Source organism: Streptomyces sp. NPDC001868, from assembly GCF_040297125.1.
In the GTDB taxonomy this organism is placed as follows: domain Bacteria; phylum Actinomycetota; class Actinomycetes; order Streptomycetales; family Streptomycetaceae; genus Streptomyces.
The window spans coordinates 1-57,541 of sequence record NZ_JBEOYO010000058.1 but is presented as its reverse complement, the minus strand read 5'-3'; the positions used below and the strand labels follow the sequence as shown (position 1 = coordinate 57,541).

At 70.5% G+C, this 57,541-nt stretch carries 45 protein-coding genes and 1 tRNA gene; 26 read left to right on the top strand and 20 right to left on the bottom strand.

Annotated elements, in window-relative coordinates; genetic code table 11:
- Positions 1-138 precede the first annotated feature (138 nt).
- Positions 139-2,865, bottom strand: coding sequence for a DNA polymerase I (gene polA, locus ABT147_RS39670; protein ID WP_351415720.1), 2,727 nt, complete (start codon positions 2,863-2,865; stop codon positions 139-141).
- Between the two features lie 505 nt (positions 2,866-3,370).
- Between polA and ABT147_RS39665 the strand changes: the two genes are divergently transcribed.
- From ABT147_RS39665 to ABT147_RS39625, 9 genes are all read left to right on the top strand, one after another.
- Complete coding sequence (locus ABT147_RS39665; protein WP_351415717.1) at positions 3,371-5,650, top strand: FdhF/YdeP family oxidoreductase; 2,280 nt, start codon at positions 3,371-3,373, stop codon at positions 5,648-5,650.
- 69 nt (positions 5,651-5,719) lie between these two features.
- Positions 5,720-6,208, top strand: coding sequence for a PaaI family thioesterase (locus ABT147_RS39660; RefSeq protein WP_351415715.1), 489 nt, complete (start codon positions 5,720-5,722; stop codon positions 6,206-6,208).
- Positions 6,209-6,334: 126 nt separating this feature from the next.
- The gene (locus ABT147_RS39655) at positions 6,335-6,778 is read left to right on the top strand and encodes a hypothetical protein (RefSeq protein WP_351415712.1); all 444 of its coding nucleotides are present in this window, start codon (positions 6,335-6,337) and stop codon (positions 6,776-6,778) included.
- The gene (locus ABT147_RS39650) at positions 6,775-7,422 is read left to right on the top strand and encodes a Tat pathway signal sequence domain protein (RefSeq protein ID WP_351415710.1); all 648 of its coding nucleotides are present in this window, start codon (positions 6,775-6,777) and stop codon (positions 7,420-7,422) included. Before ABT147_RS39655 ends, ABT147_RS39650 begins: the two co-directional genes overlap by 4 nt.
- Before the next feature lie 280 nt (positions 7,423-7,702).
- The gene (locus ABT147_RS39645; RefSeq protein ID WP_351415708.1) at positions 7,703-8,932 is read left to right on the top strand and encodes a branched-chain amino acid ABC transporter substrate-binding protein; all 1,230 of its coding nucleotides are present in this window, start codon (positions 7,703-7,705) and stop codon (positions 8,930-8,932) included.
- Between the two features lie 108 nt (positions 8,933-9,040).
- Entirely contained in the window at positions 9,041-9,973 is a 933-nt protein-coding gene (locus ABT147_RS39640; protein WP_351415705.1) for a branched-chain amino acid ABC transporter permease, read from the top strand.
- A gap of 5 nt (positions 9,974-9,978) precedes the next feature.
- The gene (locus tag ABT147_RS39635; protein ID WP_351415703.1) at positions 9,979-11,805 is read left to right on the top strand and encodes a branched-chain amino acid ABC transporter permease; all 1,827 of its coding nucleotides are present in this window, start codon (positions 9,979-9,981) and stop codon (positions 11,803-11,805) included.
- 3 nt (positions 11,806-11,808) lie between these two features.
- Positions 11,809-12,717 (top strand): ABC transporter ATP-binding protein, encoded by a 909-nt coding sequence (locus ABT147_RS39630; RefSeq protein ID WP_351415701.1) that lies wholly within the window; start codon positions 11,809-11,811, stop codon positions 12,715-12,717.
- A complete protein-coding gene (locus ABT147_RS39625; RefSeq protein WP_351415699.1) occupies positions 12,714-13,430 on the top strand; it encodes an ABC transporter ATP-binding protein in 717 nt (238 codons plus the stop codon). Before ABT147_RS39630 ends, ABT147_RS39625 begins: the two co-directional genes overlap by 4 nt.
- Positions 13,431-13,528: 98 nt before the next feature.
- Here the strand turns inward: ABT147_RS39625 and ABT147_RS39620 are convergent, their stop codons facing one another.
- Positions 13,529-14,179 (bottom strand): ANTAR domain-containing response regulator, encoded by a 651-nt coding sequence (locus ABT147_RS39620; RefSeq protein ID WP_351415696.1) that lies wholly within the window; start codon positions 14,177-14,179, stop codon positions 13,529-13,531.
- 92 nt (positions 14,180-14,271) lie between these two features.
- Between ABT147_RS39620 and ABT147_RS39615 the strand changes: the two genes are divergently transcribed.
- Together ABT147_RS39615 and ABT147_RS39610 are read left to right on the top strand one after the other, a co-directional pair.
- A tRNA-Leu gene (locus tag ABT147_RS39615) sits at positions 14,272-14,354 on the top strand.
- 84 nt (positions 14,355-14,438) lie between these two features.
- Positions 14,439-15,227 carry a helix-turn-helix domain-containing protein gene (locus tag ABT147_RS39610; RefSeq protein ID WP_351415694.1) on the top strand — a complete coding sequence of 263 codons (789 nt, stop codon included), beginning with the start codon at positions 14,439-14,441 and terminating at the stop codon, positions 15,225-15,227.
- Positions 15,228-15,230: 3 nt separating this feature from the next.
- Here ABT147_RS39610 and pyk read toward each other — a convergent pair whose 3' ends face one another.
- Positions 15,231-16,667, bottom strand: a complete 1,437-nt coding sequence (gene pyk, locus ABT147_RS39605; protein ID WP_351415691.1) for a pyruvate kinase — start codon at positions 16,665-16,667, stop codon at positions 15,231-15,233.
- 149 nt (positions 16,668-16,816) lie between these two features.
- On the bottom strand, positions 16,817-17,530 hold the full coding sequence (locus tag ABT147_RS39600) for an SIMPL domain-containing protein (RefSeq protein ID WP_351415689.1): 714 nt from the start codon (positions 17,528-17,530) through the stop codon (positions 16,817-16,819).
- 193 nt (positions 17,531-17,723) lie between these two features.
- Between ABT147_RS39600 and ABT147_RS39595 the strand changes: the two genes are divergently transcribed.
- Entirely contained in the window at positions 17,724-19,538 is a 1,815-nt protein-coding gene (locus tag ABT147_RS39595; protein ID WP_351415687.1) for a bifunctional metallophosphatase/5'-nucleotidase, read from the top strand.
- On the opposite strand, the gene ABT147_RS39590 is transcribed toward ABT147_RS39595, so the two are convergent.
- From ABT147_RS39590 to ABT147_RS39565, 6 genes are all read right to left on the bottom strand, one after another.
- Entirely contained in the window at positions 19,535-20,698 is a 1,164-nt protein-coding gene (locus ABT147_RS39590) for a GDSL-type esterase/lipase family protein (protein WP_351415684.1), read from the bottom strand. The two genes, ABT147_RS39595 and ABT147_RS39590, sit on opposite strands and share 4 nt — an antisense overlap.
- Before the next feature lie 64 nt (positions 20,699-20,762).
- Complete coding sequence (locus ABT147_RS39585; protein WP_351415682.1) at positions 20,763-22,199, bottom strand: lysine N(6)-hydroxylase/L-ornithine N(5)-oxygenase family protein; 1,437 nt, start codon at positions 22,197-22,199, stop codon at positions 20,763-20,765.
- The gene (locus tag ABT147_RS39580; RefSeq protein WP_351415680.1) at positions 22,196-23,560 is read right to left on the bottom strand and encodes a pyridoxal phosphate-dependent decarboxylase family protein; all 1,365 of its coding nucleotides are present in this window, start codon (positions 23,558-23,560) and stop codon (positions 22,196-22,198) included. Before ABT147_RS39580 ends, ABT147_RS39585 begins: the two co-directional genes overlap by 4 nt.
- A 186-nt stretch (positions 23,561-23,746) precedes the next feature.
- Positions 23,747-26,251 carry an aminopeptidase N gene (pepN, locus tag ABT147_RS39575; protein ID WP_351415678.1) on the bottom strand — a complete coding sequence of 835 codons (2,505 nt, stop codon included), beginning with the start codon at positions 26,249-26,251 and terminating at the stop codon, positions 23,747-23,749.
- Positions 26,252-26,341: 90 nt separating this feature from the next.
- Positions 26,342-26,866, bottom strand: coding sequence for a response regulator (locus ABT147_RS39570; protein WP_351415676.1), 525 nt, complete (start codon positions 26,864-26,866; stop codon positions 26,342-26,344).
- A 71-nt stretch (positions 26,867-26,937) separates the two neighbouring features.
- Positions 26,938-27,327, bottom strand: coding sequence for a chorismate mutase (locus ABT147_RS39565; protein WP_351415673.1), 390 nt, complete (start codon positions 27,325-27,327; stop codon positions 26,938-26,940).
- An 82-nt stretch (positions 27,328-27,409) separates the two neighbouring features.
- Here ABT147_RS39565 and ABT147_RS39560 point away from each other — a divergent pair, with 82 nt between their 5' ends.
- Positions 27,410-28,312 (top strand): hypothetical protein, encoded by a 903-nt coding sequence (locus ABT147_RS39560; protein WP_351415671.1) that lies wholly within the window; start codon positions 27,410-27,412, stop codon positions 28,310-28,312.
- Positions 28,313-28,567: 255 nt separating this feature from the next.
- Here the strand turns inward: ABT147_RS39560 and ABT147_RS39555 are convergent, their stop codons facing one another.
- Positions 28,568-29,506 (bottom strand): SDR family oxidoreductase, encoded by a 939-nt coding sequence (locus ABT147_RS39555; RefSeq protein WP_351415669.1) that lies wholly within the window; start codon positions 29,504-29,506, stop codon positions 28,568-28,570.
- Positions 29,503-30,255 (bottom strand): SDR family oxidoreductase, encoded by a 753-nt coding sequence (locus tag ABT147_RS39550; protein ID WP_351415666.1) that lies wholly within the window; start codon positions 30,253-30,255, stop codon positions 29,503-29,505. The genes ABT147_RS39555 and ABT147_RS39550 overlap by 4 nt, the downstream gene beginning before the upstream one ends.
- 67 nt (positions 30,256-30,322) lie before the next feature.
- Here ABT147_RS39550 and ABT147_RS39545 point away from each other — a divergent pair, with 67 nt between their 5' ends.
- The 4 genes from ABT147_RS39545 (at position 30,323) to ABT147_RS39530 (ending at position 33,935) form a co-directional block, all read left to right on the top strand.
- Positions 30,323-31,183, top strand: a complete 861-nt coding sequence (locus ABT147_RS39545) for an enoyl-CoA hydratase family protein (protein ID WP_351415664.1) — start codon at positions 30,323-30,325, stop codon at positions 31,181-31,183.
- Positions 31,176-32,024 (top strand): CoA transferase subunit A, encoded by an 849-nt coding sequence (locus ABT147_RS39540; protein WP_351415661.1) that lies wholly within the window; start codon positions 31,176-31,178, stop codon positions 32,022-32,024. Before ABT147_RS39545 ends, ABT147_RS39540 begins: the two co-directional genes overlap by 8 nt.
- 37 nt (positions 32,025-32,061) lie before the next feature.
- Entirely contained in the window at positions 32,062-32,796 is a 735-nt protein-coding gene (locus ABT147_RS39535) for a CoA-transferase subunit beta (protein ID WP_351415659.1), read from the top strand.
- Between the two features lie 89 nt (positions 32,797-32,885).
- A complete protein-coding gene (locus ABT147_RS39530; RefSeq protein WP_351415724.1) occupies positions 32,886-33,935 on the top strand; it encodes an NAD(P)H-dependent flavin oxidoreductase in 1,050 nt (349 codons plus the stop codon).
- Between the two features lie 60 nt (positions 33,936-33,995).
- Here the strand turns inward: ABT147_RS39530 and ABT147_RS39525 are convergent, their stop codons facing one another.
- The 3 genes from ABT147_RS39525 to ABT147_RS39515 are packed head-to-tail and all read right to left on the bottom strand — an operon-like array spanning position 33,996 to position 36,653.
- Complete coding sequence (locus ABT147_RS39525) at positions 33,996-35,153, bottom strand: acetyl-CoA C-acetyltransferase (RefSeq protein ID WP_351415656.1); 1,158 nt, start codon at positions 35,151-35,153, stop codon at positions 33,996-33,998.
- A gap of 55 nt (positions 35,154-35,208) precedes the next feature.
- Entirely contained in the window at positions 35,209-35,847 is a 639-nt protein-coding gene (locus ABT147_RS39520; RefSeq protein WP_351415654.1) for a TetR/AcrR family transcriptional regulator, read from the bottom strand.
- A 14-nt stretch (positions 35,848-35,861) separates the two neighbouring features.
- Positions 35,862-36,653 (bottom strand): SDR family oxidoreductase, encoded by a 792-nt coding sequence (locus tag ABT147_RS39515; RefSeq protein WP_351415652.1) that lies wholly within the window; start codon positions 36,651-36,653, stop codon positions 35,862-35,864.
- 47 nt (positions 36,654-36,700) lie between these two features.
- Here ABT147_RS39515 and ABT147_RS39510 point away from each other — a divergent pair, with 47 nt between their 5' ends.
- Complete coding sequence (locus ABT147_RS39510) at positions 36,701-37,840, top strand: acyl-CoA dehydrogenase family protein (protein ID WP_351415650.1); 1,140 nt, start codon at positions 36,701-36,703, stop codon at positions 37,838-37,840.
- Between the two features lie 31 nt (positions 37,841-37,871).
- The gene (locus tag ABT147_RS39505; protein WP_351415648.1) at positions 37,872-38,852 is read left to right on the top strand and encodes an acyl-CoA dehydrogenase family protein; all 981 of its coding nucleotides are present in this window, start codon (positions 37,872-37,874) and stop codon (positions 38,850-38,852) included.
- Here the strand turns inward: ABT147_RS39505 and qcrB are convergent.
- Positions 38,827-40,515, bottom strand: coding sequence for a cytochrome bc1 complex cytochrome b subunit (gene qcrB / locus ABT147_RS39500; protein WP_351415645.1), 1,689 nt, complete (start codon positions 40,513-40,515; stop codon positions 38,827-38,829). The genes ABT147_RS39505 and qcrB overlap by 26 nt on opposite strands.
- A gap of 84 nt (positions 40,516-40,599) precedes the next feature.
- Positions 40,600-41,319: a vWA domain-containing protein gene (locus ABT147_RS39495; RefSeq protein WP_351415643.1), complete on the bottom strand. Its 720-nt coding sequence runs from the start codon at positions 41,317-41,319 to the stop codon at positions 40,600-40,602.
- Positions 41,320-41,461: 142 nt separating this feature from the next.
- On the opposite strand from ABT147_RS39495, the gene ABT147_RS39490 reads away from it, so the two are divergent.
- Positions 41,462-42,391, top strand: coding sequence for a rhomboid family intramembrane serine protease (locus ABT147_RS39490; protein ID WP_351415640.1), 930 nt, complete (start codon positions 41,462-41,464; stop codon positions 42,389-42,391).
- 119 nt (positions 42,392-42,510) lie between these two features.
- On the opposite strand, the gene ABT147_RS39485 is transcribed toward ABT147_RS39490, so the two are convergent.
- The 3 genes from ABT147_RS39485 to ABT147_RS39475 form a co-directional block, all read right to left on the bottom strand.
- A complete protein-coding gene (locus ABT147_RS39485) occupies positions 42,511-43,971 on the bottom strand; it encodes a glutamate synthase subunit beta (RefSeq protein WP_351415637.1) in 1,461 nt (486 codons plus the stop codon).
- Positions 43,964-48,571, bottom strand: a complete 4,608-nt coding sequence (gene gltB / locus ABT147_RS39480; RefSeq protein ID WP_351415722.1) for a glutamate synthase large subunit — start codon at positions 48,569-48,571, stop codon at positions 43,964-43,966. Before gltB ends, ABT147_RS39485 begins: the two co-directional genes overlap by 8 nt.
- Positions 48,572-48,941: 370 nt before the next feature.
- The gene (locus ABT147_RS39475; protein WP_351415636.1) at positions 48,942-49,670 is read right to left on the bottom strand and encodes a VIT1/CCC1 transporter family protein; all 729 of its coding nucleotides are present in this window, start codon (positions 49,668-49,670) and stop codon (positions 48,942-48,944) included.
- 281 nt (positions 49,671-49,951) lie between these two features.
- On the opposite strand from ABT147_RS39475, the gene ABT147_RS39470 reads away from it, so the two are divergent.
- Genes ABT147_RS39470 through ABT147_RS39445 form a run of 6 tightly spaced genes read left to right on the top strand, consistent with a single transcriptional unit; the run spans position 49,952 to position 57,382 of the window.
- Positions 49,952-51,019, top strand: coding sequence for an ADP-ribosylglycohydrolase family protein (locus ABT147_RS39470; RefSeq protein WP_351415633.1), 1,068 nt, complete (start codon positions 49,952-49,954; stop codon positions 51,017-51,019).
- Positions 51,016-52,581, top strand: a complete 1,566-nt coding sequence (locus ABT147_RS39465) for an ADP-ribosylglycohydrolase family protein (protein ID WP_351415631.1) — start codon at positions 51,016-51,018, stop codon at positions 52,579-52,581. Before ABT147_RS39470 ends, ABT147_RS39465 begins: the two co-directional genes overlap by 4 nt.
- Positions 52,582-52,588: 7 nt before the next feature.
- Entirely contained in the window at positions 52,589-53,818 is a 1,230-nt protein-coding gene (locus ABT147_RS39460; protein WP_351415628.1) for an ADP-ribosylglycohydrolase family protein, read from the top strand.
- Positions 53,815-55,320, top strand: coding sequence for an ADP-ribosylglycohydrolase family protein (locus tag ABT147_RS39455; protein WP_351415626.1), 1,506 nt, complete (start codon positions 53,815-53,817; stop codon positions 55,318-55,320). Before ABT147_RS39460 ends, ABT147_RS39455 begins: the two co-directional genes overlap by 4 nt.
- Entirely contained in the window at positions 55,317-56,534 is a 1,218-nt protein-coding gene (locus tag ABT147_RS39450) for a CaiB/BaiF CoA transferase family protein (protein ID WP_351415624.1), read from the top strand. The genes ABT147_RS39455 and ABT147_RS39450 overlap by 4 nt, the downstream gene beginning before the upstream one ends.
- Positions 56,531-57,382, top strand: coding sequence for an HpcH/HpaI aldolase/citrate lyase family protein (locus tag ABT147_RS39445; protein WP_351415621.1), 852 nt, complete (start codon positions 56,531-56,533; stop codon positions 57,380-57,382). Before ABT147_RS39450 ends, ABT147_RS39445 begins: the two co-directional genes overlap by 4 nt.
- Positions 57,383-57,541 lie beyond the last annotated feature (159 nt).

Genomic DNA, 57,541 nt, shown 5'->3' with positions numbered 1-57,541 from the left:
CCACGCCCCTGAAAAAGCAGGGGCTGCGCCCCGTGCTTTTTCAACGGCCCGCAGGGGCCGTTGCTTCTAGGGGCGCGGGGAACTGCGCGAGAAGCCCCACCGGGCCCGCACCCGGCGACGAAGCCCGCACCGGGGTCGCTAGTGGGCCGCCGACTCCCAGTCCGGGCCGTAGCCCACCGAGACGTCGAGCGGGGCCCTCAGCTGGACGGCGTTGGCCATCTCGTGGCGGAGGATCTGTTCGGTGCGGTCGCGTTCCCCGGGGGCGATCTCCAGGACGATTTCGTCGTGGACCTGGAGGAGCATGCGGGAGGCGAGACCGGCCTCGTCCATGGCGCGGCCGACGTTCAGCATGGCGATCTTGACGATGTCGGCGGCCGTGCCCTGGATGGGCGCGTTGAGAGCCATCCGCTCGGCGGCCTCGCGACGCTGGCGGTTGTCGCTGTTGAGGTCGGGGAGATAGCGGCGGCGCCCGAAGATCGTCGCCGTGTACCCCGTCGCCCGCGCCTCGTCCACGGCCCGGCGCAGATAGTCCCGTACGCCGCCGAACCGCTCGAAGTACGCGTCCATCAGGGCCCGCGCCTCGCCCGCGTCGATGTTCAGCTGCTGGGAGAGGCCGAACGCGGACAGACCGTAGGCCAGGCCGTACGACATCGCCTTGATCTTGCGGCGCATCTCGGCGTCCACGGCGGACTGCTCGACCCCGAACACCTGGGCCGCGGCCGTGGTGTGCAGGTCCTCGCCGGAGGTGAACGCCTCGATCAGGCCCGCGTCCTCGGAGAGGTGGGCCATCACGCGCAGTTCGATCTGGCTGTAGTCCGCCGTCATCAGCGACTCGAAGCCCTCGCCGACGACGAAGCCGCGACGGATGCCACGGCCCTCGTCGGTGCGGACCGGGATGTTCTGGAGGTTCGGGTCCACCGACGACAGACGGCCCGTGGCGGCGACCGTCTGGTTGAACGTGGTGTGGATACGGCCGTCCGCGGCGATCGTCTTGATCAGGCCCTCGACGGTGACGCGGAGCTTCGCCTGCTCACGGTGGCGGAGCATGATCACCGGCAGTTCGTTGTCCGTCTGGCCGGCGAGCCAGGCGAGGGCGTCCGCGTCCGTGGTGTAGCCCGTCTTCGTGCGCTTGGTCTTGGGCAGGCCCAGCTCGCCGAAGAGAACTTCCTGGAGCTGCTTGGGCGAGCCCAGGTTGAACTCGTGCCCCGCCGCCGCGTGCGCCTCCTTCACCGCCTGCTGCACGGCTCCCGCGAACATCTGCTCCATGGCCTCCAGATGGGGCCGGTCCGCCGCGATGCCGTGGCGCTCCATCCGGGCCAACAGCGCGGAGGTGGGCAGCTCCACATCGCGGAGGAGATCGGCCGCGCCGACCTCGGCCAGGCGCTCGCCGAAGGCCTCGCCCAGGTCGAGGATCGCGCGCGCCTGCACCATCAGCGCGTCGGCCTCGGCGCCCTCGTCCGCGCCGAAGGCCAGCTGGCCGTCGGCCGTGGCGGCGGGGGCCAGCTCGCGGCCCAGGTACTCCAGGGACAGCGCGTCCAGGTCGAAGGAGCGGCGGCCCGGCTTGACCAGGTACGCGGCGAGCGCGGTGTCCATACCGACGCCCTCGACGGTCCAGCCGTGCTCGGCGAAGACCCGCATCGCGGCCTTGGCGTTGTGGAACACCTTCGGCCTGGCGGCGTCGGCGAGCCAGGCCGCCCAAGCGGTCTCGTCCGTCTCGTCCAGCTGGGTCGGGTCGAACCAGCCGGCCGCTCCCCCGGCGGCGGCGAGCGCGATCTCGGCGACCGAGCCCGTGCCGAGCGCCCAGGTGTCGACCGTGGCGACACCGAGGACCTCCGTGCCGTGCTCGGTGAGCCAGGGGGCCAGCTCGCCCGAGCCGAGCACCGTGCCGTCCACCTCGACGCCCGGGGCGGGCGGCTGACCGGCGTCGGCCTCCTCGGCGCCCGGGTCGACGGCCAGCAGGCGCTCGCGCAGCGACGGGTTGCGGATCTCCAGGGTGTCCAGGACCATCGCGACGGCCGTGCGGTCGTACGCGGCGCGCTCCAGGTCGGGGACGGTCTTGGGCAGGTCGACCGTGCGCACCATCTCGGTGAGGCGGCGGTTGAGCTTGACGGCCTCCAGGTGGTCGCGGAGGTTCTGCCCGGCCTTGCCCTTGACCTCCTCGACGCGCTCGACGAGATCCGCGAACGAACCGAACTGGTTGATCCACTTCGCGGCGGTCTTCTCGCCGACGCCGGGGATGCCGGGGAGGTTGTCGGACGGGTCGCCGCGCAGGGCCGCGAAGTCCGGGTACTGGGCCGGGGTGAGGCCGTACTTCTCGAACACCTTCTCCGGGGTGAACCGGGTCAGCTCCGAGACGCCCTTCGTCGGGTAGAGCACGGTGGTGTGCTCGCTGACGAGCTGGAAGGAGTCGCGGTCGCCGGTGACGATGAGGACCTCGAAGCCCTCCGCCTCGGCCTGGGTGGCGAGGGTGGCGATGATGTCGTCGGCCTCGAAGCCGTCGACCGCGAAGCGGACGGCGTGCATCGCGTCGAGCAGCTCGCCGATCAGCTCGACCTGGCCCTTGAACTCGTCCGGGGTCTTCGAGCGGTTCGCCTTGTACTCGGTGAACTCCTCCGAACGCCAGGTCTTGCGGGAGACGTCGAACGCGACCGCGAAGTGGGTGGGGGCCTCGTCGCGCAGCGTGTTCGCCAGCATCGACGCGAAGCCGTAGATCGCGTTGGTCGGCTGGCCCGTCGCCGTCGTGAAGTTCTCCGCGGGCAGCGCGAAGAACGCGCGATAGGCCAGCGAATGCCCGTCCATGAGCATGAGCCTGGGACGGCTGCCGCCGGGGGTGCTGTCGGTCTTCTTCGATCCTGTCTCTGCCACGCACCCGATCCTGCCACGTACCACTGACACCCGGACCCCAGGTACGAGTCGAGGGCCGCCCGGGCGCCGGGGCCGATGGCCGATTCCACACCACCGGGCCCCGCCCTGAACGCCGCCGGGACGCCGCCGGGGCAGCGGTCCGGTCCGGGACGGGGTTTGTTCTGTGACGCTGGCCGTGTGCGCGGAGTTCGCGCTGCCCACGGCCAGCGTGCTGGGCCGGTCGGCCCGGCTGCGGCCGACGGCAGTCTCCGTCTCTCGCCGAGCCGAGTTCTCCGCCGCTTCCCCAGCTCGGGGCGACGGTGGTGCTCGGCGGTGCCCCTCCCACCCCCACCTCCCGACAATCCCGCCCCCGACACCCCGCCGCTCGCCCCTCCGCCCCCGGACCAGCCCTGGACCAACCCCGGCCCGGCCACGGCGGCCCTCGATCGTCGTCGGTGACACGTGCGAGGATCGGAGGCGTAGCCTCGCGCTCGGATCAGTGGACGTATGCGAATGGGGAGCAGCCATGGCCGGCAAGGCGCCGAAGAGTGATCCGGTTCAGGACGCGCCGCAGGTCGCGGAGCCGAAGCATGCCGCGGCGGGGCTCCCCGCCATCGGGCACACCCTGCGGATCGCCCAGCAGCAGATGGGCGTCAAGCGGACCGCGCTGACCCTGCTGCGGGTCAATCAGAAGGACGGCTTCGACTGCCCGGGCTGCGCCTGGCCGGAGCCGGAGCACCGGCACGCGGCGGAGTTCTGTGAGAACGGCGCGAAGGCGGTCGCCGAGGAGGCCACGCTGAGGCGTGTCACCCCGGAGTTCTTCGCCGCCCACAGCGTGGCCGATCTCGCCACGCGCAGTGGCTACTGGCTGGGACAGCAGGGGCGGCTCACCCACCCCATGTACCTCCCCGAGGGCGGCGACCGGTACGAGCCGGTGTCCTGGGAGCGTGCCTTCGACATCGTCGCCGAGGAGCTGAAGGCCCTCGCCTCCCCCGACGAGGCCCTCTTCTACACCTCCGGCCGGACCAGCAACGAGGCCGCGTTCCTGTACCAGCTCTTCGCCCGCGAGTTCGGCACGAACAACCTGCCGGACTGCTCCAACATGTGCCACGAGTCGTCGGGCTCCGCGCTCAACGAGACGATCGGCATCGGCAAGGGCAGCGTCCTGCTGGAGGACCTCTACAAGGCCGATCTGATCGTCGTCGCCGGGCAGAACCCGGGGACGAACCACCCCCGGATGCTCTCCGCCCTTGAGAAGGCCAAGGCGAACGGCGCGAAGATCATCACCGTGAACCCGCTGCCCGAGGCCGGCCTGGAGCGGTTCAAGAACCCGCAGACCCCGCAGGGCATGCTCAAGGGCGCCGCCCTCACCGATCTGTTCCTGCAGATCCGCATCGGCGGCGACCAGGCCCTGTTCCGCCTCCTCAACAAGCTGATCCTGGACACGGAGGGGGCGGTCGACGAGGAGTTCGTCCGCGAACACACCCACGGGTACGAGGAGTTCGCCGCCGCCGCCCGCGCCGCCGACTGGGACGAGACGCTCACCGCGACCGGTCTCACGCGCGAGAAGATCGACGAGGCGCTGCGCATGGTCCTCGCCTCGAAGCGGACCATCGTCTGCTGGGCCATGGGCCTCACCCAGCACAAGCACTCGGTGCCGACCATCCGCGAGGTGGTCAACTTCCTTCTGCTGCGCGGCAACATCGGCCGCCCCGGCGCCGGCGTCTGCCCGGTGCGCGGCCACTCGAACGTGCAGGGCGACCGCACGATGGGCATCTTCGAACGGCCCGCCCCGGCCTTCCTGGACGCCCTGGAGAAGGAGTTCGGCTTCGCCCCGCCCAGGGAGCACGGCTACGACGTCGTGCGCGCCATCAAGGCCATGCGCGACGACAGGGCCAAGGTGTTCTTCGCGATGGGCGGCAACTTCGTGTCGGCGTCCCCCGACACGGAGGTCACCGAGGCGGCGATGCGCCGCGCCCGGCTCACCGTGCACGTGTCGACGAAGCTGAACCGCTCGCACGCCGTCACGGGCGCGCGGGCGCTGATCCTGCCGACCCTGGGCCGCACGGAGCGCGATCTCCAGGGCGGCGGCGAGCAGTTCGTGACCGTCGAGGACTCGATGGGCATGGTGCACGCCTCACGCGGCCGCCTGGAGCCCGCGAGCGGGCAGCTGCTGTCCGAGCCCGCCATCGTGTGCCGGCTCGCCCGCCGGGTCCTCGGCGAGGACAGCCGCACCCCGTGGGAGGAGTTCGAGAAGGACTACGCGACGATCCGCGACCGCATCGCGCGCGTGGTCCCCGGTTTCCAGGACTTCAACGCGCGCGTGGCCGACCCGAACGGCTTCGCCCTCCCGCACGCCCCGCGCGACGAGCGCCGCTTCCCCACGGCCACCGGCAAGGCCAACTTCACGGCCGCGCCCGTCGAGTACCCCGAACTGCCCGAGGGCCGCCTGCTGCTGCAGACGCTGCGCTCGCACGACCAGTACAACACCACGATCTACGGCCTCGACGACCGCTACCGGGGCATCAGGAACGGCCGCCGGGTCGTCCTGGTCAACCCCGAGGACGCGCGGGCGCTGAAGCTCGCCGACGGGTCGTACGTGGATCTCGTGGGCGAGTGGAAGGACGGTGTGGAGCGCCGGGCCGACGGCTTCCGGGTCGTGCACTATCCGACGGCCCGCGGCTGCGCGGCGGCCTACTACCCGGAGACCAACGTCCTGGTCCCGCTGGACGCCACCGCCGACACCAGCAACACCCCGGCCAGCAAGTCCGTCGTCGTCCGTCTGGAACAATCGTCGACCGACTGAGCGTTTGCTCAGGAGGGGCCGGCGCCCGATTCGCCGGCGGAGCAGGCGATCGACGACGAACGGAGCCCCATGGGCGAGCAGCACCACGCGAAGTTCCCGCAAGAGGTCATCGACGAGTACGCGACCCTCGGCATCGACCTCGTCGCGATGTTCTCCGCCGGGCACCTGGGCACCCGTATGGGCGTACGGATCGTGGAGGCGTCCGCGGACCGGGTCGTCGGGACGATGCCGGTGGAGGGCAACACCCAGCCGTACGGACTGCTGCACGGCGGCGCGTCCGCCGTGCTGGCGGAGACGCTGGGGTCGGTCGGCTCCATGCTGCACGCCGGCAGCTCCAAGATCGCCGTGGGTGTGGACCTGAACTGCACACACCACCGGGGCGTACGGTCCGGGCTGGTCACCGGTGTCGCCACACCGCTGCACCGGGGGCGCTCGACGGCCACGTACGAGATCGTCGTCAGCGACGAGGCCGGCAAGCGGGTGTGCACGGCCCGGCTGACCTGTCTGCTGCGGGACGCCCCGACGGCCGACGGCCGGCCCGAGCGGACGTCGGATTGATCGGTCCGATTGATTTGCCCGGTTTGATCGGTTTGATCAGGTTGCCCCTTGCGGACGCGGGGCGGGCGAGGGTGAAGGTCGCTCCGCCCCTGGTCCCCCGGGGCGGACAGGCTCTAGCGTCGAGGCATGGGAACGGGAGGCGCCCCCTGGCCGGGGGCCGCGCTGGGGCTCGGCCTGGCGCTGCTGACCGGCGTCCTGGTCACCGGGTGCACGGGATCGGGAGCGACCGGCGGCTCAACCGGCGCGACTTCCGCCGCGACGAGCGGCTCGACGGCCGCGCGGGGCGGCGGCTCGCCGTCACCCTCGGCCACCCCGCCCGAGGAACTGTGCGCCAAGCTCGTCGCGCACTGGTCGCGGGAGACGCTGGACGGCGACACCTACGGGGACTATCAGTCCATGGGGCTGTCGAACGGGCAGTACGACATCCTGCGGGAGGTCGTGGACGCGGCACGGGCCGAGAAGAAGCGCGCGGGTTCGGCCGCGGCGGAGCGGCTGATCGACCGGCGGGCCCGCACGGGCTGCCGGGACTGGTACCGCTCGGGCGGCCCCGGCGGGAGACCCTGGCGGTGAGCGGAGTCGGCCCGGTGGAGCCGGGCGAGGGCACGCGCGCGTGGGACGCTCCGGAACCGGACACCCCACCCCGACCCGAGCCCGCGCACGGGCTGTTCGCACGGGCGTACGCCCGGCATCGCCGCGCCGTGCTCGCGGGAGCCGCGGCCGTCGTCGTCCTCGGGGGCGGCGGCTATCTGTACGCCACCCGCCCGGAGCCGGCCGCGCCACCGGAGCCGACACCGCGGGAGACGCCCTACCCCTCCCAGGCCATCGGCGTGAGCTACCTGGGCCCGGCACCCCGCTCCGCCGGGACACCGCGCGAACGCTTCGGTTTCGAACTGGAGCTGAGCGTGCTGTACGGCCCCCCGATCACGGTCGAAGGGATGACCCAGCCCTACGCGGGGCTCTCCCTACGCACGGACCCGCGCACTCCGTTCCGGATCGGGACGAAAGAACCCCGGAAGATCGCCGTCACCATGCGCGTCACGGAATGCGGGAAAGTGCCGAAGAACGCCGGACTTCCTTTCCTGGACGTAACTCTACGTAATACGCGCGCAATAGAAGCGCACAGCTTCATCTTGGGTGAGCGCTACGCACAGGACCTTTCCGACGCCCTTCAAGTCGCCTGTAGCAACGAATCCACGTCATCACCAAACGCCTGAACACTCCTGAACCTACCCGCGTCGACCCTGCACGTTCTCACCATGTGGACAGGGCGAATCGGCCTGAATTCCACACAACCACCCACTGAGTACCGCTCTGCATTACCTCGTGTCATAACAAGAGCGTCACAGCCTTGGTCAGACCCTCCTCCACGTTCCCCACACACGCTTAGAGTCACGCCCAGTCACCGCGCCAACGGAATCGAAGTCACGTCTTCGGCCCAGCGCTCGACTCGGCCGCTTCCAAACAGGAAGGGCCGCGCCAGGGAAAGGACTGACCGTGCGTCAACGTTCGCTCATCGCCATCACCGCTGCTCTGGCGGCGGGAGCACTCACACTCACCGCCTGCGGATCGCGCGACGAGGGCAACGGCGGCTCGGACACCAGCGATGGCATCAAGGTCGTCATCGGCGTCGACGCCCCGCTGACCGGTGACCTCTCCGCCATGGGCCTCGGCATCAAGAACTCCGCCGACCTCGCGGTCAAGACCGCCAACAAGCAGAAGTACGTCGAAGGCATAACCTTCGAGATCGACGCCCTCGACGACCAGGCACAGCCCTCCTCGGGCCAGCAGAACGCCGCCACCTTCGTCGCCAACAAGGACGTCCTCGGCGTCGTCGGCCCCCTGAACTCCTCGGTCGCCGAGTCCATGCAGAAGGTCTTCGAGGACGCCAAGCTCGTCGAGGTCTCCCCCGCCAACACCGGCCCCACCCTCACCCAGGGCGCCGACTGGAAGACCAAGAAGGTCCGCCCGTACAAGTCGTACTTCCGCACCGCGACCACGGACGCCATCCAGGGCCCGTTCGCCGCGCAGTACCTGTACAACAAGGCCAAGAAGACCAAGGTCTTCGTCATCGACGACAAGAAGACCTACGGCGCCGGCCTCGCCGCCACCTTCACCGACGAGTTCAAGAAGCTCGGCGGCAAGGTCGTCGGCACCGAGCACATCGACCCCGAGACCAAGGACTTCTCCGCGGTCGCCACCAAGGTCAAGTCCTCCGGCGCCGACGTCGTCTACTACGGCGGCGAATACCCGCAGGCCGGCCCGCTGACCAAGCAGATCAAGGCAGCCGGCGCCAACATCCCCGTCGCCGGCGGCGACGGCATCAACAACCCCGCCTACATGGACCTCGGCGGCGACGCCGCCACCGGCGACTTCTCCACCTCCGTCGGCGCCCCGGTCGAGGAACTCCCCTCCGCCAAGGACTTCGTCGCCAACTACAAGACCGAGGGCTACAAGGAGCCCTACGCGGCCTACGGCGGCTACTCCTACGACAGCGCCTGGGCGATCATCGAAGCCGTGAAGAAGGTCGTCGAGGACAACGACGGCAAGCTCCCCGACGACGCCCGCGCCAAGATCACCGAGGCCATGCAGAACGTCTCCTTCGACGGCGTCACCGGCAAGGTCTCCTTCGACGAATACGGCGACACGACCAACAAGCAGCTCACCGTCTACAAGGTCGAAGGCGGGGAGTGGAAGGCGGTCGAGTCCGGAACGTACACCGGCTGACCCCACCCGCACACTCATGAGCCGCGCGGGGCGCTGCACCACAGCGCCCCGCGCGGACTCGCATCCGGTCACATTCGTCGAACATCCGAAAGTCTCGGAGGACATGCGGTGAACGAACTGCCGCAGCAGCTGGTCAACGGCCTGCTACTAGGATCCATGTACGGGCTGGTCGCCATCGGCTACACGATGGTCTATGGCATCGTCCAGCTCATCAACTTCGCCCACGGTGAGATCTTCATGCTGGGCGGCTTCGGTGCCATCACGGTCTACCTGTACGTGCTGCCCGACGGCACCACCCTGTGGGTCGCGCTGCCCCTCATGCTCATCGGCGGCATCATCGTCGCCGTCCTCGCCGCAGTCGGAGCGGAACGCCTCGCCTACCGCCCCCTGCGCACCGCCCCACGCCTGGCACCCCTCATCACCGCCATCGGCCTCTCCCTCGCCCTCCAGCAAGCCGTATGGGCCTGGTACCCGGACGCCAAGGAATCCGTCAACTTCCCCCAGATCAAGGGCGGCCCCTTCGAGATCGGCAACGTCACCATCCAGACCGGTGACATCTTCCTCCTCGTCGCCGCCCCGATCAGCATGGCGGTCCTCGCCTACTTCGTCATGAAGACCCGCACCGGCCGCGGCATGCAGGCCACCGCACAGGACCCCGACACCGCCAAGCTCATGGGCATCAACACCGACCGCATCATCGTGGTCGCCTTCGCCCTCGGCGCCGCGTTCGCCGCCGTCGGAGCCGTGGCCTACGGCCTCAAGTACGGCCAGGTCCAGTTCCGCATGGGCTTCATCCTCGGCCTCAAGGCCTTCACCGCCGCCGTCCTCGGCGGCATCGGCAACATCTACGGCGCCATGCTCGGCGGCGTCGTCCTCGGCCTCGCCGAAGCCCTCTCCACCGCATACATCGCCGAAATCCCCGGCATGGAGCAGTTCGGCAGCCAGTCCTGGGCCAACGTCTGGGCGTTCGTACTCCTCATCCTCGTGCTCCTGTTCAGGCCACAGGGCCTGCTCGGCGAGCGCGTGGCGGACAGGGCGTGACACCGATGACCACAAACACCACCGCGGCCTCCGCGCCCACCGCCAAGCACGACACCACCCCCCGGGGCCTCGTCGGCATCCCCGAGAACATCGGCCGCGCCCTCGCCACCGGCGGCGGCGTCCTCGCCGTGATCTCCGCCTTCCTCTCCTGGACCTGGACCTCCGCCTTCCCCGGCAACCTCACGGTCTACGGATACCCCGGCGGCCTCCAGGTCCTCGTCCTCATCGGCGGCGCCCTCACCGCCCTGCTCGGCCTCGCCTCCTACGGCATCAAGGGCCTGCGCTGGCTCACCCCCGCCGGCGCCGACAGCGCCCTCAAAATGGCCGCACTCGGCACCTTCACCACCGCCTGGTACACCGTCCTCGCCATCAGCGTCCAGCTCGGCGGCGTCGTCAACCTGGAGCCCGGCGGCTACGTCGTCGCCGTCGCCACCCTCGCCGCCCTCCTCGGCGCACTCGCCCTGCCCTTCACACGGCCGCAGCCCGAGATCGCCGACCCCGAGGACACCGCCTGGGAACAATTCCAACTCGGCATCCGCAACAACTGGTCCGTCGTCAAGGCCTGCTTCGCCGGCGGCACCGCCACCCCGGCCCGCCAGCTCCCCGCCTACGCCGAGATCCTCGTCATCGTCGCGGCACTCAGCCTCGGTCTGATCGTCTTCACCTACGGCATCGGCACCGAATACGACGAACTCTTCGTCGGCTTCCTCATCACCGCCGGCTTCGGCTTCGCCGCCCTCTCCAAGGCCGGCCTCGCCGCACGAGTCTCCGCACTCACGGCCAAGCACCGCACCGTCACCATGATCGGCGCATTCGTCGCGGCCGCCGCGTTCCCCTTCACCCAGTCCGACGACCGCTACGCGACCATCGGCGTCTACATCCTGATCTTCGCCACCGTCGCCCTCGGCCTCAACATCGTCGTCGGCCTCGCCGGCCTCCTCGACCTCGGATACGTCGCCTTCCTCGGCGTCGGCGCCTACACCGCGGCCATGGTCTCCGGCTCCCCCTCCTCACCCTTCGACATCCACCTGCCGTTCTGGGCCAGCGCCATCCTCGGCGCCGTCGTCGCCATGATCTTCGGCGTCATCATCGGCGCCCCCACCCTCCGACTGCGCGGCGACTACCTCGCCATCGTCACCCTCGGCTTCGGTGAGATCTTCCGCCTCGCCGTCCTCAACATGGACGGCACCTCCGGACCCGACATCACCAACGGCTCCAACGGCATCTCCTCGATCCCGAACCTCAACATCCTCGGGTTCGACTTCGGCCAGGAACACACCATCGCCGGATTCACCATCGCCCGGTTCGCCAACTACTTCTTCCTGATGCTCCTCATCACGTTCGTGGTCGTGGTGGTCTTCCGACGCAGCAGCGACTCCCGCATCGGCCGCGCCTGGATCGCCATCCGCGAGGACGAGACAGCCGCACTGGCGATGGGCATCAACGGCTTCCGCGTCAAGCTGATCGCCTTCGCGCTCGGCGCCGCACTCGCGGGCCTCGCCGGCACCGTCCAGGCGCACGTCACCTACACCGTGACACCCGAGCAGTACCAGTTCGCCCACGTCGTCCCGCCGAACTCCGCGTTCCTCCTGGCGGCCGTCGTCCTCGGCGGCATGGGCACCATCAGCGGCCCCCTCGTCGGCGCCGCACTGCTCTACCTCATCCCCGCCAAGCTCCAGTTCCTCGGCGACCTCCAGCTCTTCGCCTTCGGACTCGCGCTCGTGCTGCTCATGCGCTTCCGCCCGGAAGGCCTCATCCCCAACCGGCGCCGCCAGCTCGAATTCCACGAAGAGGCCGAAGCACCCACAGTCCTCAGCAAGGCAGGGGCCTGACCCATGACCACCGACACCACCACCAAGGACACCACCCCCGGCGCAACCCCCGCCGAGACCGTCCTCGACGCCCGCGGCGTCACCATGCGCTTCGGCGGCCTCACCGCCGTACGCAACGTCAACCTCACCGTCAACAGCGGCGAGATCGTCGGCCTCATCGGCCCCAACGGCGCCGGCAAGACCACCTTCTTCAACTGCCTCACCGGCCTCTACATCCCCACCGAGGGCGAAGTCCGCTACAAGGGCCAAGTCCTCCCGCCCAAATCCTTCAAGGTCACCGCGGCAGGCATCGCCCGCACCTTCCAGAACATCCGTCTCTTCGCCAACATGACGGTCCTGGAAAACGTCCTCGTCGGACGCCACACCCGCACCAAGGAAGGCCTCTGGTCCGCCCTCCTGCGCGGCCCCGGCTTCCACAAGGCCGAAAAGGCCTCCCGCGAACGCGCCATGGAACTCCTCGAGTTCGTCGGCCTCGACGCCAAAGCCGAACACCTCGCCCGCAACCTCCCCTACGGCGAACAGCGCAAGCTGGAAATCGCCCGAGCACTCGCGAGCGAGCCCGGCCTGCTCCTCCTCGACGAGCCCACCGCCGGCATGAACCCCCAGGAGACGCGAACGACCGAAGAACTGGTCTTCGCCATCCGCGACAAGGGCATCGCCGTCCTCGTCATCGAGCACGACATGCGGTTCATCTTCAACCTCTGCGACCGCGTCGCCGTCCTCGTCCAAGGCGAAAAACTCGTCGAGGGCGACAGCGCCACCGTGCAGGGCGACGAACGCGTCGTCGCCGCCTACCTCGGCGAACCCTTCGAAGACGCACCCGGCCAGGACGAGGTCGCCGAAGTCGAAGCCGCCGAAGCGAACGCCGAGCCCACAAAGGACACCGCGCCCGGCAAGGAGAACGACCGATGACCGCACTCCTCGAAGTCGACGACCTCCGAGTCGCCTACGGCAAGATCGAAGCCGTCAAGGGCATCTCCTTCAAGGTCGACGCCGGCGAAGTCGTCACCCTCATCGGCACCAACGGCGCCGGCAAGACCACCACCCTGCGCACCCTGTCAGGACTGCTCAAGCCGGCCGGCGGCCAGATCAAGTTCAACGGCAAGTCACTGAAGAAAGTCCCCGCACACGACATCGTCTCGCTCGGACTCGCCCACTCCCCCGAGGGGCGGCACATCTTCCCGCGCATGACCATCGAGGACAACCTCCGCCTCGGCGCCTTCCTGCGCAACGACAAGCCCGGCATCGAAAAAGACATCCAACGCGCCTACGACCTCTTCCCCATCCTCGGAGAACGCCGTAAGCAAGCCGCGGGCACCCTGTCCGGCGGCGAGCAGCAGATGCTCGCCATGGGCCGCGCCCTGATGTCCCAACCGAAACTGCTCATGCTCGACGAGCCCTCCATGGGCCTCTCCCCGATCATGATGCAGAAGATCATGGCCACCATCGCCGAACTCAAATCCCAAGGCACCACGATCCTGCTCGTCGAACAGAACGCCCAAGCCGCGCTCTCCCTCGCCGACCAGGGTCACGTCATGGAGATCGGCAAGATCGTCCTCTCCGGGACGGGCTCCGACCTGCTCCACGACGAGTCCGTCCGCAAGGCCTACCTCGGCGAGGACTAGCCTCCGACCCACCCACAACGAGGCCCGCACCCCCTTTCAGGTAGGGAGTGCGGGCCTCGTCGTATACGCGAACGTACGAACGTGCTACATGGCGGGGATCAGCCCTTCGCGGCCTTCTTCTCGTCGGCATCCAGAATGACCGCCTCGGCCACCTGCTGCATCGACATCCGACGATCCATCGACGTCTTCTGGATCCACCGGAACGCCGCCGGCTCCGTCAACCCGTACTCCGTCTGCAGAATCGACTTCGCACGGTCCACCAGCTTGCGAGTCTCCAGCCGGAGCGTGAGGTCGGCGACCTCCTTCTCCAACTCCTTCAACTCCGTGAACCGCGACACGGCCATCTCGATCGCCGGCACGACATCACTCTTACTGAACGGCTTCACCAGATACGCCATCGCACCGGCATCCCGGGCACGCTCGACAAGGTCACGCTGCGAGAAAGCGGTCAGCATCAGCACGGGCGCGATGCGCTCCTCGGCGATCTTCTCCGCCGCCGAGATGCCATCCATCTTCGGCATCTTCACATCGAGAATCACGAGGTCCGGCCGGTGCTCCCGGGCCAGCTCGATGGCCTGCTCCCCATCACCGGCCTCACCCACGACGGAGTAGCCCTCCTCTTCGAGCATCTCCTTCAGATCAAGGCGGATCAGCGCCTCGTCCTCGGCGATGACGACACGGGTCGTCAGCGGAGGCACGTGCGACTTGTCGTCGTCGGCGACGGGCTGGGGCGACTCGGGGGCGGTCACGGGGGCTCCTCGTTCAGGGCAGGGGTACTGCTGGTAGCAGGGTACCTAGCTGCGGCGCAGCACGGTGAACCGGTACACTCTCCGAAGCACCAGCCGGGTTGGTGGAACGGTATACACGGAGGTCTCAAACACCTCTGCCCGTGAGGGCTTGCGGGTTCGAGTCCCGCACCCGGTACCTGTCGAAAAGCGGATGTCCACGTTCTCGTGAACATCCGCTTTTTGCTGCACGCGGTCGCGATCAGTGACACAGAGTGGTCGCATGAACTTCCATGGCACTGAAGTGCGACAGAAAGCCCTCACGTTGCTGCGCGGCGGCGCGAGGAACGCAGAGGTTGCCCGCAAGCTCAACGTTCCGCTCGGGACCGTCGGCTATTGGAAGCACCGCGATCTAGCGCAGCGCGGCGAATGCCCCGGCCGCCACAGTCCACCCTGCCCTCGGTGCGACGGACGAGAGCTCGACGAACCGGCGTACAGCTATCTACTCGGGCTTTACCTCGGCGACGGGCATATCAGCCACTACTCCCAGCATCGCGTGCCCAACCTCATGGTCACGTGCGCCGACTCGTGGCCCGGCCTCATCGACGACTGTGAGCAGGCCATGCGCGCTGTGTTTCCCGGAAACGCCGTCTGTCGCGTCCGTAAGATCGGCTGCCATAACGTGAAGGTCTACTCGAAACACCTGCACTGTCTGTTCCCCCAGCACGGCCCGGGCAGGAAGCACGAGCGCCGCATCGCCCTCGAACCCTGGCAGCAGGAGATCGTCGACGCCCGCCCTTGGAAGTTCCTCCGCGGCCTCATTCACTCCGACGGCTGCCGCATCACCAACTGGACGACTCGCCTCGTCGGCGGTGAACGCAAGCGCTACGAGTACCCGCGCTACTTCTTCACCAACAAGTCCGACGACATCCGGCAGCTCTACACCGACACCCTCGACAAACTCGGCATCGACTGGACGCACTGCACTCGCGCCGGCAACCCGTACAACATCTCCGTCGCCAAGAAGGCCTCCGTCGCCCTCCTCGACACCCACGTAGGCCCGAAGTACTAACCCCTACTTCGGACTGTCGTCCTCCCCAATGTGATGCACGCGCACCATGTTCGTGAAGCCCGCCACCCCCGGAGGTGAGCCGGCCGTGATCACGACCACGTCGCCCTTCTTGCAACGGCCGTACTTGAGCAGTAGCTCATCCACCTGGTCGACCATCGCGTCCGTGGAGTCGACGCTCGGGCCGAGGAAGGTCTCCACGCCCCACGTCAGGCTCAGCTGCGAGCGGGTCGCCGGGTCCGGGGTGAAGGCCAGGAGTGGGATGGGCGAGCGGTAGCGGGAGAGGCGGCGGGCCGTGTCGCCGGATTGGCTGAAGGCGACCAGGAACTTGGCGTCGAGGAAGTCGCCGATCTCGGCTGCGGCGCGGGCCATGGCGCCGCCCTGGGTGCGGGGTTTGTTGTGCTCGGTGAGGGGCGGGAGGCCTTTCGCCAGCATCTCCGATTCCGACGCCGCCACGATGCGGCTCATCGTGCGGACCGTCTCCACCGCGTATTTGCCGACGCTGGTCTCGCCGGACAGCATCACCGCGTCCGTGCCGTCGAGGACCGCGTTGGCGACGTCGCTGACCTCGGCGCGGGTGGGCCGGGAGTTATTGATCATCGAGTCGAGCATCTGGGTGGCGACGATGACCGGTTTGGCGTTGCGCTTGGCGAGCTTGACCGTGCGTTTCTGAACGAGGGGGACCTGTTCGAGGGGCATCTCGACGCCGAGGTCGCCGCGGGCGACCATGATGCCGTCGAAGGCGGCGACGATCTCGTCGATGGTGTCGACGGCCTGTGGTTTCTCGATCTTGGCGATGACGGGGAGCCGCCGGCCCTCCTCGTCCATGATGCGGTGGACGTCCTCGATGTCGCGGCCGGAGCGGACGAAGGACAGGGCGATGATGTCGAAGCCGGTGCGGAGTGCCCAGCGGAGGTCTTCCTTGTCTTTCTCCGACAGTGCGGGGACCGAGACGGCGACTCCGGGCAGGTTCAGTCCCTTGTGGTCGGAGACCACGCCCCCTTCGATGACCTTCGTACGGACGTGGGGGCCGTCCACCGCCATGACTTCGAGGGTGACCTTGCCGTCGTCGACGAGGATGTGGTCGCCGGGGCTGACGTCGGCGGCCAGGCCGTCGTATGTCGTGCCGCAGATCTCGCTGTCGCCTTCGACGCCTTCCTCCACGCTGATGGTGAAGGTGTCGTCGCGTTCAAGGAGTACGGGGCCTTCGGTGAAGCGGCCGAGGCGGATCTTCGGGCCTTGAAGGTCGGCGAGGGTGCCGACGCTGCGGCCGGTCTCGTCGGCGGCCTTGCGGACGTGCTGGTAGCGCTCGTCGTGTTCGGCGTGGCCGCCGTGGCTGAGGTTGAAGCGGGCGATGTCCATGCCGGCCTCGACCAGGGCCTTGATCTGGTCGTACGAGTCGGTGGCGGGCCCGAGGGTGCAGACGATCTTTGCTCGGCGCATGTTTTCGAGCCTATGGCTTACCCGCCGGTAGTGATTTGGCGGGGCGTGACTACTCAACGGCCGTCATGTGAAGGGTAATTGACAAGTAATCACCAAGAGCTGAAGGAGCGCCCGGGTCGGTCGTCGGCCGGGCGCGCCCCGGTGTCGGGTCACAGTCGGGGTGGCCGCATGGTGAAGCGGGCGTTGACCTGTGCGTAGACGCTCTGGCGTTGGGGTTCGAGGTCGAGGGGGGCGGCGGTGTCCTCGACTGCGGCGGCCATGGAGCGCATACGGCTGCCGGCGGCCGCGTGGTGGAGGGGCTGCGGGGCTTCCGCGTCGATGTCGGCGAGTTCGACGAGGGCGGCGAGGGTGGTGCCCAGGGCTTCGGCGTACTCCTTGGCGCGTTGTACGGCTTCGTGTACGGCTTGTTGGCGGGCTTGTTTGTGGGCGGGTGAGTCGGGGCGGAGGGACCACCAGGGGCCGTCGACGCGGGTGAGGTCGAGGTCGGCGAGGCGGGTGGTGAGTTCGCCGAGTGCGGTGAAGTCGGTGAGTTCGGCGGTGATGTGGACGCGGCCGTGGTAGGCGTGGATGCGTTCGCCGCGTCCCTTCTCCTTGAGTTCGGGGGTGAGGGAGAGGGCGCCGGTTTCGAGTCGTTCGACGGCTTGGCCGTAGGTTTTGATGAGGTCGAGGACGGTGGTGTTGCGGCGGGTGAGGTCGTCGAGGGCGGTGCGGCGGTCTTTACCTCGGGCGAGGACGGTGACGTCGATGCGGGCCAGGTCGGGGTCGCATTCGAGGTGGGCTTCGCCGTGGACGGCGATGCGGGGTGCGTCGGGGGTGCCGTAGGGGGCGGCGGTGGGTGGGGCTGCCTCTGGGCTGGTGGTCATACGTCCCACTCTGTCACCGGTGGCCTGGTCGTGGACCTTGCAGGTCACCAGATCGAAACCTGTGGGGTCTGTTGTGGTGGGGGCGGTTCGGGTCAGAATCTACGCGCGTTGTAGTGCGGGTCCTGTGTTGTTCGGTTCCGTTGTCTACGCGCGTCGAGTCGCGTTCGTCCGTTCCCCCGAGGAGTGCCCCGTTATGCCCTTGAACCGTCGGAAGTTCCTGAAGAAGTCGGCCGTGACAGGTGCGGGAGTGGCCGTCGCCGGTGCGGCCGTGGCTCCGAGCGCGCAGGCGGCCACGGTGTCGGGGAGCGGGAAGAAGGCCCCGGCCCCGAAGCGGTACGCGTTCACCGTGATGGGGACGACGGACCTGCATGGCAATGTCTTCAACTGGGACTACTTCACGGACAAGGAGTTCGACGACAAGGCGCACAACGACGTCGGTCTCGCCAAGGTCTCCACGCTGGTGGACCGGATCCGTAAGGAGAAGGGGCGCCGGAACACGTTGTTGATCGACGCCGGTGACACCATCCAGGGCACGCAGTTGTCGTACTACTACGCGAAGGTGGACCCGATCACCGCCAAGGGTGGTCCGGTGCATCCGATGGCGCAGGCGATGAACGCGATGGAGTATGACGCGGCGGCGCTGGGCAACCACGAGTTCAACTACGGCATTCCGGTGCTGCGGAAGTTCCAGGAGCAGTGTCGTTTCCCGCTGTTGGGCGCCAACGCGCTGGACGCCAAGACGCTTCGTCCCGCGTTTCCGCCGTACAGCATGCATCGGCTGCGTACGCCGTACGGGCGTGATGTGAAGGTGGCGGTGCTCGGGCTGACGAACCCGGGTATCGCGATCTGGGACAAGGCGAATGTGCAGGGGAAGATGACGTTCCCGGGGCTGGAGGAGCAGGCGGCGAAGTGGGTGCCGAGGCTGCGGTCGATGGGGGCGGATGTCGTCATCGTGTCGGCGCACAGCGGGTCTTCGGGGACGTCGTCGTACGGTGATCAGCTGCCGTACATCGAGAACGCGGCGGGACTTGTCGCGGAGCAGGTGCCGGGGATCGACGCGATTCTGGTGGGGCACGCGCACACGGAGATTCCGGAGTACTTCGTCACCAACAAGGAGACCGGTAAGCAGGTCGTGCTGTCGGAGCCGTTGAAGTGGGGGCAGCGGCTGACGTTGTTCGACTTCGAGCTGGTGTGGAGCAAGGGCTGCTGGAAGGTCGAGAAGGTCGCGGCGCAGGTTCTGAACTCCAACACGGTGGAGGAGGACCCGAAGATCGTGAAGATGCTGGGTGACGAGCACGAGAAGGTCGTGGCGTACGTCAACCAGGTCATCGGTACGAACGCGGCCGAGATGACGTCGGTGGAGGCGCCGTACAAGGATGTGGCGATCATCGATCTGATCAACCACATCCAGGCGGACACGGTGAGGCAGGCGCTGGCCTCGGGTGAGTACGGGTCGTTGCCGGTGCTGTCGCAGGCCGCGGCGTTCTCGCGGAGCGCGGTGATCCCGGCGGGGAACGTCACCATCCGCGATGTCGCCGGTCTGTATGTCTTCGAGAACACGCTGGAGGCGCGTCTGATGACGGGTGCGCAGATGAAGGCGTATCTGGAGTATTCGGCGAACTATTTCGTGCAGACGGCGGCGGACGCGGTGGTGGATCCGGCGAAGCTGACGAACGCGAACGGGACGCCGGACTACAACTACGACGCGGTGAGCGGTCTGTCGTACGAGATCGACATCGCGAAGCCGGCGGGGTCGCGGATCACGAACGTCCGGTTCGAGGGTGAGGTGCTCGCGGACGATCGGAAGTTCGTGTTCGCGGTGAACAACTACCGGGCCAACGGCGGTGGCAATTTCCCGCATGTGGCCGCGGCCCAGTTGTTGTGGTCGAACTCGGACGAGATCCGTAACACGATGATCGCGTGGGTGAAGGCGAAGGGGTCGATCGATCCGGCGGCGTTCGCGTCGGTGGACTGGAAGCTGACGCGGAACGGTACGCCGGTCTTCTAGAGATTGAGGAGTGAGAGGTCGACGGCGTCGGCGATGGCTTTGGCGCCGGCGTCGTTGACGTGGAGGCCGTCGCCGCTGTTGTGGTCGTCGCGGATCCTGGTGGGGTGGTCGGGGTCCGCGACGGCGGCGGCGATGTCGATGACGGCGTCGAAGGGGTGGGTGTCGCCGAGGAGCCAGGTGTTGACCTCGGCGCGTACGGCTTGGCCCTCGTCGGTGTCGTAGCCGGGGTAGACGGTGCCGGCGTAGGGGCCGAGGGTGGTGCCGATGACGGTGAGGCCGGCGGTGTGGAGGCGGTCGGCGAGGGTGGTCAGGCCGGTGATGAGGTCGGCGGCCGTGGGGAGTTTGGCGGGTTCGGGGAAGGCGATGGCGCCGGGCAGGCCGAGGTCGTTGAGGCCGGTGTGGATGATGACGTGGCTGGCGCCGGGGATGTCGAGGACGTCCCGTTCCACTCGGGAGAGCAGGTGGGCGCCGATCTCGTCGGTGAGGAGTCGGTTGCCGGAGATGCCGGTGGCGACGATCCAGCCGTTGGTGAGGCGGCGGTCGAGCTGGGCGGGGAAGCTGTGGCCGGTGCCGGGGGTGGTGGCCATGCCCTCGATCCAGGAGTCCCCGAAGGCGACGGCGATGCGGGTGTTCTCGGGGGCGAGGACGTCGATGCCGGTGATGAAGTGGCCGGTGATGAGTTCGTCGGACTCGTCGAGGGATGCGGCGGTGAGTTGGTTGCCGGGGACGGCGTGGCCGATGTCGTAGGGGATGGCGGAGTGGGTGGTGAGGCCGGTGTCGCCGGGGAGGTAGAGGCTGAGGGCGAGTTCTTCGCCCGCGGTGACGGGGCCTTCGACGGGGTCGCTGATGATGTCTTCGCCGGGTGGGACGGTGGCGGTTTCGGCGCCGGCGAAGAGGAGGGTGACGTCGGTGGTGGGGTCGATGGTGCTGCCTTCGGTGCGGCGGGCGAGGTGGGCGCCGCCGATCTCCAGTGGGGTGTGGCCGTAGCGGTTGCTGAGGTGGACGCGTAGTGCGTCGCCGCCGCCTGCGGGGCGGAGGGTCTGGCGTACGGTCTGGTCGGTGAAGGCGCGGACCTCGAAGAGTTTGAAGGCTTCGTGGGGGTCGATGACGGCGGAGCGGTGGGCGGCGATCCAGGTCGTGCCTGTGCGGGTGCTGGTCATGGCCGAAAGGTAGGCATCTTTCTTGCAGCCGTCACCACTCCTGCCCTACTTCTTTGCCTGTCGATTACCTTACGTCGGCGAGCGGGGTCAGCGGGGTGAGGGTCTTCTCCTGTCGGGCGGTCGGGATGTGCGGCCGGGGCTGGAGGCCGAAGGTGGTGAAGGCGGTGCGGCCGGGCAGGGGGTAAGGCTCCTTGCCGGTGAGGGTGTTGAGGATGGTGGCGCTGCGCCAGGCGGCGAGGCCGAGGTCGGGGGCGCCGACGCCGTGGGTGTGCAGTTCGGCGTTCTGGACGTAGACGTGGCAGCCGGCGGCGGTGACGGACGGGTCGAGGATCATCCGGAACCGGTCGTCGACGCGGGGGCGCTCGCGGTTGTCTCGTCGCATGTACGGGTCGAGGCCGGCGAGGACGCGGTCGAGGGGGCGTTCGTGGTAGCCGGTGGCGAGGACGACGGCGTCGGTGGTGAGGCGGGAGCGGGTGCCCTGTTCGAGGTGTTCGAGGTGGAGTTCGACCTTGGTGGTGGCGAGGCGGCCGGCGGTGCGGACGTGGACGCCGGGGGTGAGGACGGCGTCGGGCCAGCCGCCGTCGAGGGTGCGGCGGTACAGCTCGTCGTGGATGGCGGCGATGGTGTCGGCGCCGATGCCCTTGTGGAGCTGCCACTGGGCGGCGACGAGGCGGTCGCGGGTCGGTTCGGCGAGGGCGTGGAAGTAGCGGCTGTAGTCCGGTGTGAAGTGTTCGAGGCCGAGCTTGGAGTACTCCATGGGCGCGAACGCCTCCGTGCGTCCCAGCCAGTGCAGTTTCTCCCGGCCCGTGGGCCGGTGCCGCAGCAGATCGAGGAAGACCTCGGCTCCGGACTGTCCCGCGCCGATGACGGTGACGTGTCCGGCGGCGAGGAGACGGTCGCGTTCGGCGAGGTAGTCCGCGGCGTGGACGACGGGCACGCCGGCCGCCTCGACGAGTGGCTTGAGGGGTTCGGGTACGTACGGTTCGGTGCCGACGCCGAGGACGATGTTCCGGGCGTAGGTACGGCCGAGTGCCGCGACGTCTCCGTCGCCGTCGAGTTCGCTGAAGTCGACCTCGAACAGGTCGCGTTCGGGGTTCCAGCGCACCGAGTCGACCTGGTGGCCGAACCGTAGTCCGGGGAGGTTCTCGGCGACCCAGCGGCAGTAGGCGTCGTACTCGGCGCGCTGGATGTGGAAGCGCTCGGCGAAGTAGAACGGGTAGAGCCGGTCGCGGGTCCTGAGGTGGTTCAGGAAGGACCAGGGGCTCGTCGGGTCGGCGAGTGTCACCAGGTCGGCGAGGAAGGGGACCTGGACGGTGGCGCCCTCGATGAGCAGCCCGGGGTGCCAGTCGAAGGTGGGGCGTTGTTCGTAGAACACGGCGTCGAGTTCGGCGAGGGGGTGGGCGAGGGCGGCGAGGGAGAGGTTGGCGGGTCCGATGCCGACGCCGACGAGGTCGCGGGGGGCCTCGGGTTCGTGCTGTTCCTGGGGTGGGGGCGTGCTCATGTGGGGGTGTGTCCTTCTGCGAGTTCTACGAGCTTCAGCAGGGCGGCGAGGTCGCCGGGCCGGGTGTGGGGGTTGAGCAGGGTGGCCTTGAGCCAGAGGCGGCCGTCGAGTACGGCGCGGCCTATGACGGCCCGGCCGTCGTGGAGGAGCCGGCGGCGGACGGCGGCGACGGTGTCGTCGGATGCTCCGGCGGGCCGGAAGAGGACCGTGCTGATGGTGGGCCGGTCGTGGAGTTCGAAGCCGGGGTGTGCTTCGACGGTGGCGGCGAACTCCTGGGCGAGTGCGCAGACCTGGTCGACGAGTGCGCCGAGTCCGGTGCGGCCCAGGGTCTTGAGGGTGACGGCGATCTTGAGGATGTCGGGTCGTCGGGTGGTCCGCAGGGACCGGCCGAGGAGGTCGGGCAGTCCGGCCTCGGTGTCGTCGTCCGCGTTGAGGTAGTCCGCGCGGTGGTCGAGGACGGTGAGGTCGGGGGCGTCGCGTACGGCGAGGAGTCCGGCGGCGACGGGCTGCCAGCCGAGTTTGTGCAGGTCCAGGGTGACGGTGTGGGCGCGGGCGAGGCCGTCGAGGCGGGCCCGGTGCCGGTCGCTGAGGAGGAGGCCGCCGCCGTAGGCCGCGTCGATGTGGAGGCGGGCGCCGTGGGCCGCGCACAGGTCGGCGATCTCGGGCAGTGGGTCGATGAGTCCGGCGTCGGTGGTGCCTGCGGTGGCGGCGACGAGGAGGGGCCCTTGGAGGTGGGTGAGGGCGTCGTCCAGGGCGGCGGGGTCGAGGGTGCCGGCGGGGGTCGGGACGACGACGGGGTCGGGGAGGCCGAGGAGCCAGGCGGCGCGGGGGAGGGAGTGGTGGGCGTTGGCTCCGCAGATGAGCCGTACTCCGGGGTGTGTTTCCCTGGCCAGGAGGACGGCGAGGTGGTTGGACTCGGTGCCGCCGGTGGTGACCAGCGCGTCGGCGGCGCCGATCTCGCCTGCCAGGGCCTGGGTCACCAGGGCTTCGAGGGCGGAGGCGGCCGGGGCCTGGTCCCAGGAGTCGAGGGACGGGTTCAGTACGGAGACGGCGAGGTCGGCGGCGGCTGCCACGGCCAGGGGCGGGGTGTGGAGGTGGGCCGCGCACAGGGGGTCGGCCGGGTCGGCGGTGCCTGCCGCGAGGGCCCGGACGAGCCGCTGGAGGGCGTCCGGCTCGCCTTCGACGGGGAGCGCCTCCCCGAGTGTGTCCCGCACCATGGCCGCGACCGCTTCCGGGCCGCCGGCGGGGAGGGGGCCGCCCCGGTCCTCGGCCCCCGCGCGCAACGCGTCGAGCACGGTGTCGAGCAACGGCCGGAGCGCGCCGGGACCTTGGGGTCCCGAGGCGAGGGGTGCGGCGGTCATGGATTCCTCCGGGGCACGGGGAATCCCATCTTGTACGCCAATCGGGTGCTGAGCCCGAAAAAGCCGTTAATTACAACCAAAAGAGGGTACGGCGCTCCGCTCGGGGGCGCCGTACCTCAGCGCATGTCGTCCGGGCGCGGGCCGTCCGTGGCTTGTCGCGCAGTTCCCCGCGCCCTTTGGGGCGCGCTACACCTCTCTCACCTTCAAAGCCCGCGCGAGGTCGTCCAGCTGATCGACGAGCTTTCGCCGCAGCGCCGGAATCAGCTCGCCGTCCTGAAGGCACCGTTCCCCGAGCCCCAGCGTCTGCGGATCCACCGCGTACACCGGGAACGCCCACCGCCCCGCGGCTTCCGCGATCGCCGGTCCTCGCCGGGCGGCCAGTGCCACCGAGTCGGCCCAGTAGCGCTCGACGTACTCCTGGAGGAGTTCCGCCTGTTCGGGCTGCCAGAACCCCTGGGCGGTGGCGGTGAACAGGTAGTTGGAGAGGTCGTCGGTGGTGAACATGGCCTCCCAGGCGGCCTGCTTGGCCTCCGGTTCGGGCAGTGCGGCGCGGCAGCGGGCGGCGCCCTCCTGGCCGCTGGCGCTGGGGTCCCGTTCCAGTTCCGCGGCGATCCCGGCGGCGTCGATCGCGCCGAGGACGGCGAGGCGGCCGAGGACGCGCCAGCGCAGTTCGGGGTCGAGCTCGGGCCCGCCGGGGACCGTGCCGTCGGCGAGCCAGGCGGCGATGGCCTCGGGGTGGGCGGCGACGTCGATGAAGTGGCGTACGGCGGTGAGGCGCAGGCCGGGGTTGTCGCCGTCCTCGGTGCGGCGGATGAGGTCGCGGCACAGGGAGCCGAGGGTGGCGAGGCCGGCGGCGCGCTGTTCGGGGGCGAGGAAGCGGTCGGCGACCTGGGTGGTGGCGAAGGCGAGGACGCCTTGGACGACGGCGAGGTCGGTCTCGCGCGGGAGGTGGGTGCGGGCGGCTTCCAGGTAGGCGGTGGGCGGGAGTTCGGCGTCGCGTACGGCGTCGCGCAGGGCGTTCCAGACGACGGCGCGGGTGAGCGGGTCGGGGAGGCCCGAGAGGTGGCCGGTGACGGCGGTGAAGGATTCGGGGTCGAAGCGGACCTTGGCGTAGGTGAGGTCGCCGTCGTTGAGGAGGAGGAGTGCGGGGCGTTTGCCGATGGGCTGCTCGGCGGTCTGCGGGATGTCGAGTTCGACGCGGCCGCGGAGGGTGAGGTGGCCCTGGTCGTCGCCGGGGTCGCGGTCGTAGATGCCGACGGCGATGTGGTGGGGGCGGCTGCCGGTGTGGTCGACGGTGAGGGTGTGGGTGCCGTCGGCGGCGCGGCCGAGCTTGGGGGTGAGGGTGTCGACGCCGGTGGTGCGCAGCCAGGTGTCGGCCCAGGCGTGGACGTCGCGTTCGGTGGCGCCGGCGAGGTTGTCGATGAAGTCGGCGAGGGTGGCGTTGCCGAAGCGGTGGCGGGTGAAGTGGGCGTTGATGCCGGCGAGGAAGTCCTTCTCGCCGAGCCAGGCGACGAGTTGGCGCAGGGCGGAGGCGCCCTTGGCGTAGGAGATGCCGTCGAAGTTGAGGAGGGCGGCGGCGGTGTCGTCGACGTTCTCGGGGGCGACGGGGTGGGTGGAGGGGCGCTGGTCGGCGTCGTAGCCCCAGGCCTTGCGGGCGATGCCGAAGTCGACCCAGGTGTCGGTGAAGCGCGTCGCCTCGGTGAGGGTCTGGTAGCCCATGTACTCGGCGAACGACTCGTTCAGCCAGATGTCGTCCCACCACCTGAGGGTGACGAGGTCGCCGAACCACATGTGGGCCATCTCGTGGGCGATGACCATGGCGCGGGTCTGGCGTTCGGTGTCGGTGACGGCGGAGCGGTAGATGAACTCGTCGCGGAAGGTGACGAGGCCGGGGTTCTCCATGGCGCCGGCGTTGAACTCGGGGACGAAGGCCTGGTCGTAGGAGTCGAAGGGGTACGGCTCCTCGAACTTCTCGTGGTAGCGGTCGTAGAGGGCGCGGGTGATGTCGAGGATCTCGTCGGCGTCGGTGTCGAGGTGGGGGGCGAGCGAGCGGCGGCAGTGGATGCCGAAGGGCAGGCCGTGGTGTTCGGTGCGCACGGAGTGCCAGGGGCCGGCGGCGACGGCGACGAGGTAGGTGGAGATCAGGGGGGTGGTGGCGGCCCGCCAGGTGCCGTCGTCGTGTCGTTCGGTGACGCCGTTGGCGAGGACGGTCCAGGCTTCGGGGGCGGTGACGGTGAGGTCGAAGACGGCCTTGAGGTCGGGTTGGTCGAAGGCGGCGAAGACGCGTTGGACGTCGTCCATGAAGAGCTGGGTGTAGACGTAGGTCTCGTCGTCGGTGGGGTCGGTGAAGCGGTGCATGCCCTCGCCGGTGCGGGAGTAGCGCATGGCGGCGTCGACGCGCAGTTCGTGGGTGCCCGGGGTGAGGCCCTTGAGGGGGAGGCGGTTGCCGTCGAGGGTCTCGGGGTCGAGGGGTTCTCCGTCGAGGGTGACGGAGCGCAGTTCGGCGGGCTTGACCTCGACGAAGGTGTCCGCGGCCTTCTTCTTCCCCCGTACGGTGAAGTGGATGACGGTACGGGAGTCGAAGGTCTCGTCGCCGCGCGTGAGGTCGAGGGCGATCTCGTAGCGGTGGACGTCGAGGAGCCGAGCACGGGCATGCGCTTCGTCGCGCGTCAGTACGGACATGAGGGACATGCTGCCTGATGCCTTTGGCACAGGACAGGGGCGGGCCTGGTACGCGACCTTTGTCCGGTCGCGTGCGCCGTGTGTCCGGCCGCATGCGGCCTATGCCGGGTCTTTCGCGCGCCTGGGCTGCGCGGGGACGCGCCCTTCGTTCTCGTGGCTGCCGTCGCCGTCGGCCTTGAGTTCCTCGTGGTCCTTGAGGCGGGCGCGCAGGTCGCGGACTTCGCGTTCGAGGGCGTGGGTGCGTGCGTGGGCGTCGTAGAGGTAGCGGACCTTGGTGCGCAGGGCCCAGGGGTCGATGGGTTTCATGACGAGGTCGGCGACGCCGAGGCGGAAGGCGGCGGAGGTGAGTTCGGCGTCGGGGCCGAAGCCGGTGAGGAGGATGACGGGGATGTGCTGGGTCTGTTCGACGCCGCGCATGTAGTGGACGACGTCGAGGCCGCTGACGCCGGGCATGCGGACGTCGAGGAGGAGCAGGCCGATCTGGCCGCGGAGGACTTCCTTGAGTGCCGCGTCGCCGCTGGTGGCGCGGGTGAGGCGGTAGCCGAGCGGGGCCAGGGCGCTTTCCAGGGCGTACAGCGTGTCCTCATGGTCGTCGACGATGAGGATCTTGGCTTCCGACGGCATGGCCTCTCACCGCGTGTAGTCGTTTCCTGACGAGGAGTGCTCACGCAGGATGCCCGTTGGAGGGCGTGATGTCACTCCCCTGCGTCTGGTGCTGTGCCGGTCGTGGCGTGCAGGGCGTCCTCCGCGATGCGTTCGTGGTGCCGGATGACCTCGGCGATGATGAAGTTCAGCAGCTTCTCGGCGAACGCCGGGTCCAGCTTGGCACTTTCGGCGAGTCCACGCAGCCGGTTGATCTGTTGTGCCTCGCGGCCCAGGTCGGCGGCGGGCAGTTGGTGCGCGGCCTTGAGGTGGCCGACCCGCTGGGTGCACTTGAAGCGTTCGGCGAGCATGTGGACGACGGCGGCGTCGATGTTGTCGATGCTGTCCCGCAGCCGGGTGAGTTCGGCCCGGACGTCCGGGTCGACGGCGTCGGCCCGCTCGTTCGTGTTCGTGTTCGCCGCGTCGGTGTTGCTGGTGGTCATGGTCGTCACCCTACGACGCCCCGGTTCGCCGCCCGCACCGGCTTAGAGTGGAACGTATCGAGGCGTCTTTGGGGGTGCGGACGTGGCGAACGGCGGACCTGTCGAGCACGGCTACCCGCACCTGGACACCGTGCGGGCGTCGATCACCGCGCTGTACAAGCGGCTCTCGTACGACACGATCCAGACCTTCGCCACCAGTGTGGCCCCTGTCGACGTGGCGTTCTGCGACACCGACGATCTGCATCTCGGTGCGCAGCGGGTGGCCCGGGAGCTGTTGCGGCACTATCGGCTGCCGGATGCCCGGATGATCGTCGGGTTCCGGGAGATGACGCAGGCGGCGAACGTCGAGCTGGCGGCGGGGCCCGAGTACTTCGTCGAGCTCAACGACCGTTTCCGTACGCACCGCCGGGACATCGGGGCGGCCCTCGCGCACGAGGTCATGCATGTCTATCTGCACCGGCTCGGGCTGTCCTTCCCGGGCACGCGGGACAACGAGATCCTCACGGACACGGCGGCGACGTATCTGGGGGCGGGGTGGCTGCTGCTGGACGCGTACCGGGAGGACGCCGCGTCGTCGCAGAAGCTGGGGTATCTGACGCCGGAGGAGTTCGGGTATGTGCTGGCCAAGCGGGCGCAGCTGTTCGGGGAGGATCCGTCGGTGTGGTTCACCAGCGCTCAGGCGTACTCGGCGTACGTGGAGGGTCGGGGGCGGGCTCTGCGGGACGGGCGGCAGCCGCCGCTGACGGCGGCGGGGTGGGCGGGGCGGCGGCGGTACGCGCGGGATCGGCGCCAGGCGCGGGACCTGCGGTCGGCTTCGCCGGGGGTGGGGGTGCCGTATGTGTTCACGCCTGAGGGGCGGGGGGTCGGGCCGTTGCGGGTGTCGTTTCCCTGTCCGACGTGTCATCAGCGGATTCGGGTGCCGGTGCGGGGGCGGGTGCGGGCTCGGTGTGGGTTGTGTCGGACGGTTTTGGAGTGCGACACGTAGTTCTTTTGGGGGCGCGGGAGGGGTGGGTGGGCCGGGAGGGGGTGGGGGGCGCGGGAGGGGGTGGTTGGGTCGGTGGGTCGGCGGGTGCGGGTGCGTGGGGGCTTGTCGCGCAGTTCCCCGCGCCCCTGAAGAGTGGGGGTGGGCGTTGCGGCGACAAGTGGCCGTGGTTCCACGCGTCCCTGAAGACTCGGGGTGGGCGTTGCTGTGACGAGTGGCCGTGGTTCCACGCGCCGCTGGGGGCAGCGGCCCCGGTGGCTAGGTGCCGTACACCGGGTGTGGGCGGGCTGCCTCTGCCAGGAGTTTCCGTACGGCCTCCCCTGCCTCCGTCGGCTCCCAGCGTGCCCCTTTGTCCGTGCTGGGGCCCGGGTGCCAGCCCTCCATGACGGTGATGCGGCCGCCCTCCGTCTCGAAGACCCGGCCGGTGACGCCCTCGCTCGCGGGGGAGCCCAGCCACACCACCAGCGGGGAGACGTTCTCCGGGGCCATCGTGTCGAAGCCGGTGCCGGGGGCGGTCATGGTCTCGGCGAAGGTGTTCTCGGTCATCCTGGTGCGGGCGGCGGGGGCGATGGCGTTGACCTGGACGCCGTAGCGGGCGAGTTCGGCGGCGGCGACGAGGGTGAGGCCGACGATGCCGGCCTTGGCGGCGCTGTAGTTGCCCTGGCCGAGCGAGCCGAGCAGGCCCGCGCCGCTGCTGGTGTTGACGATGCGCGCGGCCGGGGTGCGGCCCGCCTTGGTCTCGGCGCGCCAGTGGGCGGCGGCGTGTTTCAGGGGGAGGAAGTGGCCCTTGAGGTGGACGCTCAGGACGGCGTCCCAGTCGTCCTCGTCGAGGTTGACGAGCATGCGGTCGCGGAGGAAGCCGGCGTTGTTGACGAGGGTGTCGAGTCGGCCGTAGGTGTCCAGGGCGGTGCGGACGAGGGAGGCGGCGCCGGCGCTCGTGGCGATGTCCCCGCCGTGTGCGACCGCGTCCCCGCCCCCGGCGCGGATCTCCTCGACGACCCGGGCCGCCGGGCTGTCGGGGCCCGGTGTGCCGTCGAGCCCCACGCCGAGGTCGTTGACGACCACGCGGGCGCCCTCGGCGGCGTACGCCAGCGCGTGCGCGCGCCCGAGGCCGCGGCCCGCGCCGGTCACAACGACGACGCACCCCTCGCAGAGCCGATGTGTGCCCCTTGTCGTGCCGGTCGACGTGGTGTTCATCGTGTTTCTCCTTCGTCGGTGACGGCCGTCGACGCCTCCAGGAAGGCCGGGCGTTCGCCGCCGCCGTGGAGGTGGAGGGAGGCGCCGGTGATGTAGGCGGCCGTGTCGGAGGCGAGGAAGACGGCGGCGGCGCCGATGTCGGACGGGGCGGCGAGGCGGCCCAGGGGGACGGTGCGGGCGACGGCGGCGATGCCGTGGTCGTCGCCGTAGTGGAGGTGGGAGAGCTCCGTGTGGACCATGCCGAGGACGAGGGTGTTGACCCGTATCTCCGGGGCCCACTCCACGGCCATGGAGCGCGCGAGGTGTTCGAGGCCGGCCTTGGCCGCGCCGTACGCCGCAGAGCCGGGTGAGGGGCGGCTGCCGCTCACGCTGCCGATCATGACGATCGAGCCCCGGGCGCGCCGGAGGTGTGCGTGGGCGGCGAGGGAGACGGTCAGCGGGGCGGTGAGGTTGAGTTCGATGACGCGGGCGTGGCGGCGGGCGTCGGTCCCGGTGAGCGGGCGGTAGGGCGTACCGCCGGCGTTGTTCACGAGGACGTCCACGCGGGGCAGTTCGGCGAAGAAGCGGTGCACGGCGTCGGGGTCCCGGACATCGAGGGGTATGAACTCGGCTCCTTTGAGGGGTACTTCGGGTGGGCGGCGGGCGCAGGTCACGACCTCGGCGCCGGCTTCGGCGAAGGCCCGGGCGATACCGGCGCCGACGCCGCGTGTGCCGCCGGTGACGACGGCGACCTTCCCGTTGAGCGGCATCCGCTGCTACCTTCCCCCCAAGAGACCGTACCTAACAAACGTTAGGTGGAAGGTAGCTGATGCTCCGATGGGTGTCTCCACCTCGTCCCCGGAAAAGGGGATTTCCGTCGTCACGATCGATTTCCCGCCCGTCAACGCGCTGCCGGTGCGCGGCTGGTTCGAGCTGGCCGACGCCGTGCGCGGAGCGGGCCGTGATCCCGGGGTCCGGTGTGTGGTGCTGGCGGCGGAGGGGCGCGGGTTCAACGCCGGGGTGGACATCAAGGAGATCCAGGCGGCGGGGCGGAGCGCGCTGATCGGCGCCAACCACGGCTGCGCGGAGGCCTTCGCCGCCGTGTACGAGTGCGAGGTGCCGGTGGTCGCCGCCGTACAGGGGTTCTGTCTGGGCGGCGGGATCGGGCTGGCGGGCAACGCCGACGCGATCGTGGCGAGCCAGGACGCGACCTTCGGGCTGCCGGAGCTGGACCGGGGCGCGCTGGGCGCGGCGACGCATCTGGCCCGGCTGGTGCCACAGCATCTGATGCGCGCGCTGTACTACACCTCGCGTACGGCGACCGCCGACGAGCTGCGGGCGCACGGCTCGGTGTGGCGGGTCGTACCGCGTGCCGAACTGCCCGCCGCCGCACTGGAGTTGGCGCGGGAGATCGCCGCGAAGGACGGCCGGCTGCTGCGACTGGCGAAGGCCGCCATCAACGGCATCGACCCCGTCGACGTCCGCCGCAGCTACCGCTTCGAGCAGGGCTTCACCTTCGAGGCGAACCTCAGCGGGGTGGCCGACGAGGTCCGCGACACCTTCGGGAGGGCGGGGAAGGCCGGGGCGGTCGGATCACTCGGGACGGCCGGGGCCGTCGGGGCGGCCAAGAAAGCGGGGCCCCGTGGGCGGGCCGAGGGAAGCGCCGCGGAAGAGGAAGAGAGGGCACCGGGTGAGTGACAAGACGATGACCGCCGACGAGGCCGTCTCGCGGCTGGCGAGCGGGATGACCCTCGGTATCGGCGGCTGGGGCTCGCGCCGCAAGCCGATGGCCCTGGTGAGAGCACTGCTCCGGTCCGAGATCACCGATCTCACCGTCGTCTCGTACGGCGGCCCGGACGTCGGCATGCTCGCCGCCGCCGGACGCGTCCGGAAGCTGGTCGCCGCCTTCGCCACCCTCGACTCCATCCCCCTCGAACCCCACTTCCGGGCGGCGCGCGAGCGGGGCGCGTTCGAGCTGATGGAGGTCGACGAGGCGATGTTCATGTGGGGGTTGCGGGCCGCCGCGCACCGGCTGCCCTTCCTGCCGGTACGGGCGGGCATCGGCTCGGACGTGATGCGCGTCAACCCCGGGCTGCGGACGGTCACCTCGCCGTACGACGACGGGGAGACCTTCGTCGCCATGCCCGCGCTGCGCCTGGACGCCGCGTTCGTGCACGTCAACCGGGCCGACCGGCAGGGCAACGGCCAGTATCTGGGCCCCGACCCGTACTTCGACGACCTGTTCTGCGAGGCCGCCGACTCGGCGTACGTGTCGTGCGAACGACTCGTGGACACCGCCGAGTTGACGAAGGAGGGACCGCCCCAGTCGCTGCTGGTCGGACGCCATGTGGTGACGGGCGTGATCGAGGCCCCGAACGGCGCGCACTTCACCTCCTGCGCCCCCGACTACGGCCGGGACGAGGCCTTTCAGAAGGCGTACGCGGGCATGCCGTGGGAGGAGTTCGCCGACCGGTTCCTGGCGGGCGACGAGGTCGCCTACCGGGCGGCCGTGCGGGCCTGGCAGAGGGAGGACTCGTGACGACGGGGCTCGGGGAAGAGACGGGAAGGGAGGGCTCATGAGCGGCGGAGCGACCCGCGCCGAGTACTGCGTGATCGCCTGCGCCGAGGCCTGGCGCGGCGCCGGCGAGATCCTCGCCAGCCCCATGGGCCTCGTCCCCTCGCTGGGCGCGCGCCTCGCCAAGCGGACCTTCGCGCCGGACCTGCTGCTGACCGACGGCGAGGCGCTGCTCGTCGGCCTCGACGGCACCGTCGAGGGATGGCTGCCCTACCGGCGGCATCTGGCCCTGGTCACCGGCGGCCGACGGCACGTGATGATGGGCGCGAGCCAGATCGACCGGTACGGCAACCAGAACATCTCCTGCGTCGGCGACTGGGCGAAGCCGAGGCGACAACTGCTCGGGGTGCGGGGCGCCCCGGTCAACACCCTGAACAACCCGACCAGTTACTGGGTCCCCCGGCACTCCCGGCGGGTCTTCGTGGAGAAGGTCGACATGGTGTGCGGGGTCGGCTACGACCGAGTGGCCGAGCATCCGGCCGCCGCCCGCTTCCACCACCTCCCGCGGGTCGTGTCCGACCTCGGGGTGTTCGACTTCGCGACGCCCGACCATGCGATGCGGCTGGCCTCGCTGCACCCGGGCGTCACGGTCGAGCAGGTCGCCGAGGCCACCGGCTTCGCCCTCGCCGTCCCGGACGAGGTGCCGTACACCCGTGAACCGACCGACGCGGAGCTGCGGCTGATCCGCGAGGTGATCGACCCGGAGAACATACGCGCACGGGAAGTCCGAGGCTGATGGAGACCGGACCGCCGGAAACCGGACCCCCGCAGACCGAACCGCCGGAGACCGGACCGCTGGAGGCTGCACCGCTGGACACCGGACCGATGGAGACCGCTCTCACCCGGCTCGTCGGTGTCCGCCATCCGATCGTGCAGACCGGTATGGGCTGGGTGGCCGGCCCCCGGCTGGTCTCCGCCACGGCGAACGCGGGGGCGCTCGGCATCCTGGCCTCCGCGACGATGACACCCGGCCAACTCCGGGACGCCGTACGGGAGGTGAGGTCCCGTACGGACGGCGCGCCCTTCGGGGTCAATCTGCGGGCCGACGCGGGGGACGCGCGGGAGCGGGTGCGGATCATCGTCGAGGAGGGCGTCCGGGTGGCGTCGTTCGCGCTCGCGCCGTCGAGGGAGCTGATCGCCGAGCTCAAGGACGCCGGCGTGGTCGTGATCCCGTCCGTCGGTGCCCGGCGGCACGCCGAGAAGGTGGCGGCGTGGGGTGCGGACGCGGTGGTCGTCCAGGGCGGCGAGGGTGGCGGGCACACCGGCGAGGTGGCGACGACCGTGCTGCTGCCGCAGGTCGTGGACGCCGTCGACATCCCCGTCGTCGCCGCCGGCGGCTTCCACGACGGGCGCGGTCTGGTGGCCGCACTGGCGTTCGGGGCGGCCGGGGTCGCGATGGGCACCCGGTTCCTGCTCACCTCGGACTCGACGGTGCCCGACGCGGTGAAGGCCCGCTATCTGGCGGCGACGGTCAAGGACGTCACCGTCACCAGGGCCGTGGACGGGCTGCCGCACCGGATGCTCCGGACGGAGTTCGTGAGCGCGCTGGAGGCGTCCGGCCGCACGCGCGCCCTGGCGCACGCCGTACGGCACGCGGCCGGGTTCCGGCGGCTGTCCGGGCTCACCTGGCGCCGTATGGTCCGCGACGGCCTCGCGCTGCGGCACGGCAAGGACCTCACCTGGAGCCAGGTCCTGCTCGCCGCCAACACGCCCATGCTGCTCAGGTCCGCGATGGTGGACGGCCGTACGGACCTGGGGGTGATGGCGGCCGGCCAGGTCGCCGGGGTGATCGACGACCTGCCGTCGTGCGCGGAGCTGGTGGAACGGATCATGAAGGAGGCGGAGGAGGTGCGCGAGCGTCTCGGCGGCGCCTGAGGCTCAGCGCCCGGTGGCTGTTCCAGCCGTCCGGTGGCTGTCACAGCCGCCCGCCGGCCGTCACAGCCGCTCGATGATCGTCACGTTCGCCTGCCCGCCCCCCTCGCACATCGTCTGGAGCCCGAACCGGCCGCCCGTGCGCTCCAGTTCGTGCAGGAGGGTCGTCATGAGCTTGGCGCCGGTGGCGCCCAGGGGGTGGCCGAGGGCGATCGCGCCGCCGTTGACGTTGACCTTCTCCGGGTCGGCGCCCGTCTCCTTCAGCCAGGCCAGGACGACCGGTGCGAAGGCCTCGTTGATCTCGACGAGGTCGATGGCGTCGAGGGTGAGGCCGGTCTTCTTCAGGGCGTACGCGGTCGCGGGGATCGGCGCGGTGAGCATCCGGATGGGGTCCTCACCGCGTACGGAGAGGTGGTGCACGCGGGCGCGCGGGGTGAGCCCGTGCTCCCGTACCGCCCGTTCGGAGGCGAGGAGGAGCGCGGCGGCGCCGTCGGAGACCTGGGAGGAGCAGGCGGCGGTGACGGTGCCGCCGTCGATGACCGGCTTCAGGGCGGCCATCTTCTCCAGGGAGGTGTCCCGGCGCGGCCCCTCGTCGACGGTCACGTCCCCGTACGGCACGGTCTCGCGCGCGAAGCGGCCCTCGTCCACGGCCCGTACCGCCCGCTGGTGGGAGCGCAGGGCGTACTCCTCCTGGTCGCGGCGGCCGATGCCCCACTTGGCGGCGATCATCTCGGCGCCGGCGAACTGGTTCACCGGCCGGTCCCCGTACCGTGCCCGCCACCCCTCGCTGCCCGCGAAGGGCCCCTCCGTGAGCCCGAGGGGTACGGCGGCCTGGCGGGAGGCGAAGGCTATGGGGATCATCGTCATGTTCTGGACGCCGCCCGCGACCACCAGGTCCTGGGTGCCGGAGAGCACGGCCTGGGCGGCGAAGTGCACGGCCTGCTGCGAGGAGCCGCACTGCCGGTCGACGGTCGTGCCCGGTACCTCCTCGGGCAGGCCGGCGGCCAGCCAGCTGGTCCGCGCGATGTCACCGGCCTGCGGTCCGACGGTGTCCAGACAGCCGAAGACGACGTCCTCCACGGCCGCCGGGTCCACGCCCGCGCGTGCGACGAGCGCTGTGAGGGCGTGCGCGCCGAGGTCGGCCGGATGGACCCGGCCGAGCCCTCCCCCGCGCCGCCCGACGGGCGTACGGACCGCTTCGACGATGTAGGCCTCGGCCATGGCAACTCCCCTGACGTCGACGACTGTTCACGTACGGCGCTTCACGTGCGGCACTTCATCTGTGGCTCTTCACCTGCGGCTCTTCGCGTACGGCGATCCCGTCCAGGACCATCGACAGGTACTGCCGGGCGATCTCCTCCGGGCCGAGCTGTCCGCCGGGCCGGTACCAGGACGCGGCGACCCACACGGTGTCGCGCACGAACCGGTAGGTGAGCCTGGTGTCCAGGTCGGCCCGGAACTCCTCGGCGGCGACCCCGCGCTCCAGCGTGGACAGCCACGCCTTCTCGAACTTGCGCTGCGACCCGTCGAGGAACGCGAACCGGTCCTGGAGGATCAGCTGTTTCGCCTCGCCCTGGTAGATCGCGACGGCGGCGCGGTGCCGGTCGATCGCCCGGAACGACTCGGTGACCAGGGCCTCGAAGGTTTCCCTGGGGCCCAGCTCGGCGTCCAGGACGGCGTCGTACCCGTCCCAGAGTTCGTCGAGGAAGGTCCGCAGGATCTCCTCCAGCATCGCGTCCTTGGACTCGAAGTAGTAGTAGAGGCTGCCCGCCAGCATGCCCACGTCGTCCGCGATCCGGCGCACGGTGGTGGCGTTGTAGCCCAGCTCGGCGAAGACGTCGGCGGCCTTGTCGAGGAGTTCACGACGACGGGCGGGCGCGGCGGCGGTCGCCTGGGGCTTCTTCTTGGTCGGCACGCTGTTCATTGTCCTCACGGGTGCTGGTTGCTGACGGACACGACCTCGCCCGTCATGTACGAGGAGTAGCCGGACGCCAGGAACACGATCACGTTGGCCACCTCCCACGGCTCGGCGTACCGCCCGAAGGCCTCGCGCGCGGTGAGTTCCTCCAGCAGTTCGGGCGTCGTGACCTTGGCGAGGTGGGGATGCATGGCGAGGCTCGGCGACACGGCGTTGATCCGCACCCCGTACTCGGCCGCCTCGATCGCCGCGCACCTGGTCAGGGCCATCACGCCGGCCTTCGCCGCGGCGTAGTGCGCCTGCCCGGGCTGGGCGCGCCAGCCGACGACGGAGGCGTTGTTGACGATCACGCCGCCGTCGCCGCTGTCCCGCATCAGCCGCAGAGCCTCCCGGGTGCAGCGGAACGTGCCGTTCAGTGTCACGTCCAGCACCTTCGACCACTGTGCGTCGGTCATGTCGACGAGGTTCGCCGTGCCGCCGAGGCCCGCGTTGTTGACGACGATGTCGAGCCGGCCGTGCAGCCGGACGGCCGCCTCGAAGAGCGCCCGCACCTGGTCCTCGTCGGTCACGTCGCACGGCACCGCCCGGACGGCCTCCGCCCCGAACTCGCCGGCCAGCTCGGTCCTGCACTCCTTGAGTCTGCGCGTGTGGGCGTCGCTGATGAGCACGCGCGCGCCCTCCTCCAGGAAGCGTCGCGCGGTGGCTCCGCCGATGCCCGCGCCGGCCGCCGCGGTGATCACGGCGGTGCGGCCGCCGAGCAGCGCGTGCCCGGGGACATAGGCCGGACCCTCGACGTTCTTCATACCGGCAAGCTAACCTACCAAACACTTGTTAGGGAAGGAGTGCGCCCGTGGACCTCACCCACTCCCCCGCCGACGAGGCCTTCCGCGCCGAGGCCCGCGCCTGGCTGCGCGCCCATGTCCCGCCCGAGCCTCTTCCCTCCCTGGAGACGGAGGAGGGCTTCGCCGCCCACCGCGTCTGGGAGGCCGAACTGTCCGCCGACCGCTGGTCGGTGGTGGACTGGCCGGCCGCGTACGGCGGCCGCGACGCGGGCCTGCTGCGCCGGCTGGTCTTCGAGGAGGAGTACTACGCGGCGGGCGCCCCGGGGCGCGTCGGCCAGAACGGCATCAGCCTCCTCGCCCCCACCCTCTTCGACCACGGCACGCCCGAGCAGCGCGCCCGCGTAATGCCCCCGATGGCCTCCGGTGAGGTGGTCTGGGCCCAGGCCTGGTCGGAGCCCGAGGCCGGGTCCGACCTCGCCTCGCTGACCTCCAGAGCCGTGCGCACGGACGGGGGCTGGCTGCTGACCGGCCAGAAGACCTGGTCGTCGCGTGCCGCGTTCGCGGACCGGGCGTTCGGCCTGTTCCGCAGCGAGCCGGGCACCCCGAAGCCCCACCAGGGCCTGACGTATCTGATGTTCGACCTGCGCGCACCGGGTGTGACGGTCCGCCCGATCGGCCGCCTCGACGGCAGGCCCGCCTTCGCCGAACTCTTCCTCGACGACGTGTTCGTCCCGGACGAGGACGTCATCGGCGAGCCCGGCCAGGGCTGGCGTATCGCCATGTCCACCGCCGGCAACGAACGCGGTCTGACGCTCCGCCCCCCTGGCCGTTTCCTGGCCTCCGCGCACCGGCTGTTCGACCTCTGGCACGCCGAGGGAAGCCCGGCGTCCGCGCACGACCGCGTGGCCGACGCGCTGATCGGCGCCCGCGCCTACCAGCTCTTCACCTACGCGGCCGCCTCCCGCTTCCTGGACGGCGCGCCGGTCGGCCCCGAATCCAGTCTGAACAAGGTGTTCTGGTCCGAGTACGACATCGCCCTGCACGAAACGGCCCTCGAACTGCTCGGCGACGAAGGCGAGTTGGCGGACACCGACTGGTCCGAGGGCTATGTCTTCTCCCTCGCCGGCCCGGTCTACGCAGGCACCAACGAGATCCAGCGCGACATCATCGCCGAGCGCCTCCTCGGCCTGCCGAAGGGCCGCCGCTGATGCGTGACCTCATCCTGAAGGGCCGCCGCTGATGCGCTTCCTGCTGGACACCGAGCAGCGGGCGTTCGCCGAGTCGCTGGACGCCCTGCTGACGGCCGCCGACACACCGTCCGTCGTACGGGCCTGGGGGCGCGGGGAGCACGAGGCGGGGCGTGCGCTGTGGTCCCGTATCGCGGAGGCCGGCGTCTTCGCGCTGGCGGCGCCGGAGGCGTACGAGGGTCTCGGCCCCCTTCCCGTCGAACTGGCCGTCGCCTTCGTGGAGTTGGGGCGCCACGCGGTGCCAGGCCCCCTGGTGGAGACGGCCACGGCGGCGGTCCTCCTGGCCGGCCTGGAGGACCCGGGCCCGGCCAAGCGCCTGCTCCCGGCCCTGGTGTCCGGGGAGGCGCTGGCCACGGTGGCACCGTCACCGGGGGCGTACGCGCTGGACGGCGACGCGGCCACGACCCGCCTGTCCCTCGACCTGGACGCGGGCGAGCTCCGTCTCTCCCCTGGTCACGGCCCCGTCCGCTCCTCCCTGGACCCGGCCCGCCGCCTGACCCCGCTCTCCCCCGGCGGCGAGCTCCTCGCCACGCACCCGCCCTCCCTCGCCCAGGCCCTCGTCTGGGCCCGTCTCGCGGTAGCCGCCCAGGCCCTCGGCGTCGGGCTGGCCCTCCTGGACAGGACGGTGGCGTATGTCGGGCAGCGCACCCAGTTCGGGGTGCCCGTCGGCTCGTTCCAGGCGGTGAAGCACCGGCTGGCGGACGCGAAGGTGGCCCTGGAGTTCGCGCGCCCGCTGGTCTTCGGGGCGGCGCTCACCCTGGACCCGGCGGATGTGGCGGCGGCCAAGGTGACGGCGTGCGAGGCGGCGTACGCGACCGCGCGCACGGCGCTCCAGCTGCACGGCGCGATCGGGTACACGGCGGAGTACGACCTGTCGCTCTGGCTGACCAAGGCCCGTGCGCTGCTGACCGCGTGGGGCGACCCGGCCGCCTGCCGGAGCACGGTACTCAGTGGTGGTGCCCGCCGCCGCTGACCTCCCGATGCTCCCGATGTTCCCGATGGTCCTGGTACTCCTCGTACTCCTCGACCGTCGGTTTCGGGATCCGCGTCCCGGGCCCGAACATGGCGCGGGCGAGCCGTGCCCGCAGCCGGTCCCCGAGCCCGACCCGGCGCCGTACCCCGCCCGCGTCGACGACCGGCCCGACCTCGTACGGAGGGTCCTGCTCATGCTGCGTGAGCGAGAACAACCGCCCCTGGGAGAGCGGCTCGTGGACCTCGACGTACTCGCCGTGCGGGAGCCGCTTGATGATGCCGGTCTCACGGCCGTGCAGCACCGTGTCGCGGTCCCGGCGCTGCAACCCCAGACAGATCCGTTTCGTCACGACGAAGGCGACGACGGGCACCACGAAGAAGCCGATGCGGACGAACCAGGTGATGGCGTTGATGGAGAGGTGGAGACGGGTGGCGACGATGTCGTTGCCGCCGCCGATCAGCAGGACCCCGTAGAGACTCAGCCAGGCCACGCCGAGGCCGGTGCGGACGGGTGCGTTGCGGGGCCGGTCGAGGAGATGGTGCTCGCGTTTGTCGCCGGTGATCCAGGCCTCGACGAACGGATAGACACCGATGGCCAGCATGATCAGCGGGAAGAGCGAGAAGGGGATGAGGACGCCGAGGGCGAGGGTGTGCCCGAAGGCGTTGATCTCCCATCCCGGCATCACCCGGATCAGGCCTTCGGAGAAGCCGAGGTACCAGTCGGGCTGGGCGCCCGTGGTGACGAGATCGGGGCGGTAGGGCCCGAAGGCCCACACGGGGTTGATCGTCGCGATCGCGCCCATGAAGGTCAGCACACCGAAGACCAGGAAGAAGAAGCCGCCGGCCTTGGCCATGTAGACCGGCATGAACGGCATGCCGACCACCGACTTCTGGTCCCGTCCGGGCCCGGGGTACTGGGTGTGCTTGTGGTGGAAGACCAGGATCAGATGGGCGACGATCAGCGCCAGCATGATCCCGGGCAGCAGCAGCACATGGATCGGGAAGAGCCGCGAGATGATCTCGTGCCCCGGGAACTCCCCGCCGAACAGGAAGAACGACAGATACGTCCCGACGATCGGCACGGACAGGATGGCGCCCTGCGCGAAGCGGAGGCCGGTGCCGGAGAGCAGGTCGTCCGGGAGCGAGTAGCCGGTGAGTCCGGTGATGATGCCGAGGAACAGCAGGGTCCAGCCGAACGCCCAGTTCACCTCGCGCGGCTTGCGGAACGCGCCGGTGAAGAACACCCGCATCATGTGGACGAGCATCCCGGCGACGAAGACGAGCGCCGCCCAGTGGTGGATCTGCCGGATCAGCAGACCGCCGCGTACGTCGAAACTGATCTCCAGCGTGGATTCGTACGCCCTGGTCATCAGGACGCCGTTGAGCTGCTCGTACGTGCCGTTGTACTCGACCTGGGCGCCGCTCGGCTCGAAGAACAGGGTCAGCCAGACGCCGGTGAGGATCAGGACGAGGAAGCTGTAGAGGCAGATCTCGCCCAGCATGAAGGACCAGTGGTCCGGGAACACCTTGCGCAGATTGGCCTTGGCGATCCCATAGATCCCGAGCCGCCCGTCGGCCCAGTCGGCGACCCTCTCCCCCTTACCTGGCGCGGCACCTCTCCGGCCCCCGCCGACACCCTCCCCGACCGCCCGCACCCCGCCCATGCGTAGCCCTCCCCTCGGCTTTCCTCAGGGTGGCACGCACGTCCGACGATGTAAATGGGGCCCACTCCCCACTTCAGGCGCCGCTCACCGCACGATCCCCTGGGCCCGCGCCGCCACCAGCCACTTCGGGAACTCCCCCACCAGCCGGTCGTACAACTCCGCGTCCGACACGGCCCTCGGATCCGAACCGGCGTGGAAGAACCCGGCGTTGTCGACGACCCGCTTGCCCGGCACGGCCAACTCGTCGAGCCTGCGCAGGAAGTCGAACTGTTTGCTGTCGGGGTCGCCGAAGCCGATGAACTGCCAGAAGAGGGGGAGCTTGGCGGCCTTGCACACATACCGCTCCGCCGCGAGCTTGTTGACGGGCCCGCCGTCGGTCTGGAAGACGACGAGCGCCGGGGCCGTGGAGCCGCTGTCCACGTAGTGGTCGATGACGGCGTCCATGGCCAGGTGATAGCTGGTCTTCCCCATGTGCCCAAGCCCTGCCACGATCCGCTCGATCCTTCCCCGGTGGTCGGCGAGGGCGATGTCGCTCACGGCGTCGATGTCCGTCGAGAAGAAGACGACGGGCACCCGGCCGTCGTCGTCGAGATGGGCCGACAGCCCGAGCACCCGATCCGCGAGGGCCTGCACGCTGCCGTCCTTGTAGTAGGGCTTCATGGAGCCGCTGTGGTCGACGACCAGATAGACGGCGGCCCGGAGTTCGCCGACCCCGTGCTTGTCGAGAGAGACCCCGGCGGCCTTGTACAGGTCCACCAGCGCGGGGGCGGTCTCCCGCACCTTGCTGAGGCTGATCGCGGACATGGGGTCCTCCTGGCACTGAAGCGCGACGGAGATCCCGAGGCTAGGGCACTCCCCCTCACCGCACCCTCGCCGCCGTTCGCTATTTTGTTCGCCGCCGTCCTCACCGGCTCGTCATCAGCCCCGCACCCCCAAGGAGCCGGCCGTGGAACCCGAGTCCCCGTCGTCGTCCGAGCCCGCCGTCACCACCTGCTACCGCCACCCGAAAGTGGAGTCGTACGTCCGCTGCACCCGCTGCGAGCGGTTCATCTGCCCCGACTGCATGCGCGACGCGGCCGTGGGCCACCAGTGCCCGGAGTGCGTGAAGGAGGGCGCGAGAACGGTCCGCCAGGCCCGCACGGCGTTCGGCGGCCGTATCTCCACCGTCCCGCTGGTGACGTACGTCCTGATCGGCCTGAACGTCGTCGCCTACGTCGCCGAACTGCTCCGCCCCGCCGTCGTGGACGACTTCGCGATGCTGGGCCGGGGCCTGCTCGGCTCCGACGGCCTCCACTACGTCTGGCAGAGCGCCTACCCGGACGACTTCCACCTCGAAGGCGTGATCGACGGCGAGTGGTACCGCCTCCTCACCGGCGCCTTCCTCCATCTCCCGCCCACCGAGGGCACGTTCGGCATCCTCCACATCGTGATGAACATGGTCACGCTGTGGAATGTGGGCCGCGTAGTGGAGGCCCAACTCGGCCGCAGCCGCTATCTCGCCCTCTACCTCCTCTCCGCCCTCGGCGGCTCCGTCCTCGTGCTCCTCCTCGACCCCGACGCGACCACGGTCGGCGCCTCCGGCGCGATCTTCGGCGTCTGCACGGCGTACTACGTCCTGGCCCGCCGCCTGGGCGCCGACCCGGCAGGCATCAACCGCTTCATGGCGGGCCTGCTGGTGTGGCTGATCATCTCGGCGGTGGTGACGTCCTGGCAGGGCCACCTCGGCGGCCTGCTGACCGGCGGCCTGATCGCCCTCGCGTACGCGTACGCACCCCGGGACCGGCGGAGGGTGCTGGTGCAGGCGGGGGCGTGCGTCGCCGTGCTGGCGCTGTTGGTGGTGCTGGCGCTCGTGAAGGTCTCGGCGATGACGAGCTGACATGCGACGGCGCCTGCCCAGTCGTCCGGTCGGGGACTGGCGGGCAGGCGCCGTCTGTGTTCCGTACGCCGTTGTACGGGACGTATCAGGGGTCCGGGGTGATATCAGACCATCGGTGATCAGACCATCAGCGAGCGGTCCGTCGGCCGGATCGGCGCCGGCAGTTCGCTCGCGCCCGTGAGGAAGCGGTCGCAGCCCTGGGCCGCCGAGCGGCCCTCGGCGATCGCCCACACGATGAGCGACTGGCCTCGGCCCGCGTCACCGGCGACGAAGACGCCCGGCACGTTGGTCTGGAAGTCGGCGTCGCGGGCGATGTTGCCGCGCTCGTCGAGGTCCAGGCCGAACTGGTCCACGAGGCCGTTCTCGCGGTCCGTGCCGGTGAAGCCCATCGCCAGCGTGACCAGCTGGGCGGGGATCTTGCGCTCCGTACCCGGCTTCGGGGTCAGCCTGCCGTCGATGAACTCGACCTCGGTGAGGTGCAGGAACTGGACGTTGCCGTCCTCGTCGCCCTCGAAGTGGGTGGTGGAGACGGAGTAGACCCGCTCACCGCCCTCCTCGTGCGCGGAGGTGACCTTGTAGAGCATGGGGAAGGTCGGCCACGGCTGGTTCGCGGCACGGTCGTCGCCCGGGCGGGGCATGATCTCCAGCTGCGTCACGGAGGCCGCGCCCTGGCGGTGGGCGGTGCCCACACAGTCCGCGCCCGTGTCGCCGCCGCCGATGACCACGACGTGCTTGCCCTCGGCCGTGATGGGGGGCGCCACGAAGTCGCCCTCCTGCACCTTGTTGGCCAGCGGCAGGTACTCCATGGCCTGGTGGATGCCGTTCAGCTCGCGGCCGGGGACCGGGAGGTCACGGGCGGTGGTGGCGCCCGCGGCGATGACGACGGCGTCGTACCGCTTCTTCAGGTCCGTGGCCTTGAGGTCGCGGCCGATCTCGATGCCCGTACGGAAGCGGGTGCCCTCCGCGCGCATCTGCTCGATACGGCGGTTGATGTGCCGCTTCTCCATCTTGAACTCGGGGATGCCGTAGCGGAGCAGACCGCCGATGCGGTCCGCGCGCTCGTACACGGCGACCGTGTGGCCGGCCCGCGTCAGCTGCTGGGCGGCGGCGAGACCCGCCGGGCCCGAGCCGATGACCGCGACCGTCTTGCCGGACAGGCGCTCCGGGGCCTGGGGCGCGACATCGCCGCTGTCCCACGCCTTGTCGATGATCGAGACCTCGACGTTCTTGATGGTGACGGCCGGCTGGTTGATGCCGAGCACACACGCCGACTCGCAGGGAGCGGGGCACAGACGGCCCGTGAACTCCGGGAAGTTGTTCGTGGCGTGCAGCCGCTCGCTCGCCGCCGCCCAGTCCTCGCGGTAGGCGTAGTCGTTCCACTCGGGGATGAGGTTCCCGAGGGGACAGCCGTTGTGGCAGAACGGGATACCGCAGTCCATGCAGCGCGACGCCTGCTTGCTGATGATCGGCAGCAGGGAGCCGGGGACGTAGACCTCGTTCCAGTCCTTCAGCCGTACGTCGACGGGGCGGGACTTGGCGACCTCGCGCCCGTGGTTCAGAAAGCCCTTCGGGTCAGCCATTGATCGCCGCCTCCATCATCTTCTCGGTGATCTCGGTCTCGGAGAGACCTGCCTGCTCGGCGGCGGCCTTGGCGGCGAGCACAGCCTTGTACGTGCTGGGGATGATCTTGCTGAAGCGGGACACCGCCTCGGACCAGTCGGCGAGCAGCTTCTCGGCGACCGTCGAGCCGGTCTCCTCGGCGTGGCGGCGCACCACGTCGTGCAGCCACTGCTTGTCGGTGTCGTCGAGGGCCTCGATCGCGCCCACGTTGCCGACGTTGACGTTGTCGCGGTCCAGGTCGATGACGTACGCGATGCCGCCGGACATACCGGCCGCGAAGTTGCGGCCCGTCTCGCCGAGGACGACCGCGTGGCCGCCGGTCATGTACTCGCAGCCGTGGTCGCCCACGCCCTCGGACACCACCAGGGCGCCGGAGTTGCGGACACAGAACCGCTCGCCCGTACGACCGCGGAGGAACAGCTCGCCGCCGGTCGCGCCGTAGGCGATGGTGTTGCCCGCGATGGTCGAGAACTCGGCGAGGTGGTCGGCGCCCCGGTCCGGGCGGACGATCACACGGCCGCCGGAGAGGCCCTTGCCGACGTAGTCGTTGGCGTCGCCTTCGAGGCGCAGGGTGACACCGCGCGGGAGGAAGGCGCCGAAGGACTGGCCCGCCGAGCCGGTGAAGGTGATGTCGATGGTGTCGTCGGGGAGCCCTGCCCCGCCGAACTTCTTCGTCACCTCGTGGCCGAGCATCGTGCCGACCGTGCGGTTGATGTTGCGGACCTTGATCTGGGCGCGGACCGGCTGGGCGTCGGTGGCGTCCGAGGCGGCCAGCGCGTCGGCGGCGAGCTTGATCAGCTCGTTGTCGAGCGCCTTCTCCAGGCCGTGGTCCTGCTCGATGATCCGGTGGCGCACCGCGCCCTCGGGCAGCTCGGGCACGTGGAACAGCGGCTCCAGGTCCAGGCCCTGTGCCTTCCAGTGGTCGACCGCGCGGGCCACGTCGAGGGTCTCGGCGTGGCCGACGGCCTCCTCGATGGAGCGGAAGCCCAGCTCGGCGAGGATCTCGCGGACCTCCTCGGCGATGAACTCGAAGAAGTTCACGACGTACTCGGCCTTGCCCGCGAACCGGTCGCGGAGCTCCGGGTTCTGCGTGGCGATGCCGACCGGGCAGGTGTCCAGGTGGCAGACGCGCATCATGACGCAGCCGGAGACGACCAGCGGCGCGGTCGCGAAGCCGAACTCCTCGGCGCCGAGCAGCGCGGCGATGACGACGTCACGGCCGGTCTTCAGCTGGCCGTCGGTCTGGACGACGATCCGGTCGCGCAGGCCGTTGAGCAGCAGGGTCTGCTGGGTCTCGGCGAGGCCCAGCTCCCAGGGACCGCCGGCGTGCTTCAGCGAGGTGAGCGGCGAGGCGCCCGTACCGCCGTCGTGGCCGGAGATGAGGACGACGTCCGCGTGCGCCTTGGAGACACCCGCGGCGACGGTGCCGACGCCGACCTCCGAGACCAGCTTCACGTGGATCCGCGCCTGCGGGTTCGCGTTCTTCAGGTCGTGGATCAGCTGGGCGAGGTCCTCGATGGAGTAGATGTCGTGGTGCGGCGGCGGGGAGATGAGGCCCACGCCCGGCGTCGAGTGACGCGTCTTGGCGACCCACGGGTACACCTTGTGGCCGGGCAGCTGACCGCCCTCACCGGGCTTGGCGCCCTGGGCCATCTTGATCTGGATGTCGTCCGCGTTGACCAGGTACTCGCTCGTCACACCGAAGCGGCCGGAGGCGACCTGCTTGATGCTGGACCGGCGCGCCGGGTCGTACAGGCGGTCCGGGTCCTCGCCGCCCTCACCGGTGTTGGACTTGCCGCCCAACTGGTTCATGGCGATGGCGAGCGTCTCGTGCGCCTCCTTGGAGATGGAGCCGTACGACATGGCGCCGGTCGAGAACCGCTTGACGATCTCCGAGGTGGGCTCGACCTCGTCGATGGAGATCGGCTGACGGTCCCCGGTCTTGAAGCCGAACAGGCCGCGCAGCGTCATCAGGCGCTCGGACTGCTCGTTCACGCGGTCCGTGTACTTCTTGAAGATGTCGTAGCGGCGCGTACGCGTCGAGTGCTGGAGGCGGAAGACCGTCTCCGGGTCGAACAGGTGCGGCTCGCCCTCGCGGCGCCACTGGTACTCGCCGCCTATCTCCAGGGCGCGGTGGGCCGGCGCGATACCGCTGGCCGGGTACGCCTTGGCGTGGCGGGCGGCGACCTCCTTGGCGATGACGTCGATGCCGACGCCGCCGATCTTGGTGGCGGTGCCGTTGAAGTACTTCTCGACGAATTCGTCCGCGAGGCCGACGGCCTCGAAGACCTGGGCACCGCGGTAGGAGGCGACCGTGGAGATGCCCATCTTGGACATGACCTTGAGGACGCCCTTGCCGAGGGCGTAGATCAGGTTGCGGATGGCCTGCTCGGCCTCGATACCGGAGAGGAACGTTCCGGCGCGGACGAGGTCCTCGACGGACTCCATCGCCAGGTACGGGTTGACTGCCGCGGCGCCGAAGCCGATGAGCAGGGCGACGTGGTGGACCTCGCGGACGTCACCGGCCTCGACCAGCAGGCCCACCTGGGTGCGCTGCTTGGTGCGGATGAGGTGGTGGTGGACGGCCGCGGTGAGCAGCAGCGACGGGATCGGCGCGTGCTCGGCGTCCGAGTGGCGGTCGGAGAGGACGATCAGCCGGGCGCCGTTGTCGATGGCGGCGTCGGCCTCGGCGCAGATCTCCTCGATGCGCGCGGCGAGGGCGTCGCCGCCGCCGGAGACCCGGTAGAGCCCGGAGAGCGTGGCGGCCTTCATGCCGGGCATGTCGCCGTCGGCGTTGATGTGGATGAGCTTGGCCAGCTCGTCGTTGTCGATCACCGGGAACGGCAGGGTGACGCTGCGGCAGGACGCGGCGGTCGGCTCAAGGAGGTTGCCCTGCGGGCCGAGCGAGGAGCGCAGCGAGGTCACCAGCTCTTCGCGGATCGCGTCCAGCGGCGGGTTGGTGACCTGCGCGAACAGCTGGGTGAAGTAGTCGAAGAGCAGACGCGGGCGCGCGGACAGCGCGGCGATCGGCGAGTCGGTGCCCATCGAACCGAGCGGCTCGCCACCGGTCTTGGCCATCGGCGCGAGGATGATGCGCAGCTCCTCCTCGGTGTAGCCGAAGGTCTGCTGGCGGCGGGTGACCGAGGCGTGGGTGTGCACGATGTGCTCGCGCTCGGGCAGGTCGGAGAGCTCGATCTCCCCGGCCTCCAGCCACTCGGCGTACGGCTGCTCGGCGGCGAGGCCGGCCTTGATCTCGTCGTCCTCGATGATGCGGTGCTCGACGGTGTCGACGAGGAACATCCGGCCGGGCTGCAGCCGGCCCTTGCGGACGACCTTGGCGGGGTCGATGTCGAGGACGCCGACCTCGGAGCCGAGGACGACGAGGCCGTCGTCGGTGACCCAGTAGCGGCCGGGGCGAAGGCCGTTGCGGTCGAGGACCGCGCCGACCTGCTTGCCGTCGGTGAAGGTGACACAGGCCGGGCCGTCCCAGGGCTCCATCATCGTGGAGTGGAACTGGTAGAAGGCGCGGCGGGCCGGGTCCATGGAGTCGTGGTTCTCCCACGCCTCCGGGATCATCATCAGCACGGAGTGCGGCAGGGTGCGGCCGCCGAGGTGGAGCAGTTCGAGGACCTCGTCGAAGGACGCCGAGTCGGAGGCGTCCGGCGTACAGATCGGGAAGATCCGGTTCAGGGTCTCCTGACCACCGAAGAGGTCGGAGGTGAGCTGGGACTCGCGGGCGACCATCCAGTTGCGGTTGCCCTTGACCGTGTTGATCTCGCCGTTGTGCGCGACGAAGCGGTACGGGTGGGCGAGCGGCCACGACGGGAAGGTGTTCGTGGAGAACCGGGAGTGCACGAGCGCGATCGCGGAGGCGAAGCGGCGGTCGGACAGGTCGGGGAAGAAGGGCTCCAGCTGGCCGGTGGTCAGCATGCCCTTGTAGACGATCGTCCGCGCGGAGAGCGAGGGGAAGTAGACGTCGACCTCGCGTTCGGCGCGCTTGCGCAGCACGAAGCTCTTGCGGTCGAGGTCGATGCCCGTGGCGGGCGTGGCGCCGCCGTCGGAGACGAAGACCTGACGGAAGGAGGGCATCGTCGAGCGGGCGGTGGCGCCGAGCAGCTCGGGGGCGACGGGCACGTCGCGCCAGCCGAGGACGGTCAGGCCCTCCTCGGCCGCGATGGCCTCGATACGGGCGACGGCGTCCTCGGTGCCCTCGTCGGGCAGGAAGGCGGTGCCGACGGCGTACGAGCCGGCCTCGGGCAGCTCGAATCCGGCCACCTCACGGAAGAACGCGTCGGGAACCTGCGAGAGAATGCCGGCGCCGTCCCCCGAGTCGGGCTCCGAGCCGGTCGCGCCGCGGTGCTCCAGGTTGCGAAGAACCGTGAGCGCCTGCTCGACCAGCGCATGGCTCGCCTCGCCGGTGAGGGTGGCCACGAAGCCGACGCCACAGGCGTCGTGCTCGTTGCGGGGGTCGTACATACCCTGCGCAGCAGGGCGAGCATCCATGAAGGACCACTTCTGGCCATTCGCGGAGTGCTGGGACGGCTGGCGCGGCGTACGCATCGGCTCTCCCGTCGTCGTCATCTGGCATATGCGATTGCCGAGGGACGACGCTGGCCCTCTGCGGAAAGTGCAAAATTTCGTGCAGGTTACATGATGGAACGATTCTCGGGAACCGGATACTTCGTCCCAACATGCGGACGCCACGCACGCGGAGGGGGTGCCGCGCACGGTGGCGAGATCAAGGGGGTCGACCGGACAGATCGATGTCGGTCGGCCAGGGGGCGCAGGAGGCGTCGTCGCCCACTACTTCAGGTGCTGTGCAGGCGTCATTGCCTGTGGCGCTTACGGCTCATGCCCAGCGGTTAAGCATTCGAAACCGCGTAGTAACGACTACTTATACGGTCCCGCGCATACGTAGCCATCCGATCCATCATACGGCCGCCCCGAACAGGCTGCCCAGGGCGTACGTCACACCCGCCGCGGCACCCCCGAGGGCGAGCTGCCGCAGTCCGCTGAACCACCAGGTTCTGGCCGTCACCCTGGCCACCACCGCACCGCACCCGAAGAGCCCCACGAGCGCCACCAGCACGGCGGGCCACAGCGCGCCCGCGCCGAGCAGATACGGCAGTACGGGCAGCAGGGCGCCCAGCGCGAAGGCGCCGAAGCTCGACACGGCGGCGACGGCGGGCGAGGGCAGGTCGCCGGGGTCGATGCCCAGCTCCTCGCGGGCGTGGATCTCCAGGGCCTGCTCGGGATCGCGCGAGAGCTGTCTCGCCACCTCCCGGGCGAGCCCGGACTCGACCCCACGACTCTCGTAGAGCGCGGCCAGCTCCTTCTCCTCGTCCTTGGGGTGTTTGCGCAACTCCCGGCGCTCGACGTCGAGTTCGGCCTCGACGAGTTCCCGCTGCGAGGCCACGGAGGTGTATTCGCCGGCGGCCATGGAGAAGGCCCCGGCGGCGAGCCCCGCGAGGCCGGCGACGACGACCGCCTCCCGGCCGGCCGATCCGCCCGCGACACCGGTCATCAGCGCCAGGTTGGACACGAGCCCGTCCATCGCCCCGAACACGGCGGGCCGCAACCAGCCGCCGTTCACGTCCCGGTGGGTGTGGTTGTCGCGGTGCGCCTCGTGCAACGCCGCCTCGGTGTCGATGATCGCCACGATCCAAGCCCCTTTCCTCACGTTTCTCGATGTCGAACGTACGCTCGGAAAATCGCTTCTGCCAGCAAGGAAGGCCGTACTTACCCGGGTTGGCGGTTGTTCGAGAAACCCTCGCCGCTCATTCGTACATGGCTCTGCACAGATGTCGACCGGGTGATACGTGAGCGTTCCCGCGCCGGTGAGGCACCCGATGTGGGAGAGATCTTCACAGAGAAATCTTCAGAGCGGATCAACTGCCCACAGGGCCAGAGAGCTGCCCACCGGGCCAGAGAGGCGACCGTATGCCTTCCATCGCCTGCATTCCCTCGGTCCCGGCGCCCGGGGACGCCGCCGTCCTGCGCGAGCGGGCGCGGGGGGCCATGCTGGGGCTCGCCGTCGGGGACGCGCTGGGGGCGCCCGCCGAGAACATGAAACCCTCCGAGATCCGCGCACGCTGGGGGCGCATCACGGGGTACGTGGCCGAGAACCCGTCGGGCACGGACGACACCGAGTACGCCATCTTCTCCGGGCTGCTGCTGGCCCGGCACGGTTCGGCACTCACCGTCACACATGTGGAGACGGCCTGGCACCAGTGGATCGCGGACCGGGACGAGGGCCCGTTCCGGGGCGCCGGCTTCAGCGAACGCGGCACCCTGGAGAACCTCCGCCGGGGCCTCGCCGCGCCGATCTCCGCCCAGCACCGGCACGCCTGGAGCGACGGACTGGCCATGCGCGCGGCCCCCTTCGGCGTCTTCGCGGCGGGCCGCCCGGCGGAGGCCGCCCGGCTGGTCGCCATCGACGGCTCGGTCAGCCACGACGGCGAGGGCATCTACGGCGGCCAGGCGGTCGCGGCGGGCGTGGCGGCGGCGATGGCGGGCGCCCCCACGATCGCGGTCGTGGCCTCCGCCCTCGCCGTGGTCCCGGACGACTCCTGGACGGCCCGTTCCCTGCGCCGGGCGGTGGCCGTCGCCCACCGCGGCGAACGCGCGGTCCGCTCCGCCGTCGTCATCGGCGGCTACCCCTGGACCGACCTCGCCCCCGAGGCCGTGGCCCTCGCCTTCGGCGCCTACGCGGCGGCCGACGGCGACTTCACCGAGTCGGTGCTGACGGCGGTGAACATGGGCCGCGACGCCGACACGACCGCCGCCGTCGCCGGCGCCCTGGCCGGAGCGACCCGGGGCGCCTCCGCGATCCCGCCCGAGTGGACCACCGCCATCGGCCCGGCGAGAGGCAGCTGCCTCCCCTCCATGGCCGGCCACCACGTCCTGGACGTGGCCGAACTCCTGGTCCCCGGCGAGGGCGGCAAGTGGGGCACCACCCCGACCCTGTTCCCCCTGGCCCCGGCCACCACAACGGAGACCCCGTCATGACCCCACCGACACCGTGGGACGACAGCACACCGGCTGCTCCGACCACACCGGCCGCCCCCTCCACACCCGGTGGCCCATCGACACCGGCCGCCCCCTCGGCAACCGACACCGCACCCACGACCACGGCGCAACCCATCCACGCGGACCTCACGCCCACGGCGCAACCGATCCACGCGGACCTCACGCCCACGACGCGACCGATCCACGCCGATCTCACGCCCACGACGCAGCCCCTCGCCCCCACGCCCACGACCAAGCCGATCGACACCGCACCCGCCGCGCCGGCTCAGCCGACCACCCCCACACCCGCAGTCGCCGACGGCGAGGCCGCCCCACAGGGGCCACCCGCACTCGACGACGAATGCCGCACGGGCGGTGCGGGTGGGAAAACCGACCCGGCCGAAGGCGAAGCCGAGGCCGGACACGCGCCCCGCCCCCCGGAGGGCACCCGCATCGAGGGCCTCCTGCTGGGCCTAGCCGCAGGCGACGCCGCCGGCTGGCCCGCCGCCCGCCACCGCGCCGCCCGCATGCCGGAATGGACCCGCCGCCTCACCCGCGAACTCGACACCTTCGCCGAACAGAACGCGACGACCACCCTCCCCGTCCCCATCGCCCTCAACCAACCCCCCGAGCCCCTCCGCCTCGGCCCCTCCGACGACGCCGAATGGGCGGCCTTCGCCGCGGAGGCCCTCCTCCGCGCCGGCGACGCCGCCGCCCTCGGCGACCTCAGCCTGGAACGCCGCACCCGCGCCTCCATCGATCTCTCCTGGAACGCCGTGGCCAGCGAGATCGCCGCCGCCGCCGAACGCGCCCCCGAGGTCGAGTCCGCCGTACTCCCCTTGCGCGCCCGTATCTCCGTACGCGCCGGCCTCGGCAACCTCGCCACCGGCCTGCGCCCACCCGCCACCGGCCACGACAACCCCCACTACTTCGACGACGCGGCCTGCGTACGCGCCTGCGTCCTGGCCGTGGCCCACCCCGGCGACCCACGCCGCGCCGCCGACCTCGCCGAGTTCGACGCCCGCTACACCCAGGACGGCGACGGCGTGCACGGCGCACGCGCGATGGCCGCGGCGCTCGCGCTGGCGCTCGTCGGCGCGAACGTCGACGACTGCACGGCGGCGGCCCTGGCCGAACTCCCCGCCGAGACGGAGATCGGCCGCAACGCCCGCCACGCCCTGGACCTCGCCCACCGCCACAAAAAAGAAGGAACATTCGCTCTGGTCCCGCTCCTGGAGCACCAGATCGTCGACCACGTCTACAGCTACGGCATCGCCGCCGCCGAGACCGTCCCCGTGGCCCTCGCCCTGGCCACCGCCGCCGACGGCCGGATCGCCGAGGCCGTGCCCGCCGCCGCCTGTCTCTCCCGTGTCGCCGACTCCGCCCCGGCCCTCGCCGGCGCCCTGACCGGCGCGCTCAGCGGCGGCACCGCCATCCCCGACTCCTGGCGGGACGCCTGCCGCACCCTCTCCGGCTGCGCCCTCCCCCGCCTCACGGGCACCGATCTCGTACACCTCGCCGAACTTCTCGCAGCCACGGAACTCGCCGTCCCAGGAGGATGATTCGGGCATGACGCCCTCAAACGAACCCCCCACCGCAGTGCCCCGCGCAGAGCGTGTCACCGCGGCGACCGCCGCGACCGCAGCGACCACGGCGACCACGGCGACTCTCGAAGAACGCATCACCGGCGCCCTGGTCGGCGCCGCCGTCGGCGACGCCCTCGGCGGCCCGGTCGAGGGCTACACCCCGGAGCAGATCCTCGAACGCCACGGCGGCCGCGTCCACGGCATCGTCGGCCCCTGGAACGGCGACGCCTGGCGCACCGCCCGCCCCATCGCCCCGTACCACAAGGGCGACGGCCACGTCACCGACGACACCTTGATGACCCACGCGCTGGTACGGGTGTACGACCGCGTCCGCGACCACCTCGACGCCTACTCCGTCGCCGAGCACCTGGTGCCGGACATGATGACCACCCCGCGCTGGATCCCCGAGCTGGAGGCGGAGGCCCTCCCCCTCCAACGGGTCTTCCTCGCCGAGAAGTGGCTCGTCGCCCGTATCCACTACGGCCACATCGACCCCCGAGAGGCCGGCACCGGAAACATCGTCAACTGCGGTGCGGCGATGTACATGGCCCCCGTCGGCCTGGTCAACGCGGCCGATCCGCCGGGCGCGTACGCCGAGGCGCTCGACATCGCGGGCGCCCACCAGTCGTCGTACGGCAGGGAGGCGGCGGGCGTGTTCGCGGCGGCGGTCGCGGCGGCGTGCACGCCGGGCGCCACCGCCGAGTCGGTGATCGAGACCTGCCTCGCCGTGGCGAAGGACGGCACCCGCGCGGCGATCGAGTCGGTGTGCGAAGTGGCCGGCCGCCACACGGACTTCGAGTCGGCGCTACGGCCGCTGCGCGAGGCGGTCACCCCCTTCGACACGGTCGGCCCCGACTACCGCGCCCCCTCCCTCGGCGCCCGCCGCCCCTCCCGGCTGCACGCGATCGAGGAACTCCCCATCGCCCTGGGCATGTTGCTCGTGGCCCGCGGCGACTACCGCCACGCGGTGCTGGGTTCGGTGAACTACGGCCGTGACTGCGACTCGATCGCCACGATGTCCGGCGCCCTCGCCGGCGCGCTGGGCTCGGAGATCCCGGCCGACTGGGCCAAGACGGTGTCCGAGGCGAGCCGCCTGGACCTCCACGCCCCCGCCACGACGCTGACGGAGGTCACCCTCCAGATCCACACCCGGGACGTGGAGCGCCGCCGCGCCCACGAGGCCGCCTTCACCACCCTGGCCCGCGTCCGGTGACCCCCCTCCGCCTCACCTGGGTCCAACCGGAGGACCTCCTCGGCCACGAACTCCACCAGGCCCGCCAGGACGGCCGCGAACCCGCGGCCATCGCCGCCCGCTGGCGCGCGGCGGGCGGCCCCCCGGCCCCCCTCCGCGCCGGCGCCTCCCCCCACCGCGCCTCCCGCTACCTCCGCCAACTCGCCGAGGACTTGCTGGACGAACTGGCGGACCTGCCAAGCGCGTTGACGGACCACGAGCCGACGGACCTGAACAGAATCAAGGCCCAGTGCCCGAACTGGCCTACACCCGTTCCTTCTGCGGGCAGTCGTGCCGCTGGGGCGGCACGGGTGGGCGCAGACGGCACCTCGCCACCGCCGAGCAGCGGAACCCACCCCACCCCAGCCACGTACACGCAGCGCCTGGAAGCCGCCTGGCTCGGCCGCGCCGCCGGCTGCCTCCTGGGCAAACCCGTCGAGAAGCTCCCCCTCCCCGCCATCCGCCAACTCGCCGAAGCCACCGGCAACTGGCCCCTCACCACCTGGTTCACCGCCCGAGGCGTCCCCGAGGACCTCCTCACCGCCCACCCCTGGAACCGCCGCTCCGCCTCCACCTCCCTCGCCGAGAACATCGACGGCATGCCCGAGGACGACGACCTCAACTACCCCCTCCTCAACCTCCTCCTCCTGAACCGCCACGGCCGCGACTTCACCACCACCGACGTGGCCACCCTCTGGCTGGACGAACTCCCCGCCGGCCGCACCTTCACCGCCGAACGCATCGCCTACCGCAACCTCCTCACCGGCATCGACCCTCCGCACACCGCCCGCCACCGCAACCCGTTCCGCGAATGGATCGGCGCCCTGATCCGCGCCGACGTCCACGGCTGGACCAACCCCGGCGACCCGGCCACCGCCGCCGAACAGGCCCACCGGGACGCCACCCTCACCCACACCGCGAACGGCGTCTACGCGGCGATGTTCGTCGCGGCCACCATCGCGGAGGCAGCCGCAGCAGGCGAAAGCGGCACCGGAGCCAGCACCGGCGCAAGCGCAAGCACAGGCACAGGCACAGGCACCCACGACATCCACCACTGTCTGCGCACAGGCCTCAAGGTCGTCCCCCCGAACTCCCGCCTGGCGAAGGCGATCACCCACGCGCTCCAACTCACCACCGACCACCACGACTTCGACACGGTCGTCGACGAACTCCACGCCACCTACGCCGACCACCACTGGGTACACGCCATCCCCAACACGGCCCTGCTCACCGCCGCCCTCACCCACGCGGACGGCGACTTCACGGCCTCCATCTGCCGCGCGGTGTCCGGCGGTTGGGACACCGACTCCAACGGCGCGACGGCGGGCAGCATCGCCGGCCTGCTGACCGGCTCCCCGACCGCGCTCCCCGACCGCTGGACGGCCCCCCTCAAGAACCGCCTGGCCACCTCGATCGCCGACTTCAACGGCATCGGCTTCGACACCCTGGCCCACCTCACCCTCCGGGAGACCCCCCACCCATGACGCAGGCGCCACCCACGACCCAGGCGTACGACCCCCCGCTCTCCCACCTCCGTGTCCTCGACCTCGCCACCCTCTTCGCCGGCCCCCTCGCCGCCACCATGCTCGGCGACTTCGGCGCGGAGGTCATCAAGATCGAGCACCCCACGAAGCCGGACCCGTCCCGGGGCCACGGCCCGTCGAAGGACGGCGTGGGCCTGTGGTGGAAGCTGCTGGGCCGCAACAAGCGCACCCTGACGCTGAACCTCTCCACCCCCGGCGGCCGGGACACCCTCCTCCGCCTCGCCGCCACCGCCGATGTGATCATCGAGAACTTCCGCCCCGGCACCCTGGAGAAATGGGGCCTGGGCTGGCAGGAACTGTCGGCGGCGAACCCGCGTCTGGTCCTCGCCCGTGTCACCGGCTTCGGCCAGTTCGGACCGTACGCGCACCGCCCCGGCTTCGGCACGCTCGCCGAGGCGATGAGCGGCTTCGCCGCGATCACCGGCGAGCCGGACGCCCCGCCGGTCCTGCCCCCGTTCGGCCTGGCCGACTCGATCGCGGGCCTGGCGACGGCGTACGCGGTGATGACCGCGCTCGCCGCGCGTGACCGTACCGGCGAGGGGCAGACGGTCGACATGGCGATCATCGAGCCGATCCTCACCGTCCTCGGCGCCCAGCCCCTCTGGTACGACCAGCTCGGCCACGTCCAGCCCCGCACGGGCAACCGCTCCGCCAACAACGCGCCCCGCAACACCTACCGCACGGCGGACGGCTCCTGGGTGGCCGTCTCCACCTCGGCGCAGTCGATCGCGGAACGGGTGATGCGCCTGGTCGGGCGCCCCGAGCTGATCGACGAGCCCTGGTTCGGCTCGGGCGCCGAGCGGGCCCGGCACGCGGACATCCTGGACGAGGCGGTCGGCGCGTGGATCGCCCGCCACACCCGCGAGGAGGTCATCGAGGTGTTCGAGAAGGCGGAGGCGGCGGTCGCTCCCATCCAGGACATCAGGGAGGTGATGACCGACCCGCAGTACCGGGCCCTGGACACGATCACGACCGTCGACGACCCCGACCTCGGGCCCCTGCGTATGCAGAACGTCCTCTTCCGTCTCTCCGCCACCCCCGGCGCGATCCGCTGGGCGGGCCGCGCGCACGGCGCCGACACGGACGCGATCCTGACCGAACTGGGCCTGTCGGGACCGGACATCGCCACCCTCCGTCAGGAGGGCGCCCTGTGACCCCGCCGACGGCGCCCCTCCCCCTGACCTGGCTGTACGTCCCCGGCGACCGCCCGGAGGTGGTCACCAAGGCCCTGGCCTCCGGCGCGGACGTGGTGATCGTGGACCTGGAGGACGCGGTGGCCCCCGACCGCAAGGCCTACGCCCGCGCGGCCACGGCCGAACTCCTTTCGGCCCCGCCGCCCGTTCCGGTCCACGTCCGTGTGAACGCCCTGGACACCCCGGAGGCGGAGAGCGACCTCAAGACCCTCTCCCCGCTCTCCGGCCTGACCGCCCTCCGTCTCCCGAAGATCACGTCCCCCGACGAGGTCGCGAGGGTCGCGGAACGCACCGCGCCCGCGGAAGGCGGAGCGATCCCCCTGTACGCCCTCCTCGAATCGGCGCTGGGTGTGGAACGGGCGTACGACATCGCCGTCGCCCACCCCGCCCTGCGCGGCATCGCCCTCGGTGAGGCGGACCTCCGCGCGGATCTGGGCGCCTGCCACGAGCGGGCCCTCGACTGGCCCCGCTCACGCGTGGTCGTGGCGGCCCGTGCCGCGGGGCTCCCCTCCCCCGCGCAGTCCATCTACCCGGACACGAAGGACCTCGAAGGTCTGGCGTCCTCGTCCGCGCGCGGTCGTGCCCTCGGCTTCTTCGGGCGGGCCGCCCTCCATCCCCGCCAGCTTCCGGTGATCGAACGCGCCTACATCCCCACCCCGCAGGAGGTGGAATCGGCCGAGGAAACCCTGCGAGCCGCCACCACGGCCCCCGGCGCCCAGGCCCTCCCCGACGGCCGCTTCATCGACCCGGCCGTAGTCGCCGCCGCCCACAGAACCCTCACCCTGGCCAACCGCCCCATCAAACACTGATCCGCCCCCGCCGCCCCCTACCCATTCCCATCCCCAGGGGCTGCGCCCCTTCGACCCCCAAGGCGCGCCTCCGGTGGGGGCTGGTCGCGCAGTTCCCCGCAGCCCCTGAAAAAGCAGGGGCTGCGCCCCGTGCTTTTTCAACGGCCCGCAGGGGCCGTT

What these genes read in the sequence shown, in the direction of transcription:
- ABT147_RS39495 (WP_351415643.1), bottom strand. Translation starts at nt 41,319, where the DNA reads ATGTCCGCGATCAGCCTCAGCAAGGTGCGGGAGACCGCCCCCGCGCTG.
- ABT147_RS39595 (WP_351415687.1), top strand. Translation starts at nt 17,724, where the DNA reads ATGCCCTTGAACCGTCGGAAGTTCCTGAAGAAGTCGGCCGTGACAGGT.
- ABT147_RS39660 (WP_351415715.1), top strand. Translation starts at nt 5,720, where the DNA reads ATGGGCGAGCAGCACCACGCGAAGTTCCCGCAAGAGGTCATCGACGAG.
- ABT147_RS39555 (WP_351415669.1), bottom strand. Translation starts at nt 29,506, where the DNA reads ATGAACACCACGTCGACCGGCACGACAAGGGGCACACATCGGCTCTGC.
- ABT147_RS39545 (WP_351415664.1), top strand. Translation starts at nt 30,323, where the DNA reads ATGGGTGTCTCCACCTCGTCCCCGGAAAAGGGGATTTCCGTCGTCACG.
- ABT147_RS39635 (WP_351415703.1), top strand. Translation starts at nt 9,979, where the DNA reads ATGACCACAAACACCACCGCGGCCTCCGCGCCCACCGCCAAGCACGAC.
- ABT147_RS39625 (WP_351415699.1), top strand. Translation starts at nt 12,714, where the DNA reads ATGACCGCACTCCTCGAAGTCGACGACCTCCGAGTCGCCTACGGCAAG.
- ABT147_RS39485 (WP_351415637.1), bottom strand. Translation starts at nt 43,971, where the DNA reads ATGGCTGACCCGAAGGGCTTTCTGAACCACGGGCGCGAGGTCGCCAAG.
- ABT147_RS39460 (WP_351415628.1), top strand. Translation starts at nt 52,589, where the DNA reads ATGACGCCCTCAAACGAACCCCCCACCGCAGTGCCCCGCGCAGAGCGT.
- ABT147_RS39600 (WP_351415689.1), bottom strand. Translation starts at nt 17,530, where the DNA reads ATGACCACCAGCCCAGAGGCAGCCCCACCCACCGCCGCCCCCTACGGC.
- ABT147_RS39570 (WP_351415676.1), bottom strand. Translation starts at nt 26,866, where the DNA reads ATGCCGTCGGAAGCCAAGATCCTCATCGTCGACGACCATGAGGACACG.
- ABT147_RS39665 (WP_351415717.1), top strand. Translation starts at nt 3,371, where the DNA reads ATGGCCGGCAAGGCGCCGAAGAGTGATCCGGTTCAGGACGCGCCGCAG.
- ABT147_RS39530 (WP_351415724.1), top strand. Translation starts at nt 32,886, where the DNA reads ATGGAGACCGCTCTCACCCGGCTCGTCGGTGTCCGCCATCCGATCGTG.
- ABT147_RS39470 (WP_351415633.1), top strand. Translation starts at nt 49,952, where the DNA reads ATGCCTTCCATCGCCTGCATTCCCTCGGTCCCGGCGCCCGGGGACGCC.
- ABT147_RS39515 (WP_351415652.1), bottom strand. Translation starts at nt 36,653, where the DNA reads ATGAAGAACGTCGAGGGTCCGGCCTATGTCCCCGGGCACGCGCTGCTC.
- ABT147_RS39505 (WP_351415648.1), top strand. Translation starts at nt 37,872, where the DNA reads ATGCGCTTCCTGCTGGACACCGAGCAGCGGGCGTTCGCCGAGTCGCTG.
- ABT147_RS39550 (WP_351415666.1), bottom strand. Translation starts at nt 30,255, where the DNA reads ATGCCGCTCAACGGGAAGGTCGCCGTCGTCACCGGCGGCACACGCGGC.
- ABT147_RS39580 (WP_351415680.1), bottom strand. Translation starts at nt 23,560, where the DNA reads ATGACCGCCGCACCCCTCGCCTCGGGACCCCAAGGTCCCGGCGCGCTC.
- ABT147_RS39535 (WP_351415659.1), top strand. Translation starts at nt 32,062, where the DNA reads ATGAGCGGCGGAGCGACCCGCGCCGAGTACTGCGTGATCGCCTGCGCC.
- ABT147_RS39630 (WP_351415701.1), top strand. Translation starts at nt 11,809, where the DNA reads ATGACCACCGACACCACCACCAAGGACACCACCCCCGGCGCAACCCCC.
- ABT147_RS39610 (WP_351415694.1), top strand. Translation starts at nt 14,439, where the DNA reads ATGAACTTCCATGGCACTGAAGTGCGACAGAAAGCCCTCACGTTGCTG.
- ABT147_RS39565 (WP_351415673.1), bottom strand. Translation starts at nt 27,327, where the DNA reads ATGACCACCAGCAACACCGACGCGGCGAACACGAACACGAACGAGCGG.
- ABT147_RS39450 (WP_351415624.1), top strand. Translation starts at nt 55,317, where the DNA reads ATGACGCAGGCGCCACCCACGACCCAGGCGTACGACCCCCCGCTCTCC.
- pepN (WP_351415678.1), bottom strand. Translation starts at nt 26,251, where the DNA reads ATGTCCCTCATGTCCGTACTGACGCGCGACGAAGCGCATGCCCGTGCT.
- ABT147_RS39585 (WP_351415682.1), bottom strand. Translation starts at nt 22,199, where the DNA reads ATGAGCACGCCCCCACCCCAGGAACAGCACGAACCCGAGGCCCCCCGC.
- ABT147_RS39655 (WP_351415712.1), top strand. Translation starts at nt 6,335, where the DNA reads ATGGGAACGGGAGGCGCCCCCTGGCCGGGGGCCGCGCTGGGGCTCGGC.
- ABT147_RS39465 (WP_351415631.1), top strand. Translation starts at nt 51,016, where the DNA reads ATGACCCCACCGACACCGTGGGACGACAGCACACCGGCTGCTCCGACC.
- qcrB (WP_351415645.1), bottom strand. Translation starts at nt 40,515, where the DNA reads ATGGGCGGGGTGCGGGCGGTCGGGGAGGGTGTCGGCGGGGGCCGGAGA.
- gltB (WP_351415722.1), bottom strand. Translation starts at nt 48,571, where the DNA reads ATGCGTACGCCGCGCCAGCCGTCCCAGCACTCCGCGAATGGCCAGAAG.
- ABT147_RS39525 (WP_351415656.1), bottom strand. Translation starts at nt 35,153, where the DNA reads ATGGCCGAGGCCTACATCGTCGAAGCGGTCCGTACGCCCGTCGGGCGG.
- pyk (WP_351415691.1), bottom strand. Translation starts at nt 16,667, where the DNA reads ATGCGCCGAGCAAAGATCGTCTGCACCCTCGGGCCCGCCACCGACTCG.
- ABT147_RS39590 (WP_351415684.1), bottom strand. Translation starts at nt 20,698, where the DNA reads ATGACCAGCACCCGCACAGGCACGACCTGGATCGCCGCCCACCGCTCC.